The 56078-nt window shown below is 71.2% G+C and carries 52 protein-coding genes, 1 tRNA gene and 3 pseudogenes (2 of these 56 cut by a window edge); 23 read left to right on the forward strand and 33 right to left on the reverse strand.

Translation table 11 applies throughout. The features are described from left to right. A protein-coding gene (locus ACIQVT_RS29860; protein WP_403760868.1) for a pyridoxal phosphate-dependent aminotransferase crosses the window boundary here: on the forward strand, nucleotides 1–187 show its 3' portion. The gene continues 1004 nt to the left of window position 1, outside the view; only the last 187 of its 1191 coding nucleotides appear in the window; its start codon lies beyond the left edge, outside the window; it ends in the stop codon at nucleotides 185–187. Nucleotides 188–573: 386 nt separating this feature from the next. On the opposite strand, the gene ACIQVT_RS29865 is transcribed toward ACIQVT_RS29860, so the two are convergent. Together ACIQVT_RS29865 and ACIQVT_RS29870 are read right to left on the reverse strand one after the other, a co-directional pair. Beyond that, nucleotides 574–837 carry a type II toxin-antitoxin system RelE/ParE family toxin gene (locus ACIQVT_RS29865; RefSeq protein WP_005483716.1) on the reverse strand — a complete coding sequence of 88 codons (264 nt, stop codon included), beginning with the start codon at nucleotides 835–837 and terminating at the stop codon, nucleotides 574–576. After that, nucleotides 830–1099 (reverse strand): type II toxin-antitoxin system Phd/YefM family antitoxin, encoded by a 270-nt coding sequence (locus ACIQVT_RS29870; RefSeq protein WP_403760873.1) that lies wholly within the window; start codon nucleotides 1097–1099, stop codon nucleotides 830–832. Before ACIQVT_RS29870 ends, ACIQVT_RS29865 begins: the two co-directional genes overlap by 8 nt. Before the next feature lie 79 nt (nucleotides 1100–1178). On the opposite strand from ACIQVT_RS29870, the pseudogene ACIQVT_RS29875 reads away from it, so the two are divergent. Next, a pseudogene (locus ACIQVT_RS29875) lies at nucleotides 1179–1619 on the forward strand (aminotransferase class I/II-fold pyridoxal phosphate-dependent enzyme); the annotation flags it as partial. Between the two features lie 223 nt (nucleotides 1620–1842). On the opposite strand, the gene ACIQVT_RS29880 reads toward ACIQVT_RS29875, so the two are convergent. Together ACIQVT_RS29880 and clpB are read right to left on the reverse strand one after the other, a co-directional pair. Continuing rightward, nucleotides 1843–2373: a YbjN domain-containing protein gene (locus ACIQVT_RS29880; RefSeq protein WP_121787725.1), complete on the reverse strand. Its 531-nt coding sequence runs from the start codon at nucleotides 2371–2373 to the stop codon at nucleotides 1843–1845. 229 nt (nucleotides 2374–2602) lie between these two features. After that, nucleotides 2603–5200: an ATP-dependent chaperone ClpB gene (gene clpB / locus ACIQVT_RS29885; RefSeq protein WP_403761058.1), complete on the reverse strand. Its 2598-nt coding sequence runs from the start codon at nucleotides 5198–5200 to the stop codon at nucleotides 2603–2605. 136 nt (nucleotides 5201–5336) lie between these two features. Between clpB and ACIQVT_RS29890 the strand changes: the two genes are divergently transcribed. Beyond that, on the forward strand, nucleotides 5337–5750 hold the full coding sequence (locus tag ACIQVT_RS29890; RefSeq protein WP_403760877.1) for a pyridoxamine 5'-phosphate oxidase family protein: 414 nt from the start codon (nucleotides 5337–5339) through the stop codon (nucleotides 5748–5750). Nucleotides 5751–5895: 145 nt separating this feature from the next. Here ACIQVT_RS29890 and ACIQVT_RS29895 read toward each other — a convergent pair whose 3' ends face one another. Continuing rightward, nucleotides 5896–6231: a hypothetical protein gene (locus ACIQVT_RS29895; protein WP_403760880.1), complete on the reverse strand. Its 336-nt coding sequence runs from the start codon at nucleotides 6229–6231 to the stop codon at nucleotides 5896–5898. A gap of 300 nt (nucleotides 6232–6531) precedes the next feature. On the opposite strand from ACIQVT_RS29895, the gene ACIQVT_RS29900 reads away from it, so the two are divergent. Continuing rightward, entirely contained in the window at nucleotides 6532–7542 is a 1011-nt protein-coding gene (locus tag ACIQVT_RS29900; protein WP_403760884.1) for a helix-turn-helix transcriptional regulator, read from the forward strand. A 26-nt stretch (nucleotides 7543–7568) separates the two neighbouring features. Here ACIQVT_RS29900 and ACIQVT_RS29905 read toward each other — a convergent pair whose 3' ends face one another. The 7 genes from ACIQVT_RS29905 to ACIQVT_RS29935 all read right to left on the reverse strand — a co-directional run bounded on the left by ACIQVT_RS29905 (nucleotide 7569) and on the right by ACIQVT_RS29935 (nucleotide 15622). Further along, nucleotides 7569–8612 (reverse strand): LuxR C-terminal-related transcriptional regulator, encoded by a 1044-nt coding sequence (locus ACIQVT_RS29905; protein WP_403760888.1) that lies wholly within the window; start codon nucleotides 8610–8612, stop codon nucleotides 7569–7571. A 190-nt stretch (nucleotides 8613–8802) separates the two neighbouring features. Next, on the reverse strand, nucleotides 8803–9909 hold the full coding sequence (locus tag ACIQVT_RS29910; RefSeq protein ID WP_403760891.1) for a sugar ABC transporter substrate-binding protein: 1107 nt from the start codon (nucleotides 9907–9909) through the stop codon (nucleotides 8803–8805). A 407-nt stretch (nucleotides 9910–10316) separates the two neighbouring features. Next, a complete protein-coding gene (locus tag ACIQVT_RS29915) occupies nucleotides 10317–10766 on the reverse strand; it encodes a heat shock protein transcriptional repressor HspR (RefSeq protein WP_403760894.1) in 450 nt (149 codons plus the stop codon). Nucleotides 10767–10771: 5 nt separating this feature from the next. After that, on the reverse strand, nucleotides 10772–11947 hold the full coding sequence (dnaJ, locus tag ACIQVT_RS29920; protein WP_403760897.1) for a molecular chaperone DnaJ: 1176 nt from the start codon (nucleotides 11945–11947) through the stop codon (nucleotides 10772–10774). A 33-nt stretch (nucleotides 11948–11980) separates the two neighbouring features. Next, nucleotides 11981–12634 (reverse strand): nucleotide exchange factor GrpE, encoded by a 654-nt coding sequence (grpE, locus tag ACIQVT_RS29925; RefSeq protein WP_403760899.1) that lies wholly within the window; start codon nucleotides 12632–12634, stop codon nucleotides 11981–11983. Next, the gene (gene dnaK, locus ACIQVT_RS29930; protein ID WP_403760904.1) at nucleotides 12631–14475 is read right to left on the reverse strand and encodes a molecular chaperone DnaK; all 1845 of its coding nucleotides are present in this window, start codon (nucleotides 14473–14475) and stop codon (nucleotides 12631–12633) included. Before dnaK ends, grpE begins: the two co-directional genes overlap by 4 nt. 94 nt (nucleotides 14476–14569) lie before the next feature. Further along, nucleotides 14570–15622: an MraY family glycosyltransferase gene (locus ACIQVT_RS29935; RefSeq protein WP_403760906.1), complete on the reverse strand. Its 1053-nt coding sequence runs from the start codon at nucleotides 15620–15622 to the stop codon at nucleotides 14570–14572. 207 nt (nucleotides 15623–15829) lie between these two features. On the opposite strand from ACIQVT_RS29935, the gene ACIQVT_RS29940 reads away from it, so the two are divergent. Further along, nucleotides 15830–18124, forward strand: coding sequence for a (Fe-S)-binding protein (locus ACIQVT_RS29940; protein WP_403760909.1), 2295 nt, complete (start codon nucleotides 15830–15832; stop codon nucleotides 18122–18124). A gap of 86 nt (nucleotides 18125–18210) precedes the next feature. Here the strand turns inward: ACIQVT_RS29940 and ACIQVT_RS29945 are convergent, their stop codons facing one another. Then, complete coding sequence (locus ACIQVT_RS29945; protein WP_403760912.1) at nucleotides 18211–18540, reverse strand: antibiotic biosynthesis monooxygenase family protein; 330 nt, start codon at nucleotides 18538–18540, stop codon at nucleotides 18211–18213. 261 nt (nucleotides 18541–18801) lie between these two features. Between ACIQVT_RS29945 and ACIQVT_RS29950 the strand changes: the two genes are divergently transcribed. Then, nucleotides 18802–20286 (forward strand): FG-GAP and VCBS repeat-containing protein, encoded by a 1485-nt coding sequence (locus ACIQVT_RS29950; protein WP_403760915.1) that lies wholly within the window; start codon nucleotides 18802–18804, stop codon nucleotides 20284–20286. Nucleotides 20287–20341: 55 nt separating this feature from the next. Beyond that, nucleotides 20342–21436, forward strand: a complete 1095-nt coding sequence (locus ACIQVT_RS29955) for a YIP1 family protein (protein WP_403760918.1) — start codon at nucleotides 20342–20344, stop codon at nucleotides 21434–21436. Between the two features lie 76 nt (nucleotides 21437–21512). Here ACIQVT_RS29955 and ACIQVT_RS29960 read toward each other — a convergent pair whose 3' ends face one another. Further along, nucleotides 21513–22016, reverse strand: a complete 504-nt coding sequence (locus tag ACIQVT_RS29960; protein ID WP_403760921.1) for a phosphoribosyltransferase — start codon at nucleotides 22014–22016, stop codon at nucleotides 21513–21515. Between the two features lie 13 nt (nucleotides 22017–22029). Continuing rightward, complete coding sequence (gene dcd, locus ACIQVT_RS29965; protein ID WP_121787742.1) at nucleotides 22030–22605, reverse strand: dCTP deaminase; 576 nt, start codon at nucleotides 22603–22605, stop codon at nucleotides 22030–22032. Nucleotides 22606–23151: 546 nt separating this feature from the next. Between dcd and ACIQVT_RS29970 the strand changes: the two genes are divergently transcribed. Together ACIQVT_RS29970 and ACIQVT_RS29975 are read left to right on the forward strand one after the other, a co-directional pair. After that, nucleotides 23152–23225 (forward strand) — tRNA-Gly (locus ACIQVT_RS29970). A 487-nt stretch (nucleotides 23226–23712) separates the two neighbouring features. Further along, on the forward strand, nucleotides 23713–24612 hold the full coding sequence (locus tag ACIQVT_RS29975; RefSeq protein WP_403760925.1) for a hypothetical protein: 900 nt from the start codon (nucleotides 23713–23715) through the stop codon (nucleotides 24610–24612). Nucleotides 24613–25213: 601 nt separating this feature from the next. Here ACIQVT_RS29975 and ACIQVT_RS29980 read toward each other — a convergent pair. The 3 genes from ACIQVT_RS29980 to ACIQVT_RS29990 all read right to left on the reverse strand — a co-directional run bounded on the left by ACIQVT_RS29980 (nucleotide 25214) and on the right by ACIQVT_RS29990 (nucleotide 27593). Next, on the reverse strand, nucleotides 25214–25600 hold the full coding sequence (locus ACIQVT_RS29980) for a hypothetical protein (protein WP_403760928.1): 387 nt from the start codon (nucleotides 25598–25600) through the stop codon (nucleotides 25214–25216). A 330-nt stretch (nucleotides 25601–25930) separates the two neighbouring features. After that, complete coding sequence (locus tag ACIQVT_RS29985; RefSeq protein WP_403760931.1) at nucleotides 25931–26998, reverse strand: hypothetical protein; 1068 nt, start codon at nucleotides 26996–26998, stop codon at nucleotides 25931–25933. Nucleotides 26999–27008: 10 nt separating this feature from the next. Next, nucleotides 27009–27593 (reverse strand): TerD family protein, encoded by a 585-nt coding sequence (locus tag ACIQVT_RS29990; RefSeq protein WP_403760934.1) that lies wholly within the window; start codon nucleotides 27591–27593, stop codon nucleotides 27009–27011. 283 nt (nucleotides 27594–27876) lie between these two features. On the opposite strand from ACIQVT_RS29990, the pseudogene ACIQVT_RS29995 reads away from it, so the two are divergent. Together ACIQVT_RS29995 and ACIQVT_RS30000 are read left to right on the forward strand one after the other, a co-directional pair. Beyond that, nucleotides 27877–28005 (forward strand): annotated as a pseudogene (locus tag ACIQVT_RS29995) (transposase); the annotation flags it as partial. A gap of 225 nt (nucleotides 28006–28230) precedes the next feature. After that, the gene (locus tag ACIQVT_RS30000) at nucleotides 28231–28797 is read left to right on the forward strand and encodes a CAP domain-containing protein (RefSeq protein ID WP_403761072.1); all 567 of its coding nucleotides are present in this window, start codon (nucleotides 28231–28233) and stop codon (nucleotides 28795–28797) included. 175 nt (nucleotides 28798–28972) lie between these two features. Here the strand turns inward: ACIQVT_RS30000 and ACIQVT_RS30005 are convergent, their stop codons facing one another. From ACIQVT_RS30005 to ACIQVT_RS30015, 3 genes are all read right to left on the reverse strand, one after another. Continuing rightward, complete coding sequence (locus ACIQVT_RS30005; protein ID WP_403760936.1) at nucleotides 28973–29230, reverse strand: DUF6221 family protein; 258 nt, start codon at nucleotides 29228–29230, stop codon at nucleotides 28973–28975. 140 nt (nucleotides 29231–29370) lie between these two features. After that, on the reverse strand, nucleotides 29371–30045 hold the full coding sequence (locus tag ACIQVT_RS30010) for a hypothetical protein (protein ID WP_403760938.1): 675 nt from the start codon (nucleotides 30043–30045) through the stop codon (nucleotides 29371–29373). Further along, nucleotides 30035–30592 (reverse strand): SigE family RNA polymerase sigma factor, encoded by a 558-nt coding sequence (locus ACIQVT_RS30015; RefSeq protein WP_403760941.1) that lies wholly within the window; start codon nucleotides 30590–30592, stop codon nucleotides 30035–30037. The genes ACIQVT_RS30010 and ACIQVT_RS30015 overlap by 11 nt, the downstream gene beginning before the upstream one ends. 260 nt (nucleotides 30593–30852) lie before the next feature. On the opposite strand from ACIQVT_RS30015, the gene ACIQVT_RS30020 reads away from it, so the two are divergent. Together ACIQVT_RS30020 and ACIQVT_RS30025 are read left to right on the forward strand one after the other, a co-directional pair. Next, nucleotides 30853–31896 (forward strand): sigma factor-like helix-turn-helix DNA-binding protein, encoded by a 1044-nt coding sequence (locus tag ACIQVT_RS30020; RefSeq protein ID WP_403760944.1) that lies wholly within the window; start codon nucleotides 30853–30855, stop codon nucleotides 31894–31896. 98 nt (nucleotides 31897–31994) lie between these two features. Then, nucleotides 31995–33584, forward strand: coding sequence for a transglycosylase domain-containing protein (locus ACIQVT_RS30025; protein ID WP_403761061.1), 1590 nt, complete (start codon nucleotides 31995–31997; stop codon nucleotides 33582–33584). 48 nt (nucleotides 33585–33632) lie between these two features. Here ACIQVT_RS30025 and ACIQVT_RS30030 read toward each other — a convergent pair whose 3' ends face one another. Further along, nucleotides 33633–35066 (reverse strand): helix-turn-helix domain-containing protein, encoded by a 1434-nt coding sequence (locus ACIQVT_RS30030; protein ID WP_403760949.1) that lies wholly within the window; start codon nucleotides 35064–35066, stop codon nucleotides 33633–33635. A 314-nt stretch (nucleotides 35067–35380) separates the two neighbouring features. On the opposite strand from ACIQVT_RS30030, the gene ACIQVT_RS30035 reads away from it, so the two are divergent. Next, complete coding sequence (locus ACIQVT_RS30035; RefSeq protein ID WP_403760952.1) at nucleotides 35381–35926, forward strand: DUF4232 domain-containing protein; 546 nt, start codon at nucleotides 35381–35383, stop codon at nucleotides 35924–35926. A 115-nt stretch (nucleotides 35927–36041) separates the two neighbouring features. Here ACIQVT_RS30035 and ACIQVT_RS30040 read toward each other — a convergent pair whose 3' ends face one another. From ACIQVT_RS30040 to ACIQVT_RS30080, 9 genes are all read right to left on the reverse strand, one after another. Next, nucleotides 36042–36578 (reverse strand): hypothetical protein, encoded by a 537-nt coding sequence (locus tag ACIQVT_RS30040; RefSeq protein ID WP_403760955.1) that lies wholly within the window; start codon nucleotides 36576–36578, stop codon nucleotides 36042–36044. A 61-nt stretch (nucleotides 36579–36639) separates the two neighbouring features. Beyond that, entirely contained in the window at nucleotides 36640–39318 is a 2679-nt protein-coding gene (locus tag ACIQVT_RS30045; RefSeq protein WP_403760958.1) for an ABC transporter substrate-binding protein, read from the reverse strand. A gap of 228 nt (nucleotides 39319–39546) precedes the next feature. Next, on the reverse strand, nucleotides 39547–40029 hold the full coding sequence (locus ACIQVT_RS30050; RefSeq protein ID WP_403760961.1) for a Pycsar system effector family protein: 483 nt from the start codon (nucleotides 40027–40029) through the stop codon (nucleotides 39547–39549). An 80-nt stretch (nucleotides 40030–40109) separates the two neighbouring features. Continuing rightward, the gene (locus ACIQVT_RS30055; protein WP_403760964.1) at nucleotides 40110–41024 is read right to left on the reverse strand and encodes a hypothetical protein; all 915 of its coding nucleotides are present in this window, start codon (nucleotides 41022–41024) and stop codon (nucleotides 40110–40112) included. Beyond that, nucleotides 41021–43414, reverse strand: a complete 2394-nt coding sequence (locus ACIQVT_RS30060; RefSeq protein ID WP_403760967.1) for a hypothetical protein — start codon at nucleotides 43412–43414, stop codon at nucleotides 41021–41023. The genes ACIQVT_RS30055 and ACIQVT_RS30060 overlap by 4 nt, the downstream gene beginning before the upstream one ends. Further along, nucleotides 43411–44346 carry a hypothetical protein gene (locus ACIQVT_RS30065; protein ID WP_403760970.1) on the reverse strand — a complete coding sequence of 312 codons (936 nt, stop codon included), beginning with the start codon at nucleotides 44344–44346 and terminating at the stop codon, nucleotides 43411–43413. Before ACIQVT_RS30065 ends, ACIQVT_RS30060 begins: the two co-directional genes overlap by 4 nt. Nucleotides 44347–44470: 124 nt before the next feature. Then, nucleotides 44471–45175, reverse strand: a complete 705-nt coding sequence (locus tag ACIQVT_RS30070; RefSeq protein WP_403760975.1) for a Crp/Fnr family transcriptional regulator — start codon at nucleotides 45173–45175, stop codon at nucleotides 44471–44473. A 216-nt stretch (nucleotides 45176–45391) separates the two neighbouring features. After that, complete coding sequence (locus ACIQVT_RS30075) at nucleotides 45392–46096, reverse strand: aminoacid decarboxylase (protein ID WP_403760979.1); 705 nt, start codon at nucleotides 46094–46096, stop codon at nucleotides 45392–45394. Between the two features lie 201 nt (nucleotides 46097–46297). Next, on the reverse strand, nucleotides 46298–46747 hold the full coding sequence (locus ACIQVT_RS30080; protein ID WP_403760982.1) for a MarR family winged helix-turn-helix transcriptional regulator: 450 nt from the start codon (nucleotides 46745–46747) through the stop codon (nucleotides 46298–46300). Between the two features lie 174 nt (nucleotides 46748–46921). Between ACIQVT_RS30080 and ACIQVT_RS30085 the strand changes: the two genes are divergently transcribed. Then, complete coding sequence (locus tag ACIQVT_RS30085; RefSeq protein ID WP_403760987.1) at nucleotides 46922–47389, forward strand: SgcJ/EcaC family oxidoreductase; 468 nt, start codon at nucleotides 46922–46924, stop codon at nucleotides 47387–47389. A gap of 209 nt (nucleotides 47390–47598) precedes the next feature. On the opposite strand, the pseudogene ACIQVT_RS30090 reads toward ACIQVT_RS30085, so the two are convergent. Further along, nucleotides 47599–48183, reverse strand: a pseudogene (locus ACIQVT_RS30090) (phytanoyl-CoA dioxygenase); the annotation flags it as partial. Nucleotides 48184–48346: 163 nt separating this feature from the next. Between ACIQVT_RS30090 and ACIQVT_RS30095 the strand changes: the two are divergent. The 7 genes from ACIQVT_RS30095 (at nucleotide 48347) to ACIQVT_RS30125 (ending at nucleotide 53895) form a co-directional block, all read left to right on the forward strand. After that, complete coding sequence (locus tag ACIQVT_RS30095; protein ID WP_403761064.1) at nucleotides 48347–49540, forward strand: PP2C family protein-serine/threonine phosphatase; 1194 nt, start codon at nucleotides 48347–48349, stop codon at nucleotides 49538–49540. 405 nt (nucleotides 49541–49945) lie between these two features. After that, the gene (locus tag ACIQVT_RS30100) at nucleotides 49946–50290 is read left to right on the forward strand and encodes a MerR family transcriptional regulator (protein ID WP_403760990.1); all 345 of its coding nucleotides are present in this window, start codon (nucleotides 49946–49948) and stop codon (nucleotides 50288–50290) included. Between the two features lie 321 nt (nucleotides 50291–50611). Then, entirely contained in the window at nucleotides 50612–50815 is a 204-nt protein-coding gene (locus ACIQVT_RS30105) for a cold-shock protein (RefSeq protein ID WP_007383480.1), read from the forward strand. Nucleotides 50816–50999: 184 nt separating this feature from the next. Then, on the forward strand, nucleotides 51000–52436 hold the full coding sequence (locus ACIQVT_RS30110) for a DEAD/DEAH box helicase (RefSeq protein WP_403760993.1): 1437 nt from the start codon (nucleotides 51000–51002) through the stop codon (nucleotides 52434–52436). 146 nt (nucleotides 52437–52582) lie between these two features. Beyond that, a complete protein-coding gene (locus tag ACIQVT_RS30115; protein ID WP_403761069.1) occupies nucleotides 52583–52918 on the forward strand; it encodes a CBS domain-containing protein in 336 nt (111 codons plus the stop codon). Nucleotides 52919–52960: 42 nt separating this feature from the next. Beyond that, a complete protein-coding gene (locus ACIQVT_RS30120) occupies nucleotides 52961–53260 on the forward strand; it encodes an SCO5918 family protein (protein WP_403760999.1) in 300 nt (99 codons plus the stop codon). Between the two features lie 164 nt (nucleotides 53261–53424). After that, nucleotides 53425–53895: a DUF5994 family protein gene (locus ACIQVT_RS30125; protein ID WP_403761002.1), complete on the forward strand. Its 471-nt coding sequence runs from the start codon at nucleotides 53425–53427 to the stop codon at nucleotides 53893–53895. Between the two features lie 50 nt (nucleotides 53896–53945). Here the strand turns inward: ACIQVT_RS30125 and ACIQVT_RS30130 are convergent, their stop codons facing one another. Next, nucleotides 53946–54350, reverse strand: a complete 405-nt coding sequence (locus ACIQVT_RS30130; protein WP_403761005.1) for a hypothetical protein — start codon at nucleotides 54348–54350, stop codon at nucleotides 53946–53948. A 243-nt stretch (nucleotides 54351–54593) separates the two neighbouring features. Between ACIQVT_RS30130 and ctaD the strand changes: the two genes are divergently transcribed. Further along, nucleotides 54594–56078: the 5' portion of a cytochrome c oxidase subunit I gene (ctaD, locus tag ACIQVT_RS30135; protein WP_403761008.1), read on the forward strand. It continues 240 nt past the right edge of the window; only the first 1485 of its 1725 coding nucleotides appear in the window; the start codon lies at nucleotides 54594–54596; its stop codon lies beyond the right edge, outside the window.

Genomic DNA, 56078 nt, shown 5'->3' on the forward strand with positions numbered 1-56078 from the left:
CCTCGGCGAGAGCGACGGCTTCGCCTTCTGCCGCGCCCTGCCCGAACGCGCGGGCGTCGTCGCCATCCCGAACGCTGTGTTCTACGACCACCGCGAGCAGGGCGCACCCTTCGTACGGTTCGCGTTCTGCAAGCGGACAGGCGTGCTGGAGGAGGCGACCTCCCGACTAAAGGCGCTGGCCGCCTGACAGCCGCGGACGTACCAGCGCATGTACCGGCCACACGGCCTGGTTGCTCCGAGCCGCCGCGCACCCGCACGCGATTGCCGCCCGGTCGACCGGGCCACCGGTGATCGGCAGTCATCTCACGCAGCCCGCCTGCCGGCGGACACGCTTCCCTCATCGATCGACCGGCGCCGCTAGGCCCGGTGAGCAAACGCACCGAAGTGCTAGCGGACGCGACGGAACGGCTCCGCAAGGCATTCGCGCACCGTGCCTCACACGCCCGGAACTCGCGCCGGAGGTGTCATGAATAGTCGCGGTCAGCACGAGGTCGGGCGCATCCCGGTGCGTGACACGCAGGCACCCCAGGACGCTGGATCGGTGCTGAATATTCTGACCGATGCCAGGAACGCTCAGGTGTCATAGACGGTGGAGCGATGCCCGACGTGTACGACCCACACCACCAGTTCGCCGTTGTCGATCGTATAGATCACGCGATAGTCGCCCACCCGGAGGCGGCGGCGGTCGGGCTGGGAGACGAGGGCCGTGGTGTTGAACCCCGTCGGGTCGCTCTCCAGCTCAGTCAGCTTGGCCAGAATGCGGAGAGCCATGTCTCGCGGAACCTTGCGGAGTTCGGCCTGCGCCTCGGCTCGGAAGACGGTGCGGTACTCACTCACTGCGCGCCAGCGTCTCCCTCATGATGTCCTCGATCGGGATGCCCGGTGCCGAGTTGGTCATGCGCTCGTCGATGATCCGGTTGATCTCGCGCTCTTCCCACTCCTGGTACCTGCGCAGCACCTCGATGGACACCACAGCGGCGACCTGCTTACCGCGCCGGGTGATGACGGTAGGTACGTCGTCCCGGTCGGCCCGCTCCACAACCTCGGCCAGGTGCGCCCGGACATCGCGGATGGACTCTATCGGCATGGGCTGTGTCATGCGTCCAAGAGTACCAAGTGTCCTATGTGTACGCATGGGCTCACTGTCGCTCGGGCTGTAGCCCTCGGACCTGCATGGCGTGGGCTGGGTGACGGGGTCGCCGGAGCTGGTCGGCGCGGTCCGCGCGGTGAAGCAGTACCTGACGTACGTCGCCTCGGGACCGTTCCAGTACGCGATCGCCGAGGCCCTCGCGCTGCCCGACTCCTACTTCGAGGAGTACCGCCGGACCATGCGGGCCCGCCGGGACATCCTGGCGGAGGGGCTGACGGCGGCCGGTTTCGAGGTGTTCCGGCCGGCCGGCACCTACTTCGTCACCGCCGACATCCGTCCCCTCGGCGAGAGCGACGGCTTCGCCTTCTGCCGCGCCCTGCCCGAACGCGCGGGCGTCGTCGCCGTCCCGAACGCTGTGTTCTACGACCACCGCGAGGCGGGCGCACCCTTCGTACGGTTCGCGTTCTGCAAGCGCGTCGAGGTGCTGGCGGACGCGACGGAACGGCTCCACAAGGCACTCGCGCCCTGAACGCCGTCCTCGGGGCCGGTCGCCAACATCCTCGTTGCCCGCCGCGTCGCAGAGGTGACGGGTTCCCCCGAGTTCCTCGCCGTTTCGACCGACGGCCGGCACCTGTGCGCCGCCTCGGTGGAGGAGTACGACCACTGGGTGGTGCCGCACGAATGCTCGTGAGCAGCCGAGCAGCGTGTGAGCCCGGTCCGGGGGCCGTCGCCCCCGGACCGCACTGCGGGGGCTACTCCCCGTCGTCCTCGGGCTTCTCCGCCTCGTCGACCTCCTGCTCCAGGCCGAGCTGCTCGACCAGCCACTTGTCGAACTCGATCGCGGCCCGCACCCAGCTGACCGTGGAGGAGACGAAGTGGTTGATGTCGACGCCCGTGCCGATCAGCATCTGGGCCTCGCCGATCAGGCGGACCGTGCCGTCGTCATGGGTGTGGGTGTACACCTTGGGCCACAGGGTGCGGCGGTTCCAGTCGTCGATCGACTCCAGCAGCTGCGGCTTCTCGTCGATCGGGTGGGGGCGGTCGTAGAACGTCCGCACCGAGAAGATCGCCTGTTCGGCCTCTCCGCGGAACATGAAGTAGGTGCGGAACTGCTCCCACGGCGCCGCGAGGTCACCCTCCTCGTCGACGACGTACTTCAGCTCCATCTGCTCGAGGAGCTGCTTCACCAGGTCCTGATCCGGGAGGACGGGGCCCGCCGGTCCTTGGGGCTGCGGTTCGGGCTGGCCCCCGAAATTAGGAATCGAGGACGGGTCGATGCTCACCGTGTTTTTCCCTTCATGCGGATGCCGCCATCCTCCCCCATGCGGGGAGGGGGGTGGCAAGCCCTGACGGGGCCTGTCAGCCCGTGGCGGACATGATCCGGCAGGGGGTGCCGTGGGCGGTGACGCGGGGGTGCGCCCGTACGCCAGTCCGGGTGCACCCCAGGCGTCCGCCGAAACCGCGGAAGGCCCCCTCTTCCGGCGGACCGGGAGAGAGGGCCGTGGGCGTGTCCTAGAGGGTCTTGCCGGTGGCGGGGCCGACCAGCAGGCCGTCCTCGAAGCGGTCCACGCGGACCGTGTCGCCGTCCTCGACCTCGCCGGACAGGATCTCCTTGGCGAGCCGGTCGCCGATGGCGGTCTGCACCAGCCGGCGCAGCGGGCGGGCGCCGTACGCCGGGTCCAGGCCCTCCTCCGCCAGCCAGGCCAGCGCCGCCGGGGTGATCTCCAGGGTGAGCCGGCGCTCGGCGAGCCGCTTGGCCAGCCGCTCCACCTGGAGCTGGGCGATCCGCTCCAGCTCGGGCTTGGTGAGCGCCGAGAAGACGACCAGGTCGTCGAGCCGGTTGAGGAACTCGGGCTTGAAGGAGCTGCGGACGACCTCCAGCACCTGTTCCTTCTTCTCCGCCTCGCTGCGCAGCGGGTCGACCAGGAACTGGCTGCCCAGGTTGGAGGTGAGCACCAGGATGGTGTTGCGGAAGTCGACCGTGCGGCCCTGGCCGTCCGTCAGGCGGCCGTCGTCCAGCACCTGGAGCAGGATGTCGAAGACCTCGGGGTGGGCCTTCTCGACCTCGTCCAGCAGCACGACGCTGTACGGGCGCCGCCGGACCGCCTCGGTGAGCTGGCCGCCCTCCTCGTAGCCGACGTACCCGGGGGGCGCGCCGACCAGCCGGGCCACGCTGTGCTTCTCGCCGTACTCCGACATGTCGACGCGGATCATGGCCCGCTCGTCGTCGAAGAGGAAGTCGGCGAGCGCCTTGGCCAGTTCGGTCTTGCCGACACCGGTGGGGCCGAGGAAGAGGAAGGACCCGGTGGGCCGGTCGGGGTCGGCGATCCCGGCCCGTGAGCGCCGCACCGCGTCGCTCACGGCCCGTACGGCCTCACCCTGGCCGATGAGCCGCCGGCCCAGCTCCTCCTCCATGCGCAGCAGCTTGTGCGTCTCGCCCTCCATCAGCCGGCCGGCCGGGATGCCGGTCCAGGCGGCGACGACGTCGGCGATGTCGTCCGAACCGACCTCCTCCTTGACCATGGTGTCCCGGGCGACCTCCTCCTCGGCCTGGGAGGCGGCCTCCAGCTCCTTCTCCAGCTGCGGGATCTCGCCGTAGAGCAGCTTGGCGGCGGTGTCGAAGTCACCGTCGCGCTGGGCGCGTTCGGCCTGCCCGCGCACGTCGTCGAGGCGTTCCTTCAGCTCGCCGACGCGGTTGAGGGACTGCTTCTCCTTCTCCCAGCGGGCGGTGAGGCCGCGCAGCTCCTCCTCCTTGTCGGCGAGGTCGCGGCGCAGCTTCTCCAGGCGGGCGACGGAGGCCGGGTCGGTCTCCTTGGCGATCGCCAGTTCCTCCATCTTGAGCCGGTCGACGGCGCGCTGGAGCTCGTCGATCTCGACGGGCGAGGAGTCGATCTCCATGCGCAGCCGGGAGGCGGCCTCGTCCACCAGGTCGATGGCCTTGTCCGGCAGGAAGCGGGAGGTGATGTACCGGTCGGAGAGGGTCGCGGCGGCCACCAGCGCGCTGTCCGCGATCTGCACCTTGTGGTGGGCCTCGTACCGGCCCTTGAGGCCGCGCAGGATCGCGATGGTGTCCTCGACGCTCGGCTCGGCGACCAGCACCTGCTGGAAGCGGCGCTCCAGGGCGGGGTCCTTCTCGATCCGCTCCCGGTACTCGTCCAGGGTGGTGGCGCCGACCATGCGGAGTTCACCGCGGGCCAGCATCGGCTTGAGCATGTTGCCCGCGTCCATGGCGGAGTCCCCGCCGGCGCCGGCGCCGACGACGGTGTGCAGCTCGTCGATGAAGGTGATGACCTGCCCGTCGGAGTCCTTGATCTCGGCGAGGACGGCCTTGAGCCGCTCCTCGAACTCGCCCCGGTACTTGGCGCCGGCCACCATCGCGCCGAGGTCCAGCGCGACCAGCCGCTTGTCCTTCAGCGACTCGGGCACGTCGCCCTTCACGATCCGCTGGGCCAGTCCCTCGACGACGGCGGTCTTGCCGACGCCGGGCTCGCCGATGAGCACGGGGTTGTTCTTGGTCCGGCGGCTGAGCACCTGGACCACCCGCCGGATCTCCTGGTCCCGTCCGATGACCGGATCCAGCCGGCCCTCACGGGCGGCGGCGGTGAAGTCGGTGCCGAACTTCTCCAGGGCCTTGTACTGGCCCTCCGGATCGGCGGTGGTCACGCGGCGTCCTCCCCTGGCCTTCTGGAAGGCCTCCTGTAGTTTCCTGGCGTCGGCGCCCTGCCGCTCGAGCACCTCACCGGCCGCGCCGCCCTGCGCGGCGATGCCCATGAGCAGGTGCTCCGTGGACAGGTACTCGTCACCGAGGGCCCGGGCGCGTTCGCCGGCGTCGGCGATGGCGGCCAGCAGCTCCCGGTTGGGCTGCGGCGGCGCGACGGTGGACCCGGTCACGCTGGGCAGGCCGGCGAGGACGCGCTCCGCGCCGGAGCGCACGGCGGCCTGGTCGGCCTCGACGGCCGCCAGCAGGTCGGTGATGTTCTCGTTCTCCTGCCCCTGGAGCAGAGCCAGCAGCAGGTGGGCGGGGGTGAGGTCCGGGTGTCCCTCGGTCACGGCGCGGCTGCTCGCCGCGTTGATCGCGTCCCGGCTCCTGTTGGTCAGCTCGGCGTCCACGTGTCCGTTCTCCTCCTCGGCGTCGTCGCTGCGGCCGCCCTCTCCGGTCCGGCGGTCCTGCCTCAACCAACGTACACAAAGTTGAGTCTATTCCACTCAAGGCAAGAGGTGTACCCGGTTCGGCTAGGTTTCCGGCATGGCCTCGTACTCCGTGGATCCGGCTTCCCCCGACGAGCCGTACCTCGCCTTCTGGCGGGAACGGCACCTGTGCACGCTGACGACCCTGCGGCCGGACGGCAGTCCGCACGTCGTACCGGTGGGGGTGACGTACGACCCGGAGGCGCGGCTGGCCCGGGTGATCACCAACCGGTCCAGCGCGAAGGCGGCGCACGTGCTCGCCGCCGGGGACGGCGGGGCGCGGGTGGCGGTGTGCCAGGTGGACGGCCGGCGCTGGGCCACGCTGGAGGGGCGCGCGCACGTGCGGACCGAGCCGGAGCGGGTCGGGGAGGCGGAACGGCGCTACGCCGAGCGGTACCTGCGGACGCCGGGCCCGAACCCGTCCCGGGTGGTCATCGAGATCCAGGTCGAGCGGGCACTGGGGCGCGGCTGAGGAACGGCTGGTTCCGGCCACCGTCGGGGAGCGCCCGTACCCGGAGATATCGCCGGAAACGACAGCGGCGTCACCGTGTTCAGGTCACGGTGACGCCGCTGCGGGGGGAAGTGCCTGAGCGATCTTTTACGACGGGGGAATCGCGTCAGGCACTGCGGGGGGTGGCCGAGATGGTCCTCAGGTCGGTCTCCGGCGGCTCGCACAGCCGGTGGTCCCGCTGGTCCAGGTTCACAAAGATCATTCCGTACCGGATGGCGCACCGCACGGGCTGCGGCGCACCACGCGGCTTGCGCAGACACCGGTACGCCCGCACGTCTCCGTCGTCGTCCCGCGTGACGACGACCGGTTCGCCGAACACGGGCACCATCAAGGAGTCACCGCTGTGGGGGATGGCGGTGACCAGGTCGATGAAGTGCCAGCCGGAGCGGTAGGCGGTGGCCATCTCGCGGCGGAAGGAGCGGTCGTCTGGCGGGGTCGTCACGTCAGCTCCTCACGGCATCCGTGTGAATCACCGGCCAACTGGTATCACTGGCGACCACGGTAGTCGTGGCCACCGACGGCCAGCTGGTGTCCGCTCGAGCGTCGCTCTTCTCACCGGTGAGGCCGCCCAGCGCTCCCGCGGCCGCCACAACGGAGAAGGCGGCGACAAGTATCGAGCGAAGCAGTCTCTTACCCATAGTCGGCTTCGTCCTCACTTGAAGGTCCCCTCTTCCCCCGTCGGGTACGACGATGGCTCATTCGGGCACGTCGTGGCCACATAATCAATGCATCATGTTCCTGCATGTTCAGGACCCTGGGGGGTGGAGATTTGGCAACGAATCAGACTAAAGCTGCACATCCCCATGCTGTGACGGAGATGTGCGAGCAAGGGGGCCGTCTCTACGCCGACGCGCTGCGCGCCGGGCGCGTCCCCCGCGCCGAGGCGGAATGCGCCCCGTGCCTGCTGGAGTTCGCCCTCCTGCACCCCGATCCCGACGATCCGGAATGGCTTCGTCCGGTACCCGCGCCCGTGGCGCTGGCCCAGCGGCTCAGCCCCCTGGAGCGCGAGATCACCGAGCGCAGGCGGCTGTCGATCCAACTGGCCGACGTCTTCGAGCCGTTCATGACGCTCAGCAGCCACATGACCGCGACGACCGATTCAATCACGGTGCTGGAGGGCGGGGAGCGCATCAACGCGGCGCTCAACCTGGCCACCGCGCAGTGCCAGGCCGAGGTGCTCACGGTCCAGCCGAGCAACCGCTACTCCGAGCGCAGCCTCCTGCGGGGACTGGAGCGCGACCGGCCGCTCATCGAACGTGGTGTGAAGATCCGTACGCTGTATCAGCACACCGCGCGGTACAACCCCGAGAAGCTCGCCTACGTCGCCCAGCTCACCAACGGCAAGGCGGAGTACCGCACCATCGACGAACTGGTGGAGCGGCTCATCATCTGCGACGAGACCGTCGCCTTCATCCCCACCCGGGACGACCAGCAGGTCGCTCTCGAGCTGCGCCACCCGGGCCTCGTCCGCTACCTCATCAAGGTGTTCGAGTTCATGTGGGACCGGGCGGTCCCGCTGAGCGCCGGCGCCCCCTACGAGACCGCGGCCGACGGCATCACCAACATCCAGCACTCCATCGCCAAGCTCCTGGTGGAGGGCCACGTGGACGAGGCCATCGCCCGGCGCCTCGGCATGAACGTCCGCACCTGCCGGGCCCACATCGCCAAGCTGGCCCAGGCCCTCGGCAGCGGCAGCCGCGCCCAGCTCGGCTACCTCATCGCCCAGTCGGGCATCCTCGACCGGGACCAGTGAGCCCCTGGGTGTGCCGTCCCGCCCCTTCAGCGCGGTCCGGGGGCCTCCCGGTCGCCGCCGGTGAGGGCGGAGGCCGGGGCGGGCCGCCGCAGGCCGTCCAGGCCCGCCTGGGCGATGCGGACGCCGAGCTGGGTACGGCTCGCCGCGCCCAGGGTCTCCGACAGCCGGGCGATGTGGGCCCGGCAGGTGCGCACGCTGATGCCCAGCCGCTCGGCGATCACCGCGTCCTGGTGCCCCTCGGCCAGCAGCGCCGCGATGGACTGCTCACGGTGCGAGATGCCCTCGATCCCCGTGTCGGGCAGCGGGGCGGTGAGCGGGATCGCCAGCCGCCACAGGCGCTCGAAGACGGTCACGAGATATTCGACCAGCGCCGGGCTGCGCAACTCCAGGGCCATCGTGCGGTCGGCGTTGGCGGGGATGAAGGCCACCGTGCGGTCGAACAGGATCAGCCGGTCGATGACCTCGTCCAGGGTGCGGGCCTCGACCGTGTCACCCATCAGCTCCAGGTAGTTGAGCAGACCCTGGCCGTGCCGCGCCACGTGCGTGTAGAGATCCCGCATGCGCACGCCCCGCCCGCGCAGGGCCAGCGCCCGGTGCAGGCCCTCGGTCAGCTCGGCCTCACGCCGGATGCCGCCCGGCTGCACGGTGAGCACCTCGGTGGTGCAGGCCTCGGTCGCCTCGTCCATCGCGGCCTGGATGCGCGCGAGCCCGTCCAGGACCCGGATGGCGCTGCCCTCGCCGGACGCCGTCAGGGCCTGCGGCTGCCGGCCCAGGCCCGCGTAACGCTCCACGGCGGCCACCGCCGAACCGACCCGTCGCTGACTGGCGCTCACCTCGTCGTAGACCCCGCGCAGCAGCCGGGTCATCACCTCCTGCGGGGAGGTCGGCACCAGCCAGTCCATGTCGTCGGGGTCCGGGTGCAGCAGGGCCAGGTCCAGCAGACAGGGCACCGGTCCGGCGTCCGTGCGGGGCACCCGTCCCCGGCGTACGGCCCGGGAATACACCCGATCCCCGGCCTCGCACAGCCGGTCGGCACCGTGAGGATGTTCCTCCGTCCCGTGCCCGGCCATCGCCCATTCCACCCCCGGTGTGCTGCCCTTCCGCAGCGCAACTATGCGCGGAGCCGACCGGGTCCGCAACACGGCTCCCCGGACACCGGTCACCGGAATGCGACGCTGTGCCCGGGTTTCGCCCACGCGCCGGGTGCCGCCCCGCGGTGCGCCGCACGGCCGGGGGCCGTGCGGCGCGGGGGCGCTGCCGTCACTTCAGGCCGATGGCCGCGCAGGACGCCTTGTACCGGGTGGTGCAGATGTCGTCGACGCCGTAGATGTGGTCCGCGATGACGGTGTCCTTGATGGTCTTCCTGGTCAGCGCGCTCACCTGGACCAGCCGGGACGGGACCTGCTTGGTGGTGGGGCTGTCGACCCGGTCCTGGGTCAGGGCGTCGAACTGGATGTCCTTGCCCTGGATCTTGGTGACGGCGATCTGCGCGGCGGCCGCGGCCTCGTCCGGGTAGGACTTGTAGACGCTCATGTACTGCTCGCCGCTCACGACCCGCTGGACGCCGTCCAGTTCCGCGTCCTGGCCGGTGATCGGGGGCAGCGAGGTGACACCGGCCGCCTTCAGGGCCTTGATGACACCGCCGGCCATGCCGTCGTTGGCGGCGTAGACCCCGGCGATGTTGCCCTTGCCGATCAGCGCGATCGCCTTGGCCATGTTGGCCTCGGCGTTCTCCGGCTTCCAGCCCGTGGTGTCGTAGCTCTGCGCGATGTCGACCTTGCCGTTCAGCTCGGAGAGCGCACCCTCCTTGAACTGCTTGGCGTTCGGGTCGGTGGGCGAGCCGTTCATCATGACGATCTTGTCGGAGGTGCCGACGCCCGGGCCCATCGCCTCCAGCAGGGTGCGGCCCTGCACCTCGCCGACGAGTTCGTTGTCGAAGGAGACGTAGCCGTCGATCGGGCCCTCGGCGAGGCGGTCGTAGGCGATGACCGGGATGCCGGCGCTCTTGGCCTTCTCCACCCCGGGGGCGACGAGGTGCGCGTCCACGGCGTCGAGCAGGATGACGTCGACCTTCTCGTCGATCATGTTCTGGAGCTGCTCGGCCTGGCGGGCGGCGCTCGCGTCCGCGTTGGCGTACTCCACCTTGCCCTGCTTCTTGGTGAGTTCGGCCACCTTGTCCTTGATGATGGGGTAGTCGAACTTCTCGTAGCGCGTGTTGGCCTTCTCCGGGAGCAGCAGGCCCACGGTGATGTCGTTGCCCTTCGTCGGGCTCGCGCTCGCTCCGTCCCCCGTCGCGTTCAGCACGCCACAGCCGGCGAGCGAGAGGGTCATCGTGGACGCGGCCACGGATATGGCGATACGGCGCATGCGAGGGCTCACTTCAGGTGCGTTCCGGACGTGGGTGCTGCAATACGACCCAGGTGTCTGAAAAGACAACGCGGAGCCGCCACCCGGCGTCAAGAAGAATCACTTAACGAGTGCGCAACGCCACGCACAGGTGTCCCTGTGGAGGTTCCGCGAAACCCCCTTCAAATACCCTTTACGGACCCTTCATCCAAAGGGAGTTCACGCGTCGGCAAAGTTCCGTACAACCCACCGTCGCCGCCACGACCCGTGACCGCGGGCACCGGAGACCGCCCCGACTCGATCAGGAGAGCGAACAATCCCGGCCAATCGAGCGGCCCTCGCGGGCGGATCGGCCGACGCCCCCGGACACACGGGAGGGGCCGGCGGGATCGCTCCCGCCGGCCCCTCCCGGTACCGCTGACCGCCGCTCAGTCCTGCTGCTGCCGCTTGGGCCGCCACACCACCAGCGCGCTGGTCTGCTGGACCTCCTGGTACGGCACCAGGTCGCGCCGGTAGGAGGCGTGGACCGCGGCCTCGCGCTGCCGCATCGCCGTCGCCGCGCCGTCCAGGGCCGACTCCAGCTCCGCGACCCGGGACTGGAGCGCGGCGACCTGGTTCTCCAGGTCGATGATGCGCTTGATGCCGGCCAGGTTGACGCCCTCGTCCTGTGACAACTGCTGCACCTGGCGGAGCAGTTCGATGTCACGGGCCGAGTAGCGCCGGCCCCGGCCCGCGGTGCGGTCCGGGGAGACGAGGCCCAGGCGGTCGTACTGGCGCAGCGTCTGCGGGTGGAGTCCGGAGAGCTGGGCCGCCACCGAGATGACGTAGACCGGGGTTTCCTCGGTCAGTTCATAGGGGTTGCGCCGACGGCCGTCCATCACTCTCAAGCTCCCTTCGCGGCCTCGAACAGCTCCGCCCGCGGGTCCTCGCCCGCGGTCGCCTCGCGGTACGCCTCCAGGGCGTCACGAGCCTTGCCCGACAGGTCCTGCGGGACACTCACCTCCACGGTGACCAACAGGTCGCCACGGGTGCCGTCCTTGCGGACCGCGCCCTTGCCCCGCGCCCGCATCGTACGACCGTTCGGCGTGCCGGGCGGCAGTTTCAGGGTGACGACCGGTCCGTTGAGCGTCGGCACCCGCACCTCGCCGCCGAGGGCCGCCTCGGCGAACGTCACCGGGACGGTGACGGTGAGGTTGTCGCCCTTGCGCCCGAACACCGGGTGCTCGCCGACGTGCACGGCGACGTAGAGGTCGCCCGCCGGTCCGCCCCGCTCGCCGGGCGCGCCCTTGCCACGCAGCCGGATGCGCTGCCCGTCGGTGACGCCCGCCGGGATGCGGACCTGCATCGTGCGGGAGGACTTCGCGCGCCCGCTGCCCTTGCACTCCATGCAGGGGTGCTCGGCGATCAGGCCGCGGCCCTTGCAGTCGGGGCAGGGGTCGGTGAGCGAGAAGCCGCCGCCCGATCCCCGGGCGACCTGCCCGGTGCCGACGCAGGTCGGGCACACGCGGGGCGTGCCGTTCTTGTCGCCGGTGCCCGAACAGGCCTTGCACGGCGCCTGGGAGGACATCCGCAGGGGCACGGTGGCGCCCTCGATGGCCTCCGTGAAGCTCAGCGTGACCTCGGACTCCACGTCCTGGCCGCGCCGGGGCTGGGTCCGGGTCCCCGCGGTGCCGCCGCGGTTGAACAGGCCCCCGAAGACGTCCCCGATGCCACCACCGAAGCCGCCGGCCTGGGTGGTGCCCCCACCGCCGCCGAACAGGTCGCCGAGGTCGAAGTTGAAGGAGCCGCCGGCCGCGCCCGGCCCGGGGCGGAAGCCACCGTTGCCGAACAGGGCGCGTGCCTCGTCGTACTCCTTGCGCTTCTTGGGATCGCCGAGGACGTCGTTCGCCTCGGAGATCTCCTTGAAGCGCTCCTCCGCCTTGGCGTTGCCCTTGTTGGCGTCCGGGTGGAACTCGCGGGCGAGCTTGCGGTACGCCTTCTTGATCTCGGCCTCGGTGGCGTCCTTGGGGACGCCGAGGACCTTGTAGTAGTCCTTCTCGATGAAGTCCTTGGTGCTCATCCTCGACGTCCCTCCTTCCCCCGGGTCCTCACGTCAGCCCTCGTCCGGGCCACCGCTCTCCTTGTCGTCGGCCGCCGCCGTCTCCTCCGCGTCCTCCGCCTTGACGGTCTGCGCGCCGGGCTGCGGTTCGGCGACGGCCACCCGCGCGGGGCGGATGGTGCGCTCGCCGATGCGGTACCCCGGCTGGAGGATCGCCACGCAGGTCGTCTCGGTGACGTCCGGCGCGTAGGAGTGCATCAGGGCCTCGTGGATCGTCGGGTCGAAGGGCTCGCCCTCCTTGCCGAACTGCTGGAGGCCCATCTTGGCCGCGACGGTCTCCAGCGACTCGGCCACCGACTTGAAGCCGCCGACCAGTTCGCCGTGTTCCCGCGCGCGGCCGATGTCGTCGAGCACGGGCAACAGCTCGGTCAGGAGGTTCGCGACGGCGATCTCCTTGACCGCGGCCCGGTCCCGGTCGACACGGCGGCGGTAGTTCTGGTACTCGGCCTGGAGGCGCTGGAGGTCGGCCGTGCGCTCACCGAGCGCCGTCCGGACCTGATCCAGCTGGGCCACCAGGCCCGGGTCTGCACTTACGTCCCCGGCCGGGGCCGCCCCCTCTTCGGAGGCGGCCTTCGGTTCGGCGTCGTCGGGGGTGGCGCCGGAGGGGACGTCGGGCTTCTCCTCGAAACCCGGGGTCTCCTCCGTCACGCGGCACCGTCCTTGCGCTCGTCGTCCACGATCTCGGCGTCGACGACGTCGTCGTCGGCCTTGGCCTCACCGGCACCGGCGGTCGCGCCACCGGCGGCCTGGGCGCCCTGGGCGTCGGCGTAGAGCGCCTGGCCCAGCTTCTGCGAGACGGCGGCGACCTTCTCCGTGGCGGAGCGGATCTCGCCGGTGTCCTCGCCCTTGAGGGCTTCCTTCAGCTCGCCGACGGCGGCCTCGACCTCGGTGCGGATCTCGCCGGGGACCTTGTCCTCGTTGTCCTTGAGGAACTTCTCGGTCTGGTAGACGAGCTGCTCGCCCTGGTTGCGGGTCTCGGCGGCCTCGCGGCGCTTGTGGTCCTCCTCCGCGTAGCGCTCGGCCTCCTCGCGCATGCGGTCGACCTCGTCCTTCGGGAGCGAGGAGCCGCCGGTGACGGTCATCTTCTGCTCCTTGCCGGTGCCGAGGTCCTTCGCCGTGACGTGCATGATGCCGTTGGCGTCGATGTCGAAGGAGACCTCGATCTGCGGGACGCCGCGCGGCGCCGGCGGCAGACCGGTCAGCTCGAACATGCCGAGCTTCTTGTTGTAGGCCGCGATCTCGCGCTCGCCCTGGTAGACCTGGATCTGCACCGACGGCTGGTTGTCCTCGGCCGTCGTGAAGATCTCCGAGCGCTTGGTCGGGATCGTGGTGTTGCGCTCGATCAGCTTGGTCATGATGCCGCCCTTGGTCTCGATGCCGAGGGACAGCGGGGTGACGTCGAGCAGCAGGACGTCCTTGACCTCGCCCTTGAGGACACCGGCCTGGAGCGAGGCGCCGATGGCGACGACCTCGTCCGGGTTCACACCCTTGTTGGCCTCCTTGCCGCCGGTCAGCTCCTTGACGAGCTCGGCGACGGCGGGCATGCGGGTGGAACCACCGACCAGGACGACGTGGTCGATCTCGCCGAGCTGGATGCCGGCGTCCTTGATCACGTTGTGGAACGGCGTCTTGCACCGCTCCAGCAGGTCGGCCGTCAGCTGCTGGAACTGGGCGCGGGTGAGCTTCTCGTCCAGGTGCAGCGGGCCCTCGGCCGACGCGGTGATGTAGGGCAGGTTGATCGAGGTCTCCGTGGAGGAGGACAGCTCGATCTTGGCCTTCTCCGCCGCCTCGCGCAGGCGCTGGAGGGCCATCTTGTCCTTGGACAGGTCCACGCCGTGGCCGGACTGGAACTGCTTGACCAGGTAGTCGACGACACGCTGGTCCCAGTCGTCACCGCCGAGGTGGTTGTCGCCGTTGGTCGCCTTCACCTCGACGACGCCGTCACCGATCTCCAGGAGGGACACGTCGAAGGTGCCGCCACCGAGGTCGAAGACGAGGATCGTCTGGTCGTCCTTGTCGAGGCCGTACGCGAGCGCCGCCGCGGTCGGCTCGTTGACGATGCGCAGGACGTTCAGACCGGCGATCTCGCCGGCCTCCTTCGTCGCCTGGCGCTCGGAGTCGTTGAAGTAGGCCGGGACGGTGATGACCGCGTCCGTGACCTTCTCGCCCAGGTAGGACTCGGCGTCGCGCTTCAGCTTCTGAAGGATGAACGCGGAGATCTGCTGCGGGTTGAAGTCCTTGCCGTCGAGCTGGATCTTCCAGTCGGTGCCCATGTGGCGCTTCACCGAGCGGATGGTCCGGTCCACGTTCGTGACCGCCTGGCGCTTGGCGACCTCGCCGACGAGCACCTCACCGTTCTTGGCGAAGGCGACGACGGACGGCGTGGTCCTGGCACCCTCGGCGTTGGTGATGACGGTGGGCTCGCCGCCCTCCAGAACGCTGACGACGGAGTTAGTCGTGCCCAGGTCGATGCCGACCGCACGTGCCATGGTTGATTCCTCCAGCTGACTTGAGTGGAACAGACTCAAGTGTGCACGAGGAGAGCCGCTGGGTCAACAGACCTGAGCCAACGAGACTCAAGTCTTATCCGTTCCTTACGCGCAAGTGGCCTGTGACCTGCGTAGACGTCCCTCGCCGGGGCGGCTGCACCGGTACCCGCGGCCCCCGCCGGGGCGGCTGGACGGGGACCCGCAGCAGCACCAGCACGGCGAGCAGCGCCGTGCCCGCGACCCACAGCGCGGCCCCGTCGTCCGTCCACCCCGTGTGCACCAGCACCCCGACGAGCACCGCCGAGAAGGAGCCTGCCCCGAGGAGCACGACCGATCCCTGCGGGGTCAGCCCGATCCGCCGCAGCCGGTGCGCGAGGTGGTCGGGGCGCCGGCGCAGCAGCGGGTGCCGGGCCAGCAGCCGGGCGAGGACGACGAGCACGGTGTCGGCGGCGGCCACCGCGCCCAGGCAGAACGCCACCGCGGCGCTCGGCCCGAGCGCGTACCCCGCGCGCGTGAAGACCACGGACGACGACAGCAGGAACCCGGTGAACAGCGATCCGCAGGCCCCCATGCCCACGCGCGCGGGATGCCAGTTGTGCATCAGGAAGCCGGTGAGGGCGGCGGCGAACACGCTCAGCAGCACGGCCAGCCCGTCCATCACCTCGGCGGCGGCGCAGGCCCCGGCGCCGAACGCGGTGACCACCCCGACCGTCCCCGCCAGGCCGTCGGCGTGGTCGAGGCCCTTGAAGGCGAGGGAGGCGAGCACCACGCAGACCACGGCGAGCGCGCCGCCCGGCAGGCCCGTCTCGTCGTAGGGGACGACGCAGGCCGCCGCCACGGCCGTACCGGCGACGAGCACACGCGCACGCAGCCGCCACACGTCGGCCACCAGGCCGAGCAGAGCGACCGCGGCGCCGGCGGCCAGCAGCTTCCCCACCCCGTCACCCAGCGGGGCGACGCGGGTCCATTCGCCGGCCCAGGCGACCAGACAGGTGACGACCACGACGGCGAGCCCGCCCAGCACCGGCAGGGGACGCTGCCGGCGCCGGTCGAGGACACCGAGCCGCAGTGCGGGCACCCGGAGCAGCGCCGCCAGCACGGCGGCGAGGAGCAGGGCTGCGGTTGCGGCGGCGATCCCGTAGAGCACGGCTCTAAGGTAGGGGCGAAAGTAGCAATTCGGGATGAATAACACGATCGGATTGCCTGCGGGACGCGCCACGGGCACCTTCAGCGACCCAGATCACCCCGCACCCTGCTGCATCCCGACGGATGATGAGGGTAGTCTCAGACGAACTGCATAAGTTACCGCTTAGTAATGTCGCTCGGTTAATTCGAGGCCGCCTCAGGAGCCCCCATGCAACTCGCCGCGATCATCGTGTCGCTGGTCCTGACCGTGGTCGGCGTCGCGCTGCTCGCCCGTGCCATCGGCCAGTTCGTCCGGCACTTCCAACTGGGCCAGCCCGTCCCCGCCGGAACCCGGACCGACAACCCCTACCAGCGCAGCGTGACCCTGGTCCGGGAGTTCCTCGGGCACACCCGGATGAACCGGTGGGGCATCGTGGGCGTCGCCCACTGGTTCGTGGCCATCGGCTTCCTGACGCTGCCGCCGACCATCATCAACGCCTACGGACAGCTCTTCCAGGCCGACTGGACCCTTCCCGTCCTCGGCGACTTCCTGCCGTACGAGCTGTACATCGAGTTCATCGGCGCGATGACCACCCTCGGCATCGCCACGCTGATCGTCATCCGCCTGTTGAGCCTGCCCTCGCGGCCCGGCCGCAAGTCCCGGTTCGCGGGCTCCAAGATGGGCCAGGCGTACTTCGTCGAGTACGTCATCCTCATCATCGGCCTGGCGATCTACACCCTGCGCGGCCTCGAGGGGGCCCTGCACCACGTGGACCACTACGAGGCCGCCTACTTCGCCTCGTACCCGCTGGTCCTCGCCTTCAAGGGCCTCGGCCTCGGCACGCTCCAGAACCTCGTCTACCTCGCCGCCATGATCAAGCTGGGCACGACCATGATCTGGATGATCACGGTCTCGCTCAACACCAACATGGGCGTGGCCTGGCACCGCTTCCTGGCGTTCCCGAACATCTGGTTCAAGCGCAACGCCGACGGCTCCACCGCCCTGGGCGCCTTGGCGCCCATGACCTCCGGCGGCAAGCCGATCGACTTCGAGGACCCCGGCGAGGACGACGTCTTCGGCGTCTCCCAGGTCGAGCAGTTCTCCTGGAAGGGCCTGCTCGACTTCTCCACCTGCACCGAGTGCGGCCGCTGCCAGTCGCAGTGCCCCGCCTGGAACACCGGCAAGCCGCTCTCCCCCAAGCTCCTCATCATGTCCCTGCGCGACCACGCCCACGCCAAGGCCCCGTACCTGCTGGCCGGCGGCGGCAAGACGGCGGAGGGCGAGGAGAAGGCCTCCGCGGAGCAGCTGAAGGACGTGCCCGCCGCCGCCCTCGCCGAGGCCGAGCGCCCGCTGATCGGCACCGCCGAGGAAAACGGCGTCATCGACCCGGACGTCCTGTGGTCCTGCACCACCTGCGGCGCCTGCGTCGAACAGTGCCCGGTCGACATCGAGCACGTCGACCACATCGTCGACATGCGCCGCTACCAGGTGATGATCGAGTCCGCGTTCCCGTCCGAGGCGGGCACGATGCTCAAGAACCTGGAGAAGAAGGGCAACCCCTGGGGCCTGGCCAAGAAGCAGCGCCTGGAGTGGACCAAGGAGGTCGACTTCGAGGTGCCGGTCGTCGGCAAGGACATCGAGGACCTCACCGAGATCGAGTACCTGTACTGGGTCGGTTGCGCCGGCGCCCTCGAGGACCGCGCCAAGAAGACCACCAAGGCCTTCGCCGAACTCCTCCACATCGCGGGCGTCAAGTTCGCGATCATGGGCGGGGACGAGAAGTGCACCGGCGACTCCGCCCGCCGCCTCGGCAACGAGCCCCTCTTCCAGGAGCTCGGCATGGAGAACGTCATGGCCCTGAACACGGCGTTCGGCGAGGAGCTGGACGACGACGGCAAGGTCACGGCGGAGTCCAGGAAGCCGGCGTCGGCGAAGAAGATCGTCGCCACCTGCCCGCACTGCCTCAACACCCTCGGCAACGAGTACCCGCAGCTCGGCGGCGACTACGAGGTCATCCACCACACCCAGCTGCTCCAGCACCTGGTGGACGAGGGCAAGCTGGTCCCGGTCACCCCGGTCGAGGGCATCATCACCTACCACGACCCGTGCTACCTGGGCCGCCACAACAAGATCTACACGCCCCCGCGCGAGATCATCGGCAAGGTGCCGGGCCTGCGCAACGAGGAGATGCACCGCCACAAGGAGCGCGGCTTCTGCTGCGGCGCCGGCGGCGCCCGGATGTGGATGGAGGAGCGCATCGGCAAGCGCATCAACAACGAGCGCGTCGACGAGGCCCTCTCCCTCAACCCGGACATCGTCTCCACCGCCTGCCCGTTCTGCCTGGTCATGCTCACCGACTCGGTGAACGGCAAGAAGAACGAGGGCAAGGCCAAGGAGTCCATCCAGGTCGTGGACGTCGCCCAGCTCCTGCTGGACTCCGTCCGCACCCCGGTCACCGACGACGAGCCCCCGACGGGCACGGCCGACTCCGCGTCCGCGCCGGAGCCCGAACCGGTGAAGTGACCACGCTCGCGTGACACGACAACGCCCCCTGACCCGCACGGTCAGGGGGCGCCGTCGTCCGCGCGGCCGGCGGCCCCGCGGGGGGGTCAGCCGTTCTTCGCCCCCGCCTGCTGCACCACCTCGAACGACCACAGCGTCGAACCGGAGGCCGCCGGCCTCGGCCGCTCACCGCCGCCCTCGCCGCCGCCCTGGTGCGCGGACTTCATCGGACCCTCCATCCACGCCTGGAAGGACTCCTCGTCACGCCAGCGCGTGTACACGAGGTACTGGTCGGTGCCCTCGACCGGCCGCAGCAATTCGAACCACTCGAAGCCGTCGGAGTTCTCCACGGCGTGGGCCCGCGAGGCGAACCGCTTCTCCAGCGTCTCGCGCTGCTCGGCGGGCACGGTCAGCACATTGATCTTCACTACGCTCATGCACCCATCCTGGACCATGCGCCCCGGCCCGCGCCGGAGGGCGGCGGCACGGACGCGCCCACCTTCCCGCCCCTTCGTCCCACCGGTCACAGCGATCCCATACCGTTACCGAACACATGTACAACCCTCGCGCGGTACGGCGGGTCTCCTGATCGCCGACCGTCCGTGAACCGCGGGACAACCCGCGATGAACCCGGACGGACGCACCCCATCAACTGCGGATGCCCCGCCAGGCATCCCCCGCATGCCGCAGGAGAACGCATGCACACGCACCAGCCGCGAACGGTCCTCGCGACGGCCGTCGCCGCCGCGCTGACGGGCGGCCTGCTCACGTTCGCCGCCTCCCCCGCCACCGCCGCCGACTCCGTCAAGGTCGCCAAGGCCGACTTCAACGGCGACGGCATCGGCGACGTCGCCACCGCGGCCGCCGGCGCCTACGTCAGCGGCCACAAGAACGCCGGGCAGATCGTCGTCCTGTACGGCACCGCCTCCGGCGTCTCCTCCGCCCGGCGCACCACCCTCAGCCAGAACTCCGCCGGCGTCCCCGGCACCGCCGAGGCCGGCGACTTCTTCGGCGCCGACCTGGCGTACGCCGACTTCAACGGCGACGGCTACGACGACCTCGCCGTCGGCACCCCGGACGAGAAGGTGGGCACCGACACCAACGGCGGCGGCCTGGCCATCCTCTGGGGCTCCAGCAGCGGCCTGACCGGCAAGGGCACCGACATCCCCGACCCGGCCGCCTCCTCCCACGACTACTGGGGCAAGACCCTGGCCGCCGGGGACTTCGACGGCGACGGCCGGGCCGACCTGGTCGTCGGCAGCTCCGCCGCCACCCTGTACCTCTACAAGGGCGGCTTCACCACCGCCGGCGGCTACGGCAGCCGGACCACCGTCAAGCCGCCGATCCAGACGGGCACCAACGACTACCCCTACGGCCCGCTGAACCTCACCGCCGGCGACGTCAACGGCGACGGCCGCACCGACCTCGTCGTCGACGGCTACGAGACCAAGACCCAGTACGGCTGGAACACCAACTACTGGCTGCCGGGCACCTCCGGCGGCCTGAGCGGCACCTCGGCCAAGACCCTCAAGGCCGGCATCATCACCGCCGTCGGCGACATCAACGGCGACGGCTTCGGCGACATCGTCAGCGGCGCCGACTGGGACACCAGGACCGGCGACGGCACGAACATCCCGGACTCCGCCACCGGCGGCAAGGTCAACATCACCTACGGCTCCGCCTCCGGCCCCGCCGCCACCACCGGCATCACCCAGAACACCGGCAACGTGCCCGGCACCTCCGAGAAGGGCGACGCCTTCGGCTGGGAGCTCGACCTCGGCGACATCAACGGCGACGGCTACCAGGACCTCGTCGTCAGCAGCCCCCAGGAGGACATCGACGGTGTCCCCGACACCGGCAGCGTCACCGTCCTGTACGGCTCCGCCTCCGGCGTGAACACCGCCTCCGGCAGCCAGGCGTTCTCCCAGAACACCGCGGGCGTCCCCGGCGGCGACGAGAAGTCCGACCTGTTCGGCGCCGACGTCAAGCTCGACGACGTCACCGGCGACGGCAGGGCCGACCTGGTCATCGGCTCCTACGAGAACGGCGGCGACGGCGCGGTCACCTACCTGCCCTCCGACGGCAAGAAGATCACCACGACCGGCTCGCGTGCCGTCGGCGCGTCCGCCGTCGGCGTCTCCACCACCGGCACCCCGCAGCTCAGCGCCGTCTTCGCGGACTGACCCGCGGCAAACCCCGAAGTATCCCCGAATCGTCGCGCTGACGGTCCCTTAGGGGATGTCACAGGTCGGCCGCAAAGCCGGGCCCGGACCACCGGGCCCGGCACATCGGCCGCCGGGACCGGGTACGTTCGATGACGTGGCTGGATTCAGGATCGGACGCGGGGGCCGGAACAACCGCACCCCCCAGGGACAACAGGCGCCGCAGGGACCGTCGTACGGACGCGGCGGCGGACAGGGCCCCGCCCAGACCGGAGGACCGTCGTACGGCCAGCCGCCGTACGGCCGCCCCCCGCAGGCCCGGCCGCCGCAGGGACGGCAGGCCGGCGGCCCGTCGTACGGGTACCCGCCGGCCGCCCAGCCGCCGTACCCGCAGCCGGGACAGCAGTACCCGCAGCCCGGACCGCAGTACGGCTACCCGGGCCCGGCCGGCGACGGACCGGAGTACTTCGGCGACGACGGCCACCCGCACCGTGCCCAGGCCCCCCACGACCCGTACGCGGCCGACAACCCGGGCCACACCCAGGCGTTCTCGGTCGACGAGGCCGCCGGCTACACCCAGGGCGCGACCTACCACGCCGGCTCGCCCGCGGCGCCCGCCGCGCCGCTCGGCCCGCCCCTGCACTGGAAGGAACTGCTGCGCGGGATCGTCCTCTCCCCGGACGCCACCTTCCTGCGCATGCGGGACTACACCATGTGGGTCCCCGCGCTCGTCGTGACCTTCCTCTACGGCCTGCTCGCCGTCTTCGGCTTCGACGGCGCCCGCGCGGACGCGATCAGCGCGACGCTGTCCAACGCCGTGCCGATCGTGCTGCTGACCGCAGTCGTGATGGTGCTCGGCCTGTTCGTCCTCGGCGTGGTCACCCACACCCTGGCCCGTCAGCTCGGCGGCGACGGCGCCTGGCAGCCCACGGTGGCCCTCTCCATGCTGATCACGGCCCTCACGGACGCGCCGCGCCTGGTCTTCGCCATGTTCTTCGGCGGCGACGCCGGCTTCGTGCAGATCCTCGGCTGGGCCACCTGGATCGCCGCGGGCGCCCTGCTGACCCTGATGGTCTCCCGCTCCCACGACCTGCCCTGGCCGAAGGCGCTGGGCGCGTCCGCGATCCAGCTGGTCGCCCTGCTGTCGATCGTGAAGCTGGGCACGTTCTGACCGACCCCCACCGCACGCGCGAGGGAGCCCCCGGCCCGACGGCCGGGGGCTCCCTCGCGTACGGCAGCGGCGGGGATCAGGCGTCGAGGACCTGCCCGGCCCGCTTCACCACGGGCGGCTCGACACTCCACGGGAAGTTGATCCAGTCGTCGGTCCGCTTCCAGACGTACTCGCACTTCACGAGGGAGTGGGACTTCTCGTAGACCACCGCGGAGCGCACCTCGGCGACCGTGTCGAGACAGAAGTCACGCACGAGCTTCAGCGTCTTGCCGGTGTCGGCGACGTCGTCGGTGATCAGCACCTTCTTGTCGGAGAAGTCGATCACGTTCGGCACCGGCGCGAGCATGACCGGCATCTCCAGGGTGGTCCCCACCCCGGTGTAGAACTCCACGTTCACCAGGTGGATGTTCTTGCAGTCCAGGGCGTAGGCGAGCCCGCCGGCGACGAAGACACCACCGCGCGCGATGCTCAGCACGACGTCGGGCTCGTAGCCGTCGTCGGCGATGGTCTGCGCCAGTTCACGGATGGCGGACCCGAACCGCTCGTAGGTCAGGTTCTCCCGCACGCCTGCGTCACTCATGTCGTCGCCGCCCTCACACCTGGGTCCGATGGAAGTTGAGGAAGGAGCGCGAGGCGGTCGGTCCGCGCTGCCCCTGATACCGGGACCCGTACCGCTCGCTGCCGTACGGCGACTCGGCCGGCGAGGTCAGCCGGAACATGCACAGCTGTCCGATCTTCATCCCCGGCCACAGCTTGATGGGGAGCGTGGCCAGGTTGGACAGCTCCAGGGTGACGTGGCCGCTGAAACCGGGGTCGATGAACCCGGCGGTGGAGTGCGTGACCAGCCCCAGCCGCCCCAGCGAGCTCTTCCCCTCCAGCCGCGAGGCCAGGTCGTCGGGGAGCGAGATCACCTCGTACGTGGACGCCAGCACGAACTCCCCGGGGTGCAGGATGAACGGCTCGTCGCCCTCGGGCTCCACCAGCCGCGTCAGGTCCGCCTGCTCGACGGAGGGGTCGATGTGCGGGTACCGGTGGTTCTCGAACACCCGGAAGTACCGGTCCAGCCGCACGTCGATGCTGGACGGCTGCACCATGGATTCGTCGTAGGGATCGATCCGTACCCGCCCGGCGTCGATCTCGGCCCGGATGTCCTTGTCTGAGAGAAGCACGTAGCGAGGATACGCAAGGCGCGCGGAGCCCCGACACACACGACGGCTCCGCGCGCCCGCTGTGACACCCCGGCTACGAGGCGTTCTCCGCGACCGCCGCCCACCGCCGGTCCAGCGGGACCGGAACCGGGACCGCGCTGCGGAGCCTGGCGCAGCGCGGACACCGCACGAGCCGACCGGGGCCCAGCCGGCCGGTCTGCTGCATCGGGAACGAAGCGGTGCTGAAGACGTGCCCGTCCACGCATCGGACAACAGTGCGTTCCATCAAGTCCCTCAAGTCCCTTCCCCAAGAGCCGCGTCCGGCGTCGCTACCCGGACGACAAAAGCCACATTACGGGATCAAAGAGAGGACTCTCCCAGCGGCACTCCGGCCCCGCCGCAGCGCTCCGCCACTCCGCCACGCTACGCCCCAACTCCGGCCGTCCGTAGCCGTATCCCACCCCGCGGCCGACTCAAACCCACGACCTGCCCACACCCCGACTCCGCGATGATGTAAAGTGAGCGAGCGTCCGGACACCGGCTCCACGAGGGCCCGTCCGTACTTACGCGGGTGTAGTTTAATGGTAGAACATCAGCTTCCCAAGCTGAGAGCGCGAGTTCGATTCTCGTCACCCGCTCCATGCGAAACCCCCAGGTCTGAGGCCCGGGGGTTGTTTGTTGTCTGGGACATTTTTGGGCTCCGCCCTGCGCGTGCCCTCCACGCTGGTCCAGCAGGGCACCTCAAGCACCGGGGCGCTGGCCCTGGATCGGGGCCGGCGTCATGACCCTCGGCCTGAGACCGGCTGGAGAGCAGAGGTGATGAGCGTCGGGCGCCCGGTGAGGGCTTCGGCTGGACTACCCGGATCATGCGTCTCGTACGCTCGGCGACAAGACACCTGGCGGTTCAGCCTGGCATTCGCACTCATCCATTCTCCGGACGGAGTGCAAGATGCTGGTGTACGTTTTGTGCGGCGCTGCTGCGGCAGCGTGTCTCGCTACATCCGGTCCCGGCGCCGGAGCGAGCAGTGGGCTCTTGAGAGTCACCCGCAGTTGGCAGTCCGTACGCCTTAGGACATCCGATCTGTCTCTTCTTGTCGTCGCCGGGCGGCAAACAAGGAGGGCCGACGCGTGTCCAGCTCACGCAACACCAACCGTCTAGCCAAGAAGATCCGTAGCCAGACGTCACTCACGCTCTCGACCGCTTCCAGGCTGGCCCGGCAGGCCAACGTCTATCTCGGATCCTCGGTCGCAGACGCAGCCCATCCTCATCAGCGCCGTCTAGAAGCGCAGTTGGCCCATGTGTTGGCGAGCAGCTTCCAGGACCGTCAACTCAACGGTGCTCTTCTTGGCGTACGTGAAGCGGGGTCGGGGCCTCAGAGCCTGGAACTGACCCTGGAGTCCGACATGGCGGATGAGGTTCTGCGCGAACTCCTGCCACGGTTCGATCACATCTACGGAGGCATCCGCGGAGTCCCCGGGCTTCGCATCCGAGAGAACAGGGACCGCGTGGTTCTCCACGACGCCCTCAGCCTGGCGCAAGTCACCCTGATCCGCTCCGATCACGGTCGCATGCGTCTACCGTCCGCGCGCGAGGATGAAGTACTTCTTTGGAAGCGCACCCCTGGCGGCCTCTCTCGCGACGAAAGGCAGGAGGCCGAGGAGTGGGCCGGCTCGGAAGGCAGCGCGGACCTACAAGTGCGCGATCTGTTGATGAGTCGAATTCTGCGTAGTCCACGGTTGGTGAACAGAACAGCAGAGCCGCACGGGTTCGCCAACTGCTACACGCATCACTCTGGGGATCTTGTCATCGAGTGGTGCTGTGGCGACACCGTGGAGACACTCTGCGCCAACCTTTTGGCTCATGGAATCGCTGACGGCCTGCCGCGTGGAACCGCTATCGAGTTGCTCTCTCCTCATTCGGCTCACCTCGGCGATCGCACAGTCATCTTGAATCGCCACAGTTCATGCCTGTACAACGACAAGGTTCGGGAGGTCGTGGAGTACATCAAGAAGGGCTACGACTCATGACCTTGTCTGCAATGGTGCTGGTAGTGCCCGTTTGCGTAGCCCTGGGCGTGATCGCACGTTGTGGGCGAGACCTGGCAGTGCTTCGCCGTCTGGAGCGACTTCTGGATGGCTGCGACCAGGGGCAGCGGGTTGAGGTTTGCCGGATCCTCGCCGCCTCGTTGCACACGGCTGGGACTGCGAATCCGCAGGACACCCAACCAGCCGGGGAGCAAATGTAAACCTCTGCCAAGTAGCTTCCCCTCTGAGTCACACGGCCCAAGGATGTCCGAAGAATCAGTATGAACACCGAAGACACCCATGGGGAAGACTGCGCTCGAGGCAGAAGCCACCAGTCGCGGAGTCACCCACACGACGTTCCGCCGCCTCACCGAAGCCCTGAACTACAGCGGCACCCGACGCGAGGACCTGCGTGAGCTACTGCTCAGCAGCCGCCCGGAACAGTACGAAGCGCCCCTGTGGCGCATCACAGCCAGGCCCGAGTAACAACTCTCTCTACGGTTCAGGCGGCTCCCTCCGCCCGACGCCGCCACGCTCAGAAGGTTCGCCCAGCTCAGCTCAGGGCGTCGCTCGTCTCCGGCGGCTCGCCCGCTGAGTGGTGACCTTACTCAGCTGGGGCACATCGCAGCAGGGCGGTCATGCGGCCCGACCACCCCGTACGCGGCTTGTTGTCCCTCTCGATCACAAACCGCCCTGTCTCCAACAGGTCACGTGGAGGCTCACCTGCCTGGTGGCGCTGCCAGTAGCGGGCGAATCTCCGCACCAGATCGTCAGGGTCCACGCGGCCGGTCCTGGTCAGGACGACCGATTTCTCCGGGCCTTGGGACACGGTCAGAGCCCACACACCACCGTCCGGTGAGTACGCCGCTGTGTACTCGCCTGCATCGACGTCGATCGCCTCGATCCAGTTCGTAGCGTCGATGAAGGACGCGAAGACGAACAGGTCCTCGTCGCGATCGAAGACGAGCACTGCGTCGGACGGTAGTTCCATAGGGATCACTATGGCAGCCGACCACCGAGAAGGAGGTTCCGGCGATCCGCTGGTGTCAGAGGCCGGGTCGGTCGTGGGCACCCCGCACCTGTCGTGAACCGGTGGACTGTCAGCTCACCGAGTCGACCAGCACCGCCAGCCCCGCGATCAGGCCCATGACCACAAGGTTGACCAGCACCGCGTAGAGGCTGCAGAGCCAGCCCACGATGATGGCGGCCAACGAGATCCAACGGCCCTCCACGCTGACTGTGATGCCGTGCTCAAGAGCGGCACGATATCGGTGCCGCGCGGCGCCTACGGCCTGCGCCAGGATGGTCCGGACGACCGGGTCTAGTCGCCGCCGTCGCCTCCATCGTCATTCCCGCCGTCGCCTCCGTCATGGCCCCAGCCGTCACCGCCGTCCGCGCCCCAGCCGTCTCCGCCGCCGGACTCGTTGTCGTCACTGCCGCTGCCGAGGTTGCTGAACCATGGGAGGTCCCAGGCGTCGTCGGTGGCGATCGGCTCACCGCCGTGCACCGGGCGCCGTGCGGTACGGAACCGGGCCAGGCCCGTCGTGTCCCCGAGTCCGAAGGCGACGGAGAAGACCTGCGCCATGACGGCGTCCAACGGGTCGGTGCTCTCGTACCGTACGGGAGCCAGCGGCAGCAGTACCGCGTCCGGTTCCGAAGAGGGGCGGCGTGGCGGGCGCGTCAGCAGGACGACACGGTGTTCGTCGCGCAGCAGCCAGGAACTCGTCGCGTTCTCCCGCCGCAGCACCCAGTGGTGACCGGGCATCCCCGGCAGGCGCGCCTCCACGGAGCTCTTGGACTTGCGCAGCTTCTTCCTGAGGCTGAGCTGGGCGACCGCCTCACCGACGGTCAGTCGCAGGCCCTTGGCCGGCTGGGCCAAGTCGCGGTCGTAGCCCTGCGGAGCTCGGATCCGTACGACGGGAGCGTGCGGCCCCCACACGTCGACGCGTATCAGGCGCCGGTCCACGGCCACGGTGATCGGACCGGCGGGACCCGGCGCGTAGCGCCGCGCGATCCACAGCGGTACGCCTTCGGCGTGGGCCCGCTCCGCCAGGGCGGTCACCTGCGCGGGCCCACCGCACCGTCGTACCGCCAACTCACCCATCGTCCGGGCGAACTCGGCCGCCCGCCGCACCCTGATCGGCGTGGCCGTGCCCGTGATCCGGGTCACCGGCACGACACCTGACCCTTCCGCCAGCCGGTCCAGCGGACGCTCCGTCCCACCGCCTCCGAGCCAGCGCCCACGTCGGAACGCCTCCGCCATGGCGCCCAGGTTCAGCTCGCTCAACGGCGTGACCCTGCCGCCCCGGCGCAGTCCGTCCTCGGTCAGCTCCACCGTCCGGGCCAGCGGGTTCCGGGACTGCTCGCCGTAGAGCACCTCGCTCGCCACGGTCCCGGTCCTACTTGCTGGCGGCGAAGCGCATCAGCGAGTGCTCGTCGCCCTGCTTGATCTTGCCGGTCGCGTTGATCACTTCGAGTTTCCAGGTGGTGCCGTATCGCACCGCCTTGGCCACGGCACAGCCGTTGTCCTGGCTGAGCAGGCTGGGCCAGATGTCGGCGACCTGCTGCGAGCTCCCCCCGGTCGCGTCGTACACCTTGAAGCTGATGTTGCGCGCCTTCTGCAAGGAGCTGCCCTTCTTGAACGCGGCGGCTACGAACACGATGGACGTGATGTGGGCCGGTACGCCGGCGAACTCGACGGTCACCGTCTCGTCGTCCCCGTCACCGTGTCCTGTCTGGTTGTCGCCGCTGTGGAGCAGCGAGCCGTTGCCCATGGGGTCCAGTGAGTCGAGTCCCGCCAGGCGCACCGGGTCACCGCCCTGCATGGCGATGGCGATCAGGTCGAGGTCGGTCCCCTGCTTGCGGCGCAGCTTGCCCATCATCCCGCCGCTGCTGCCGGCCGTGGGGTCCCAGGACACGCCGATGGACAGATGGGTCACTCCATCCAGGTCCGCCGGTCCGTCTTCCTTGGTGAGCGTAATCATTTATCGGCCATTCCTTTCAGACGACTACTCCATGGACAGTGTGCCGGGGCGTTCGGCGGTTCCCGGCTGCGGGATGGCATGGCGATTCCCGGTGGAACCGGCAGCAACCGGTGCGGAAGCGGTCGAACCGGAAACGCCGGTCCGCACGGCGGCGAGGGCCGGTCGGTCGTCCTCACGTGGGCGTGGGGCCGAGTTGCTGATCGGGCCGGTACCGGGGTCACGAGGAGCCCCGGCTTCACCGGTCCCGTGCCGATGGACCTCGCCGTACATCGAGTCCTCGAACCGGCAGGAACGGCATCGCTGGACGATCGAGCGCGCGATGTCCTGGCTGGGCGACTACCGCCGCTTGCACTGCCGCTACGAACGAAAGGCCGGGCACTTCCGCGCCTTCACCGCCATCGCCTCCACCCTCTTCTCGCAGGATTTGCGACGCTGCCCGCGTGGTGATGTCCTGGAAGTAGACGGCGTACCGACGCACCGAAATCTCGCCGAGTCGCACCCAGGGCGCTCGGCGCGGGCGGCAAATCAGGGTCCGCGCGTATACCCCCGATCCATTCGAGGTAACGGACGGTCCGGCCGTGAAAGAGCCGCCTGGCCTCAGCTGACGCTTGTTTCCACATATGGAAGAGGAATCACGATGACACCCCGCGACGCGGATATTACCCCTCGACCCCCTGATGACCTCATCCTGAGTTTTTCTTTTGAGCAAAGAGAGCTTCGCCGCTTCGTCACAGACGCGCGCACACATCCGGAGAATTACCCGCCCCTCGGCAACAACACCGCAGAAGCTACGATGCCGCCCGGCGTCCCGGACTTCCGACTTTCAGGATCGCTGACCAATATAGCGAGCGCCCACAGTATACTTCTGACAGGTCGGGACAAGGACTGGGTGAACAGCGATAAGAACATGCACCGCGGCCCTGACGGATCGCTGGACACAGACGTTGGACAACCGATGGAGCAGGCAGGTTACCGTACCTGGCGGTCGGAGAATGTGGCCGTCGGGTTCAGTACCGCAGAGGAAGCAGTGCGCTTCTGGATGCAGCAGGACGAGGCATGGCATTGGGAACACCGGAATGCCATCCTGTTTGATGACTGGTTCACACCGGACGACATTCGCGACGCCGGATTCGGCTACGCGAAAGGGGGCCCATGGACCCACTATTGGACGCTGGACATGGGCAGGAAAACTGGGCCTTTCTGATGTCGTCCGGATCCAGGAGCCCTCGCTACGAGTGCGATCCTGCAACACCTGGTCTTTCCCGGCCTCGCGCAGCCCTGCGCTGCTACAAGCGACTCGTCCACCTCACCACGTAGGACACGGTCTTGGTCAGCCGTCGTCGCTCACGTCCGCGAGCCGCACAAAGGAGGGGGCGGCCCTAGGGGCGCCACTCCTCGCGGTAGTCGGGATGCTCGTCGTACGACTGCGCCAGGGCGCGGAGGGCGTACGTGAGGCCGGTGACGCGGGAGTCGCACGGGTCCATCGCCCCGAGGTCGCGCGCCAGCATGTCGAGCAGGTCCAGCATCGGGAGATGACTGTCGAGCACGGCTTCGCCGCCGAAGGTATGGGCCACGTAGGCGTAGGCGTGGTTGTCCTCCGCGTTGCGGGCCCGCAGGAAGGTGATGAGGTCGTCCATGGGTTCAGCCTCCGTGCCGCCTGGCTCGCCGCCCGGCTGTCCGTGCTCGGTCGTAGGTCTGCTCGGTACCGCACCGGACGCCGCCGGAGTACTACCGGCCCACCGGCCTCGACGTGCGGCTGGACGGTGCTGCGCGTGGCTCACCGCGGGGGGGATGTCATGGGCGAGGGTGTGGCGGTCTGTGTGGGAGCGGTCGTCAGGGAGAGGGTGTCGCCGGGGTGGACCCGGGTGTAGAACCACTTGCTGTCCGCCGCGCCGAGGCCGATCCAGCCGCCTTTGGCGTCGTCGGCGCTCAGGGCCTTGAGCTGGGGGGAGGTGAGGCCGACTTGGTGCGGCCGGCCCGTTCCGTCGCGCAGCTCGACCACGTACCGGACGCGCACCGAGGTCGGGCCGATGGGCGGGTCGGTGGGGGACACGTCGAGTCTCATCTCCCTCGGGTCCGCCTTCGTGACCACCGTCATCGGGTTCGCGGCGTCGAGCAGGGCGTCCGATGCGGAGAGGATCGGCATCACCCGGCCGTCGAAGGTGAGGGTGTGCCGGGAGAGGTCGAGCCTGTCGGGGGTGGAGGGCGTCGGGGAGGCCGGGGTGGAGGGCCGGTGCGCGGCCGGGTGGCGGTCCGGGGTCCCGCCGGGGATCAGGGTCAGGGCGACGCCCAGCAGGGCGAGGGCCGCGGTGCCCGTGCCGACGCCCGCGGCGGCACGCCGGCGGCGCCTGCGCCGTACCGCCCGGGCGCGTGTCGCGGGGCCGCCGACGACCGGGGCGGTCTCCTGGTCCGCGGCCAACTCGTGCAGCGCGGCAGAAAGTTCATCGGCCACGGCCGCTCTCCCTCCTGACCCGCCCGTCGGTTCCGTCGACCCGCCCGTCGGTCCCGTCGGCCCGTCCGTCGCTCTCGTGCTCCGTGAGGCTCTTCGCCAACCGTGCCCGGCCCCGGGACAGCCGCGCCTTGACCGTCCCCACGGGCGCACGGGTCTCGGAGGCTACCTGTTCCACACTCAGGTCGCACAAATGGTGCAGGACGATCGCCATCCGCTGGGCCTCGGGCAGTTCCCGCAGCGCGGCCACGAGTGCGGCGTACTCGGGGTTCGGTCCCGGGGCGGGGTCAGGCGGCGGAGTGCGCCGCACCAGTTCCAGCCAGCGTCTCGAGCGCCGCCAGCGGCTCACCGCCAGCCGCATGGCCACGGTGCGGACCCACGCCTCGGGGGCACCGTCGGCCAGGAACCGCCGGCGCCGGTCCCAGGCCCGTACGAAGGCTTCCTGTACGACGTCCTGGGCCTCGCCGTGGTCGCCGGTGAAGGCGTAGAGCTGTCCGGTGAGCCGGGGGAAGGCGGCCGCGTAGAAGGCGTCGAACTCGTCCTCGGTCATGCCTCCACCGAAATCTCTGTCCTTTGCTTGCAACCCGGCCGCCACCGCCGTGCGTACAGGTCCCGTGAGTCGCGTAGGTCGCATCCGGCGAAGCACGACCCATGGGGAAGACGGTGCGCGGGGGTTCCGGGCTCCCTCTTCCTCGACGGTGTCGGCTCGTCGGCTGATCAACCTACCGGCACACCGAACAGTTGCCCGACCCGGACGGACGGCCCGCACGTCCGGCCACGACGGGGTTCCCGAGCCTAAGGACCGCCCACGTGCCACCGACCCACGAAACGCCCCCCACCGGCCACGACTTCGCCACGTACGCCCGGACGCACTGGTCCCGGCTGATGGTGACCGCGCGGCTGCTCACCGGTGATGCCGGTGCGGCGGAGGAGCTGGTGCGCAGAACACTGGCGCGGATGTGCGCGCGGTGGCGGCGTGTTCCGCGCGACGACAAGGACTTCCACGTGCGGCGCTGTCTGGTGCGGGGCCACCTGCGCCGGGCCCGCGGACGGCGGGCGGCGCGGCGGCGGGCGATCCTCGTGCTGCGGATCTGGGAAGGGCTGACGGACGCGGAGATCGCCCAGTTGCTGGACTGCTCGGTGGGCGCGGTGCGTGCCCGGGCCCGGCACGGTCTGAAGGCGGTCGGCGGCGACCCCGGACGGCTGCGCGAGGTGTACGCCCGTGCCGCCCGGGACGTCGTCCCCGCCGAGGTGCCGCTGGACGAGGTGCGGGCGGCGGGGAACCGGCTGCTACGGCGTCGGCGCGTCGTCACCTCGGCCGCCTGCCTGGCGCTGCTCGTGCCCGGCGCGTTGATCGCGGCCGGCCGTGACGGCGGTGGCGGTGGCGGTGCGCAGGACGGGCGGCGCGGGGTCCCTTCGGTGACGAGCCCGGTGCGGATCGTGGCACCGGGCGAGCGGGTGACCGTCGGGGCGGGGGTACGGGTGTGGCTGACGGCGGACGGTGCGCACTGGGCGGTGCCCGAGCGTCCTCGGGGGGACGACAGCGACCGCCCACCGGACGCGCCCGGGGTCTCCGCGCGGGTGGACAGCGTGAAGGGTGGGTTCCTCCTGTCCGGCGTCTTCCACGGCCTCCGCGGTGAGCCGGGCCGTGTCGAGGTGGCCACCGGCGACGGCCGGACCACCGCCAAGGTCCTCGTCCTGGCGGGGAGTCCGGGATGGGGCGTCTGGTACACGAGTCCGCCGCTGACCGAGAGGAACGTGCGGTCGCTGCTCGGCGCGGGAGCGCACGAGCGGATCGTCACGGTGTACGACGCCTCGGGCAAGGTCGCCGCGCGTTCGGGCAGCACGTGGTGACGGACGTGAACGGGACCGACGGAACGGCCGTACCGCGAACGGCATCGCCGACGGAAGAGACGACGAGGGATGTTCCCCGGCGTGGGAGGCGCGCGCCGCTGCGGACCCGGCTCCGGCGCACCAGGGGCCGGTGGCTCCGCCGGCTGGGCTACGCCCTCCTCACGCTGATCGCGACGCTGTGCGCGGCGGCCGTCGTGGCGTACCACTTCACGACGATCCCGAAACCGCACCCCGAGACGGTCACGCAGAGCACCGTGTTCCTCGACGCGGACGGCGCCTACCTGGGCCGGCGCGGCCCGGTCGACCGGCAGGACGTGCCGCTGTCCGCGGTCCCCGCGCACGTGCGGGAAGCGGTGATCGCCGCGGAGAACCGCTCCTTCCGCACGGACAGCGGGATCTCGCCGCGGGCCATCGCGCGGGCCGTCCTGGCGACGCTGACGGGCGGTGACCCACAGGGCGGCTCCACCATCACCCAGCAGTACGTGAAGAACGCGCTGCTGAGCCCGGAGCATTCGCTGTCCCGCAAGGCCCGCGAGGCGCTCATCGCGATCAAGCTGGACCGCACCCGCACCAAGGACGACATCCTGGAGGGCTATCTGAACACCGTGTACTTCGGGCGGGGCGCCGCCGGCATCCAGTCCGCCGCGCGCAACTACTTCGGCGTGGACGCCAAGGACCTGACGGTCGCCCAGGGCGCCGCGCTGGCGTCCGTCATCAACATCCCGTCGTACTACGAGAAGGCCGGCTCCGATCCGAAGGTGACCGCCAAGCTGGAGCACCGCTGGGAGTGGGTGCTCGACGCGATGGTGGCCGGCGGCAGCATCACGGACGAGCAGCGGGCCGCGGCGCGGTTCCCGGCGTTCCGGTTCTATCCGCCGGGCGAGACCGAGGGACAGCGGCAGTATCTGATCGACATTGCGGCCAAGGAGGCCGCCGACCGGCTCGGCATCGCCGAGGACCAGCTCGCGAGCGGCGGTTACAGCGTCACGACCACTTTCGACCTCGCGGCGCAGAACCGTGCCACACAACTGGCCGAGGAGAGTTCCGGGGGCAAGCGGGTGCGGGTGCACACCGCCGTCGTGGGGATGGTGCCCGGTGACGGTGCGGTACGGGTGCTGTACGGGGGCTCGGACTACGCGCGGCAGCCGTTCAACGACGCGGTGAGCGGGGCGGTGGAGGCGGGGTCGGCCCTGGAGCCGTTCGACGGGGTGGGGCCGGCGGGCGAGCCGTTGCGCGGACTGCTGAGGACGGCGGCGCCGACTCCGCTGAACCTGGCGTCGGCGTACGCGGCGGTGGCGGCGCACGGCCGGTACGCCACCCCGTACACCGTCGCGCGCATCACGCGGGAGGGCCGCACCGTCTACCGGGCCCGTCCCGACGTGCGGCGGGTGCTGGGCGAGAAGGAGGCGATGGCGGTGGGCGCGCGATCCGGGACCGGTCCGGTGCCCGCCACCGCCGGCCCGGGCGAGGCGAAGGTGTTCGGCCTCGGCGGAGCCGGCGGCGGGAACGCCCGGCGGACCGTGTGGAGCTCCGGGTACGACGACCGACTCGCCCTGACGGTCGCGCTGTTCGCCGACCGGGCGGGCAGCAGGAAGGGCACGACGGTGCCCGCGCGGCTGCCGGACGAGCCGTCACCGACCACGTTCGCACAGCGGGTGGCGGCGGGGGTCTGGGAGGTCGCCAGGTAGGTGACGCGTGCGGCCGGCGGCGTCTGACGGAGCTCTCGGTCCCGGGGTTCAGTCACCCGCCACGCTGTACCACTCGGGGCCGCCGACCGGGTACTCGTAGACGGGGCGGCCCCGGCTGCCGCTGGTGCGGAACGGTCTGCCGTGGTCGTCGATGCGGATGGTTCCCTGACGGCCGCCGCTGGACCACAGCAGCTCCACGTACCAGCGCACGTCGTGGGTGTCGGCGTGGGCGGTGATGTAGAGGACCTCGGGGTCGGACCGGCTGACCTTGTAGGGGACACCCCGCTGACCGGCCCGCGGGACGAGGGCGGGGTGGGCGGCGTCCAGGTCCGTGGCGAACGACCTCGTCTCGACGCCTCCGCCGCAGCCCGACGATCCCAGGTACGCGTTCCAGGCCGGGGGCGTGCCCGAGTCGACCACGCGGACGTGCAGGGACTCGATGACGACGGTTTCGTCCCCGGTGCCCTGGACGGTCAGCGCGACCCGCTGCGCGTCGGCGGCGATGGCGTCCTGCGCCTGCACCCAGCCCGGCACGTCCTGCCCCATCACCGGCGGTGACACCCGGGCCGGGGGCCGGTCCACCAGGTACTTGCCCTCGCACTGGGGGTCCTCCCAGGCGTAGGTGCGGGTGCTCACCGTGAGCGGGACCGCGGCGATGTGCCGGGCGGGGGTCTCGCCGGTCCCGGGCGCCGAGGTGTCCGTGGCGGGCGCCGACGGGACGGCGTCGTCGGACTTCGCGGGGGTCGGTGCCGGGGAGCGGCTCGGGCGGGTCGAGGGGGACGCGGACGCCGATGGGTGCCGCGTGGCGGCGGCGGAGGGCGACCTTCCGGCGGAGATCGCGGCGCCGGTCGGCCGGACGACGTCCGCCAGGTCCGTCCTCGCGGTCCTCAGGTCGACCGTGAGGACGGTGGACACGGCCGCGACGACGACGGCGGTGCTCGCCGCGATCAGGGCCCACCGCTTGCGGGTGATCCGGGGGAGCGGCGACGTGCGGCGGGCGGGGGCGGTTCGGTCGGGGTGGGCGCGGGGAGGCGTCTCGGGGGCGTCCGTGGCCGCGGGTGCGGGTGCGGCGGCGGGCGCGGTGTCCCGGGGCTCCTGCGCCGACTCGGGCCCGGGTTCGGGTTCGGGTTCGGGCTCGGGTTCCGGTTTCGGGGGTGGGGCGGCGGAGGTGGGGGCCGTGGGCCGGTCGTCGGTGTCCGGTCGCGCGTCCGTGGCGGGCCGGCGGGCGCGTTCCCGTGCCGCGTCCGCCAGGGCCCAGCGCCGGTGCAGTTCGGCGAGTTCCTCGGGCGTCGCCCTGCACACCCGGCCGAAGCGCGAGACAGCCGCGTTGTCGGCCGGGACCCCATCCCCCTTGCAGTACCGGTGCAGCGTCGACGTACTCATGTGCGCCCGCTTCGCCAGAGCCTCGTAACTCAGCCCGGACCGCTGCTTCAACTCACGCAGTAACGCCGCGAAATCGGCGATCTCCTCAGCCGCCCCCACCAGTCCTCCATCCCGTTCGCCATCCCAGGGTGGTCACGTTTCCCCAGGTCAGAGCCGGTGAACGCATCCCAGCATCCCAAAATCGCCGATGGAATGGCAGTTGGGACGCCGTATGGCACAGGCTTCGGTCATCCAAGCACGGCGCCTCGCCGGCCGCGGTGCTCGGTCCCGCCGACTCGGCTGCGCAAGCCGCTTCTTCCGGCGCGTGCGTCCGGATCCGTCCGGGGTCCACGCGGCACGGAAGGGCAGGACCGGCCGGCACCGCCCACATTCAGGAATCCCTTTTTCCGGGGTACAGAGAAAGCAGCTCCCGCATGCGCATCACGACTCGCTCCGCCTCCCGTACGGCCGCTTCCTCCATGGTCGTCGCCGCCCTCGCCCTCGTCGGTGTGCAGGCGGCCGGGCAGACGGCGTCCGCCGCCACGAAGGACGCGTCCTCGGTGGTCACCTGCACCACGGCGAACACCACGCTGACCGTCACCGAGGCGTCCCGCCCGATCAACCACCTGCTGCTGAAGGCCACCAACACCGGCACCAAGTCCTGCTACGCCTACGGCGCCCCCATCCTGAGGGCCGGCGCCGACGCCCAGGCCCCGCTGGCGTGGGTGAAGGGGTCGGTCCCGCAGGCCGTGGTGACGCTCAAGCCGGGTCAGTCGGCGTACGCGGGCATCGGCACGTACTCCCCCGACGGTGAGGGCGGCGCCACCGAGAAGACCCTGGGTGTGCTCTTCACCGACAAGAAGGAGGGCGCGGCCGGCAGCGAGAAGACCCTGAAGCTGCCGAACGGCGGTGTCTTCTTCAACAGCGCGGCCGCCGTCACCTACTGGCAGGACAACCCGGCCGACGCCCTGGTCTGGTAACCGTCCCGGCGTTCCCCGACACGGCCGCCGTCCGGCCGTACCGGCGTCCCGTGCGCACCGGGCCCGGTACCGCCGGCGGCGGCATCCGGTGCGCCGCCCCCGGGCACCCCGTCCCTCAGGCCTCGGGCTCCGTCTCCGCCTCCATCGCCCGCGTCACCGCCTCCCTCATCCCGCGCCATCCCCGGGGCCGCTGCGGGGCCAGCCGGGCGACCACGCGGCCCACCCACTCGGGGTCACCCAGCAGGTGCGGCTGCCCGGCGTCGACGACCCGCGTCGCCAGCGTCTGGAGGAAGACGAGGTGGGAGCCGGGATAGGGGCGTGGGTGCCGGTCGAAGCGGGCGGTCCAGTCCTCGTACGGGTGGCGCAGCGTCATGTGCAGGTAGCCGCTGCCGCGTCCCCGCCAGGGGCCGGGCAGGCCACCGAGGATGCCCCCGAAGCCGTTCGAGCCCCGGGCCGGGAAGCGGCTGCCCATGGTGAGGTTCATGCCCCGCATGATCCGGGACCACGGGACCAGCGGCCCCCCGGAGCCGGGCTCGTGCTGGTGCAGGCCGTCCGGGCGCAACTCCAGCCAGTGGCGCTTGCCGGTGTCCCCCACCACCCAGCGTCCGTCGCGCAGTTCCAGCGGCCCCAGAGTCGTGCTCGTGTCCCCCATCCGCTCATTGCACCACGTGCCCCGGCGGGCCGTGGTGGACGGTGGCACGGTGAGCGGGTGGTCAGCCCGAGCAGGGCGGTCCCTCGGCCTCGCTCGACCGGTGCTGGTCGTAGGCGCCGCAGGCGAGGACCGCCTTCGGCTTGTCGCCGGTCTGGCGCAGCAGGACCAGGGTCTTGTCGTGGGGCGGGGCGTTGGCGCCGTCGTACGACACGTAACCGGTGGCCCCGTTGAAGTCGATGCCGGCTTGGAGTTCGAGCAGGACGGACTTGCGTTCGATGTCCGGGTCGGCCAGTCCGGCCTGGCGGACCGCCTCGGACAGGACGTGGAAGGCGTCGTAGGAGACCGCGGAGTGGCCGTCCTGCCGCCAGGGGTCCGTGCCCGGGGCGGTGGCCTTCACATAGGTGTCGTAGTCGGCGACGAACTGCCGGGTCCGGTCGCCGGCACCCGGGTCGTCGGTCGGCAGCCGGTGCGCGGAGTAGTACAGCCGCAGCCAGTCCTTGTTGGCGAACGCGCCGGTCTGCGCCACGTTGGTCAGCTCGTTGCCGCCGAGGACCGTCACGTCGCGCGAGGTGCACGTCCCCGCGGTGTCCATGGAGTTGATGAGGGCGGTGAAGTCCTTCGCCCGCGCCGACCAGTACACCACCGACTCCGGCCGGTCCCCCAGCGCGCCGCACAGCGCCCGGGCCAGGGCGTCGGCGCCGTGCTCGCTGACCGCTCCGCTCAGCGGGGCGGCGCCGAAGACGCCGTCCTGGTTGAAGTCGAAGACCTGGTGGGTGCCGTGGAAGTCGGCGGCGAACCGGCGGGCGAGGCTGTCGCTGTAGAGGTCCGCGGAGCTCTCGATCACGATGGCGTTCCGGGCCGGGGTGCAGCGGTCCTCGTGGCCGGGCCGGGCCACGATGTTCTCGGTGGCCGCGAAGTCCGCCTCGATCCTGGCCTCGCGCGAGTTGAACGGCGTGGACGGCCAGTAGGTCAGCGCGGCGGAACCGGTGAGCATCTCGTCGGCGGTCGCGGTGGTGCCGATCGTGGGGATGTGCGCGTCACCCAGTACTTGGAGGGCCGCCTGGGTCTCGTGGCGGCTCTGCGCGAAGCCCAGCACCCCGACTACCCGGTCGGCCGCCGGTCCGCTGTCCTCGTCCGCCAGTCCCGCGACGAGCTTGCGCGCCGCGCTCTCGGCGTCACGGAAGGCCACTCCGGCCCCGCGCACGTCGACACGCAGGGGTATGAGCGAGTCGTCGGCGGTGGCGTCACGGTTCAGTTTCCGCTGCCACATCGCGATGCCGCGCAGCTCCGGGATCGTCCCGTCGAAACGGGTCTCGTCGTCGGTCGTGGGCGGGTCGGAGACGAACGCGACGACCGTCCGCACGGTACGGCCCCGGGCGGCGTACTGCTCGACGCGGGCGTTCTGCCGGTCGATGGTCCGTACGGCCGCCTTGTACCAGGCGGTGGCGTGCACCGGCACCGGTTCGGCGGGGGCGGCCTCCGCCACGGAACCGGTGCCGCCGAGGCAGTCGCGGGGCGCGGGGAAGACGACCGGCCGGAGCAGCAGCCCGCCCGCGAGCAGGGCGAGCGCGGTCGTCCCGCCCACGACCGCGGCCGGGACGTACCGGCTGAAGCGGAACGTCCGCGGCTCGACGGGCAGGACGGGTACGCCGCTCGCGGTCAGGTCGGCTTCGGTGACGGTGACCAGGACCGGGGGTTCGCCGGCGGCGTCGTCGGCGCCGAGCCGGACGCTCGCCCCCTGCCACGTGCTCTGCGCCGGGTCGCCCAGTTCCCGCAGCAGCGCCTCGGAGGGGACGCCCACGGCGACGACGAGCGGGCCCGGCGGTCCGGCGGTGGCCTGGGCCCGGCGCAGCGAACGCAGGAAGCGCTCGGCGGCACGGGCGCCCGGCTCTCCCGGCGGGGGCAGTTCCAGGAAGAGGACCGGGCGGCTGGTCCGGCGGCGCCGGCCGGGCAGGACGCGGCCGATCGCGGGCCGGCGCAGGTCCTCCAGCAGGGCGCGCAGGACGAGCCGGTCGAACTCCTGGAGCGCCTCCTCCCGGGACGCGCCCTCCGTGAGCTGGACGGCGCGCTCGGCCGCCACGTGGTCCATCACCCGGAACAGGTTGTTGCTGCCCTGGGCGACCGGGTCCGCGCCGAGCCAGCCCCGCATCACCTTGCGGGAGATGCGGTGCGCCCAGATCCGGCGCGGGAGCAGCTGGACGAACGACAGCCAGCTGAGACCGGCCAGGAAACCGGCGATCCCGTCGAGGGCCGGGCCCTGCATCCTGGTGAACGCGAGCGCACCGCCGCGCCGGGCCCGCTGCTCGCCGGCGTGGAACCGCAGTTCCGCCGCCTGGTCGGCGTTGGTCACCCACTCCTGCGGGTGCTCCCTGATGTAGTCCACCAGGTCGCACATGACGCGGAAGTGCGGGAACCGGTCGGGAGTCATGTGCTGCGGGGCGCTGCGGTACAGCTGCGTGCCGGCGCCGGCGGACAGCAGCCGGGCGTCGGCTCCGTCACCGGTGCCGGCCGGCAGACTGGCGAAGGGCACTCGCTGCCGCAGCGCGCCGGTCAGTGCGGCGACGACACGGTCCACGCCGGTCCGGTACGCCGACGGTGGTACGCGCACGAGGAACAGCGGCGGACTGGTCGCGAGCCTGGCCCGGTTCTCGTACCTGGGGGCCACGGTCACCCGGAACTCCCGGACGAACTCGGTGGCTTGGTCGTTGGGGAATCTCGGACTGTCGAGTGGTGCGGTCATGCGGAACTTCCCCCATGTTCGCCCGGTATGACGCACGCCGGGATGCGGCACCGCGCCCTCGCCAACTCGCCCGCACTCGCCGGTGGTTGAGGGGCCGGTGCGGGAAGGGGAGGCCGAGGAGCAGAAGTTGGAGGATACCGTCGGTGTGGCAGCCGTCACAATGGGTTGCGGGGAGCCGCGCGGGCCCGAGTGCGGCGGCCGGAACGGGGCGGGCCGCTCCGCGTCGGTTCAGCCGGCGTACAGGGCGGCCGCGAACTGCGGGAGGGCCGCGACGAGCAGGAAGGTGCCCCGCTCCACCCAGCGGTACTTCGCGCGGATGATGTCGCTGGTGACGAGCAGCGAGCCGAGCAGCGGCCCGGCGGGGTCGCGCGAGCCCCGCTCGAACGCCCGGCTCAGCCGCTCGCTGTCCGCCCCCGCCGGTATGTGCCCGAAGTACGAGGGGCCGGCACCGCCGTACCGGCTGCCGGCCCGGTGGCGCGGCATGATGGCGCCCACGAAGCACAGGACGGCCAGGAGTGAGGTGACGACCGCGCTCCACCGCAGGATGGCGGGGCTCGGGGAGGCACCGATGAAGGCGCCGAGGACGGCTCCCGTGACCCCGAGGAGAACGGCGGCCTTGGTGTCAGCCCGTCCCAGTTCGGCGCGGTTCGCCGTCATGAGCCGTTCCATCGCCGCCAGGGTCTGCGGGCCGCCGGCGCTTGGGACGCTCATGCCGGTCCGCCGCTGCCGGTTCCGGACACCGCGGTGCAGCTGCCGGTGTCGGTGCGGCGGCGAGGGCGCTACGGCGCCCCTCACAGCGTCTTCCCGTACGCGGGCCCGTCCAGGTCGCCGTCGTAGGTCCAGGTGTCCTGCTGCTTGGGCACGCGCCGTCCGAGCGCGTGGAGACGGTCGCGCAACAACTCGGAGAGTTCCTGGCGCTCCTCGTCGGACAGCCGGCCCAGCAGGCCGGCCACCTCGTCCTGCCACGTGGTCTCCTGCCGGACCAGGTTCTGGTTGCGCACGGACCAGTCCAGTACCTGGCTGACCTGGTCCGGGTGCCTGAGCAGCCACAGTGCCGCGAGCGAGACGGGGCCGTCGCGCACGGTCCGGAGGCAGAACTGGTATTCCTCGCGGCGGTCGGCGGTCCAGGCGAAGGGCGCCTCCGTGGTGGCCGCCCGGCCCAGCCGCAGTTCACCCCCGGTGTCCCGGGCCTGGACGTCCGTGACGCGGTAGCTGAGCCCGGCGTCGGCGAGCGCGCACCGGGCTGCCAGGTGCTGCGTGACCCCGGAGGCACTGAGTACCTGACCTTCGGCCTCGCAGAGGTCCTCCAGTTGGCGCAGGCGCTGGTTGAGGTCTCGGCGCACGGCGTCCCAGCCGTCCGCCGCCCGGACCCGTACGACCTGCGCCGGATCGTGTACCCACCACAGCAGGCGCACGTCCACCGGTTCGGTGCCGTACGGGGTCACCAGGGCGACGGGCTGGGTCGCCGGCCGCTCGGCCAGGTCGACGTGGAAGGCGCCGGCGTAGCTGCCGAAGAGACTCGCTGCCGGGGCGCCGGCCGCCCTCCCCGCGCCGGATCCGGTGTCGCCCAGGACGTGATGGGCGCCGTCCACGGTCACGAGGACCAGGGCCCGGTCCCGGCGGCCGGACCAGCGCTGCCGCAGGATCTCCCGCCACGGGGCGTGGGGCGCCCGGGCGCAGAGGGGCTCGTTCGTCCCGATGGTCATGGTGTCCTCCCGTACGGTCGCGTGGGGCGGTCGGTGGGCCCCGGGTTCGATGCCGGCGGCTCACCGGTGCGCCAGGCGCGCAGAGCCCGGCGAGCGATGTGCTGTCCGGCGATGCCGGGATCCCCGTCCCGGTCGATCATGACGAAGAGCCGCAGGGCACCGTGGCGCATGTCCTGGGCGAGTGCCGTCAGAAGAGTCTCGGCGGCGCTCCTCTGCCGGTCGTCCCAGGCGGCCGCCCGGCACCACAGGAGCAGGGCCCTGCACGTCGGGCCGGACAGTTCTTCGTCGTCGATGACCCGGCGGGTGAGGTCCGTGACGGGGCCAGCGAACTCGCCGTCGCCGACGAGCTGGTCCTGGCACCAGGTGCCGGACGCCAACAGGTGGGGGAAGACCTCCAGCGCCAGGCGGGCGACACCGGGGCCCCGCGTGTCGGCCCATCCGACGAGGTGAGCGAAGACCGTCGGCTCGTTGCCCGTCAGGAAGAGGTTCACCAAGGAGCGCCGGACCACCTTGGCGACCACCGTCTCCTGCCGGTCTTGGCCGCCCCGGAAGACGTTGCGCAGCAGACGCATCGCCTGGTCCGGACGCGCGGCGCCGAAACCCGTCCCGCACGCGTGCGCGACGGTCCAGCGGACCTGCCAGCTCGACTGGACGCTCCACTGGTGCAGCCGGTACTTGACCTCACCGGCGAGGACGGGATCCTCGGCGGCCATGCCCAGCGCGTACGCGGCGACGGCCCTGCTGGTGGCGCGGTCGGAGCCGGCCAGTTCACGGATGTGCAGCAGAGCCCTGCGCCCGCCGCCCCAGCGGGCGGCCATGCCCATGACCCGGCCGACCGGCTGGGTCAGGTCGCTCTCGCCGTTGACCTCGCCCATCCAGCTGGTCAGCAGTCCGGAGAGGCGGCCGTACTCCCGCCACACGTGCCGCAGGACCGCCTCACCCTGCCGGTGCCGGGTGAACCGCACCGGTTCCACCACGTACGTGTAGCCGTGCGTCGAGTGGTACTCCTTGGCCCCGTACTCCGCGCGCACCGTGTGCAGCAGGTCGTCCAGGGAGCGTCGGAAGACGAACCGCGGGTTGGACAAAGGCCCTTGGGAGCTCGCGAGTCCGTCCGGTCCGGGTGCTCCCGGCTGCGCCCCTCCCCCGCCCGTTCCCACGCCCGCGTCGGTGGCCGTGCCGGGCCGGTCGCCGGTGCCCTGCGGGAGGACCGAGTGCAGCCGGCCGTCGGCCAGGTCGGCGAGGCGCTCCGCCTGCTCACGCACGACGCGGTGGTCGAGGCCCTCGAACACGCAGGTGGCCAGGAGGAAGGCGAGACCGTCCGGATCATCGCGGAGGCTGCGCAGGAGGTCGGGCACCTCCTCCTCGGCGAGGTAGCTGAGCCGGTCGCGGATGTCGCCGGCCGTCGTGCCGCCACCGCCGGTGCCCACGACGGCGTCCACCAGCTCGCGGACCTGCGCGGGCATCAGCCGGGACGCGAGCAACTCGTCCAGCAGCCCGGGCTCCAGACCGGCCAGGAGCCGGGCCCGCTCGGCCGGGTCCGGCACCTCGGCGTCGAGGCGTGCCTCGAACACCGCTCGCGGCGGGGGCGGGGTGCAGCGGACGGATGTCACGTGGAGGTCGCGTGCCAGGTCGCGTACGACGACCGGGTCGTCGGGCAGCACGATCACCATGCGTGCGTCGGCCTCGTGCAGCAGGCGCCGTAGGTTGCCGACGGTCCCGGGTTTCAGCGGGCGGGCGGGGAACAACCCGTCCACCAGGTACCCGCGGGTGCCGTTGTCGGTGGGGCGCCAGGCCGCGAGGTCCTCGTCGCTGTCGACGGCCCGCAGGCTCGGTCCGGCTCCGTGGTGGTACAGCAGGTTCAGCGCGGCGGTACGGCGTCCGGTGCCCGGCTCACCGGACAGGAACAGCACACGCCCGTCCAGTTCCGCCATGGCCGCGGGGAACCAGTCGGGCCGGGCGAACCCGTTCAGCGCGTCCGTGATCTCCGGCTCGGAGATCGGCCCCTCGTGGGCCACCACCCGCGGGCCGCCGACACCGGCACCGGCCGCGTGTGCGCCGTTGCGCACACGCTGACCGCCGTGGACGGTACCGGAGTTGACGGTGCCGTACGGCGCGTGGATGTACGTGAATCTTCCGCTCCCGGCGCCCATCGGCCCTTCGTCGAGAATCGCGGCCAGAGCCTCGTCGAGGATGTCGTCCAAGCCGACCTCCAGGCCGTCGTCGAACGCCTCGCCGGTGAGGTACCCGTCGCCGCCTGTCGGTCCCTGACCGCCGTCCGCGCCCCGGGCCGGCCCGCTGTCCGCCGGAGGGGCGGCGTCCGGCCCCGGGGTGTCCGCGGTCCCGGTGGAGGGGAGTGCGGGCGGGCCGGGTTCACCGGTGTCCGCGCTCACCGGTCGCCCTGGTGCTTGTCGCCGTGGACGGTGTCGCCCTGATTGCCGTGGACCGTGCCCGCCTTGTCGCCCCGGACGTAGTCGCCGCCGATGTGGTCGCGGCCCACGTCGAGGTTGCTGACGCTCTGGCCGCCGTACACCGTGCCGCTGTTGGCGTTGCCGCGATCGGCCCTGACGACCGACCGGGGTGCCCCGGCCGCTCCCCGGCCGGTCGCCCGCCGCCGGGTTCCGCCGTCCGGTCGGCGCTTCTCCTGGTCGTCGATGACCTGGTCGCCCAGCACCCGCCGGTCGTACAGGGCGCCGGACGGCGTGGGCACGTACAACCAGGCCCGCTGCGCGAACGCCTTGCCCTCGACCGTCGCCGGCACCTCGATGAAGTGGTCCGGGTGGCGTCCGGTGTAGCCACTCGCCACGACGTCCTGGTAGCACCGGTCCGAGAGGATCGCCGCGACCTGCGTGACATTGGCGCTGGAGGCCGCCAGCACGGCTTTTACCGGCCGGGAGTCCAGCAGCCGGTGGGTGTCGTTGCGCGGCGTGCCGTTGCCGTCGAACTCGTCGCCCGCATCGGGCAGCGGCCCGATGTTGAGGCTGGTACGCAGGCGGATGCTCGCGACTCCCGCGGAGTGCACGTTGAACTCGGTCAGCACCTCTTGGAGCGTGGCCAGCCAGGGGTGCACGACGAACGGCATGACCGCCGGCTCGAACCCGAACACGTACCCGTCACCCGTGGAGTCGGGGAACCGCCGGTCCTTCCACACCTCCGCGAGTCCGGCACGCCCGAACGCCGCCTCCAGGAGTTGGGGGACGGCCCGGCTGATCGAGCCGTGCTGCACGGCCGGGTACCCGGTGAAGTCCTTTGCGTCGACGGCCAGGATCCCCCGGTAGGGAGGGAGCGGACGACTGTGCGTGTGGGGCTGGTCGATGTGCGGCACGGAAACTCCTCGTGTGGGCCTTCGTACGTCCTGACGACCTCGAGCCTGCCGGGACGGCGGAGGGCGGTGTGCCCGAGGAGTGCGCAAGCGGTGTGACCCACGCCACGCCTTGGCCGGTGCCCCGTCACCCCTTCCCGTCCGCGGTGAGCCGCAGTGCCGGCAGGTCGGTGACGGTGATGCGTTTGCGTCCGACGCGTACACCACAGGAGGCCAGGTCGGTCAGGGCGGCGGTGACGGTGTTCCGGGACGCCTTCAGGTGCTGGGCCAGCTCGTGGCGGGTAAGGGCGAGTTCCACGGGGCCGCTCGTGCCGTGCGGGGCGCGGGAGCTTCCCGAGATGTCGATCAGGTGCACCAGCGCGGCGGCCAGCCGGGTGCGGACGTCGCCGCCACCGCGGGCCTCGTCCGACTCCCGCAGCCGCGCGAGGGCATACCTCACGAGTACGGGGAACAGGCCGTGCCTGTCGACGAACGCGAGGAAGTCCGCCTTGGCCATCACACCGACGACGCACCGGGAGATGGCCTCGACGTTCGCCGAGCGGACCCCGTCGTCCAGCACGGCGACCTCGCCCAGCAGTTCCCCGGGGCCACGGAAGGCGAGCAGTGAGAGATCGCCGTTCCGCTCCCGCCGGATGACCTTGGCCACGCCCGTGACGACGGCCAGCACGTGCGTACCGGGCTCGCCCTGCCGCAGCAGCACACTGCCCGCCGGGTGCCGCCGTTCGAAGCACCGCGCCACCATGTCGGCCCACACGGCTTCTCCGGCGAAGTCACGCAGGTTCCGCGGCGGCATCGGCGGCATCACCGGCTCCCGCGCCCCGGGTCCGCTCACGACCCGCCCTCGGCAGCCGTCCCCCGTGCGGCGCGCAGCCGTGTGCGGGAGCTTGCTGGACCGTGCGCGCCCCGGGGAGCGCGTCCACGTGTCCCCGGGCTCAGCTGATGCGGCGTCATACGGCTCAGGATGCCGCATCCGGGGGACGCCGGAGTGGCGTCCCCCCGAACCGTCGCCCGATGACTCACCCGTCACCGCGCGGGCGCGCCCGGGCGGTCAGCGGGCCGTGACGCGGAACGTCTTCGCCGTGGGGTCGGCGGCGTCCGGGAGGAGCATGCCGGCCTCGGCGCCGCCGCGCAGGTAGTCGATGACGGCCGGGGTGATGACCTCGCCGGGGGCGACGACGGGAACGCCGGGCGGGTAGGGGCTGATGGTCTCGGCGGCGACGCGGCCGACGGCCCGTTCGGCGGGGACGTGTTCGGCGGTGGCGAAGTAGGCGTCGCGGGGCAGCATGGCCTGTTCCAACTGGAGGGCGCGTGGTTCCGGGAGGTGGACCGGAGGCCGCTTCTCGATGGTGCCGGCGTGTTCGACGAGGCGGTGCAGGGAGTCGATGAGCAGGTTCTCGGTGCGGTCGTCGTCGGCGTGGGTGATCTGCCCGCTGATCCGGCAGGTGTCGGAGGAGCCGACGTCGACGTGGCAGTGGGCGCGCAGCCACTCGGCGGCCTGCATGCCGCTGATGCCGAGGTCCCGGACGTCGATGGTGATCTTCAGCAGGTCCAGTTCGGCGGTCAGGCCCTGGTCGACCACCTCCTCGCCCATCAGGCGCAGCCCGGGCAGGCCGGTGACGGCCTTGCGGATGCGGCCGGCGCGGTGCAGCGCCGCGTCCAAGAGCCCGTGTCCGTGCTGGACCATGTGGCGGCGCCAGCCGTCGAGGGTGGCGTACACCCGGGAGGAGGAGCTGGTGGTGCCCAGCAGGTCCATGCGTTCCTTCCCGGCCCGCGGCCCGCTCCGCCCCGGGCCGGTGCCGTGCCTCCCCGCATGGGTTGCACGAGGGCCGGAACCGAAACCGACGGCGCCCGGATCGCACCCGCTGGCGCTCCGGGCTCTCCTCGCCGAGGTCCACCGGATGGCCCCTGGGGACACGGCCGGCGTGCGGCGTGCCGCGCGCGGCATGTACCGGGGTCAGTCGCCGGGGGCGGTGTCGCGCAGGGCGGCCGCCGCGTCCTGGTAGGCGCGGGTGGCGCGGGTGAAGTAGTCGAAGAGGACGCCCAGTTGCTCGGGCGTGTAGTCGGCGAGAATCTCACCGACCTTCTGCCGCGCGGGCGCCATGGCACGGTCCATCCCCACCGGTTCACCGGCCGGCCGCACGACGACCTTGCGCCGGTCCGCCGGGTCGGGGGCGCGGTGGGCGTAGCCGGCCTGCTCCAGCCTGTCGATCAACCGGGTCGTCGGGCCGGTCGTGAGGCCGGTGCGTTCGGCCAGTTCGCCGGGGGACATGGGCCCGGACAGCTGGAGGATGTTCAGCGCGTACAGGTCGGTGGCGCCCAGTCCGCACGCTCTGGCACTCGCGTGGCCGTGGAGCAGGACCGCGCTCAGGTAGTGCCGGTAGACCTGGCCGGCATCGGGACGCATCGGCGGCGTTGACACGGTGCCCCACCCCCTAATCTCTTCCTCGATAAAGATACTTCGTAGCAGCATCTACTGCTGCGGAGAAGTTACCACAGGAAACCGGGCGCACGAAGGGCGGCGCCGGCGCTCCCGCGGGACCTGTCGCGGGGCCCGCCCAGCGAACCGGAGGCACGAGAAGTGAACATCCGCACCCCTGCCGACCCCACCCGTGAGCGCGACGTGGCGGCCATCCGTGACCTTCTGGAGCAGAGCCGCGCGGCCTGGAGCCGGGGTGACGGCGCCGCGTACGGACGGTGCTTCACCGACGACGCGACCGACGTGACGTACGTCGGCACCGTCTACCGGGGCCCCGCGGAGATCGGCCGCGCCCACCAGGCGCTGTTCGCCGGCTTCCTCAAGGGCACGCGGCTGTCCCTGGACATCACCGACCTCAGCTTCCACGGCCCCGACACCGCCGTCGTCGTCACCCGTGGCGACGTCGGCACGGGCCGGCCGGGGCGGCTGGGCAAGATCGCCACCTACACGGTCGTACGCGGGGGCGGGGACGGGTGGCTCATCGCCGCCGTGCAGAAGACCCGGCACCGGCGGCTGATGGAGACGGTGTCGTTCCGGCTCCAGCCCGCCACCCGGCCCGCCGTCCGTTGAGGACACCAGCCCGGCCACCCCGCCGCTCTCAGGCCCGGCGCAGGCCCGCCAGTACGGCCCGCTCGACGGGTGACGGCTCCGGGCCGTCCAGGTCCAGCGGTCCCGTCGGCTCCAGCGGCGGCTGGGCGAGGAACCGCGGTGCTCCCGCAGTGCCGCTGGGCGGCGTGGACCAGGAACGGGTGGCACAGGAACACGTCGCCGGCCCGCCCGGTGGCGGCCACCTCGCGGCGGCCGGCGGTGGCCGGCACGGCCTCCTCGCACAGCGCGAACCACTCCCGGCCCTCCTCCCCCGCGGCGGCGTGCAGCGGCGGCAGGTCCAGGTGCGAGCCGGCCCGGATGCGGGTCTGGGCGTCGTCCGGGCTGGCGTCGGTGAAGAGGAACAGCATCAGCAGCGCGCGCCCGCGTGACCGCAGGTTCACCCGGTACTCCCCGGACCCGGCGATCCAGCCCGCGTCGAGGTGCCAGCCGGCGTCGCCGGGCTCGCTCTCGCTCGGGAAGCGCAGCGGGAAGGTGCCCAGCCCCAGCGGGGCGCGCCAGCGTCCCCGCTCCCACCAACTGGTCGTAGGCCTCGCGCAGCGCAGCGCCGCGCCGCCCGCCGCGTCCCGGAACGCCGGGGTGGCCAGGGCGCCGATCCGCACCACCGGCTCCGTCCAGCTCCCCGGATCGTCGGGGGAGCAGCCGCTCGCCGCCCGCAACCGGGCGCGGCGCTCGTCCACGACGGCCCCGGGCACGGCCCCCGGCACGCGGACGAAGCCGTCCTCGACGAAGGACGCGATCTCGGTCCCGGTCAGCATCCGTGTCCTCCCATGGGCTCGACTCACCGGCTGCCGGGGCAGCCTGACCCGGCGGCAGGGTGACGGCAACCGTGTTTTCCGGGCCCCGGCGTCGCTCGTCGGTGTGGCCCTCGGCGTGCCACGAGCGGGGTCGGGGCATTCGGGAGGGAGGGAGGTGGACGTGGTGGGAGACGAGGGCTTGGGATTGGGCGAGGTACTGCGGGCCGCCGAGGAGGCGGCGCCGACGGAGTCGGTCGACGTCGTCGCCCGGAACCTGGAGAAGCGGTTCGGCGTGCGAGCGGTGTCGTTCTGGCTCGTCGACCTGATAGGGCGGGAGGCCGTACGGCTGCCCCGCGCGGGGGAGTCACTGCGGGACGGCACCCAACGGACCGGACTGCGCGGCAGCGTGTACGACCGGGTTCTTCGCAGCCAGCGCCTCCACCACGAGTACGACCCCGACGAGGGGTACCGCGTCATCGCACCGGTGACGAACCGGGGCGACTGCATCGGGGTCCTGGAGCTGTCCGTGCCGCGCCTGGACGACGAGGTGCGGGAGGAGATCGAGAAGGCCGCGCACGCCCTGGCGTACATCGTGGTCACCGACCGGCGCTTCACCGACCTGTACCACTGGGGAAGACGGACGACCAGCATCAGTCTGGCCGCGGAGATCCAGCACCAGCTGCTGCCCTCGGCCTCCTGCTGCGAGGCCCCGCAGTTCACCCTCGCCGGCGGCCTCCTCCCGGCGGACGAGGTGGGCGGCGACACCTACGACTACACCCTCGAGGCCGACGCGCTGCACCTGTCGATCACCGACGCCATGGGCCACGACACCGCCTCCGCCCTGCTGGCCACCCTCACCGTCAACGCCCTGCGCGGCGCCCGGCGCGCCGGACTCGGCCTCACCGAGCAGGCCCACGCGGCCCATCGGGCGATCCGGGCGCACGGCCACGGCATGACCACCGGGCAGCTGCTGCGCATCGAGCTGGACACCGGGCGCTGCCGGCTGGTCAACGCCGGGCACCCCTGGCCCCTGCGGCTGCGCGACGGACGGGTCGAGGAGGTGCCCCTGCGGATCAACCTGCCGTTCGGGGTGCCGCTCCCCGTCCGGTACGAGGCACAGGACATCGACCTGCGCGCCGGTGACCGCCTGCTGCTGCTCACCGACGGCATGTGCGAGCGGGAGGCCGCAACCCTCGACATGGCGCGGCTGCTGCGGGACACCCGCGGCGAGCATCCCCGCGAGGTGGTGCGCGCGCTGGCCGACGCCGTGCACCACGTGTGCGGCGGCGTCCTGGCCGACGACGCGACCATCATGGTCCTGGACTGGCACGGTTCCGGGCTCGGGGAGCGGCACGCGGCCGACGCCGGGTTCTCCTGACGTACACCGGAATCTCCCCGGCAGCCGCCCGCGTGTCCTCCCCTCCCCGGAACCGGGTTCTCCCGGCGCGTGCCCGGAGAACCCGGTCGGGGCTGCTTTCCCAACCCCTGGAAGGCGAGTAACCAGGGTCCGGGCGGCGCAACCTGCCGGGCGCCCGCGGACCGGGCGGCGACGGCGGCGTCCGGCGCCGCCGCGCCACCGGCCGGCCCGCTCGCCACGCCGAACGTGCGATGGGTCACTCCGGTGGCGCACCCCCGGCCGGCGCCCGCCCGGGGCGGTTCCGGATCGCGCGTGCGACGGAGGTCGGAAATCTGTCGGGGCAGCGCCACATATCCGGGCGCCCCGACGTTAGGGTTGTGTCCACCGGGGCGCCAGACGGACCCGCGCCCCCGAAACGAAGGTGCCATGCCCGCCGAGAACCCAACCGCCGGCAACCTCGACGACGACGACTACCCCGCCTACACGATGGGCCGCGCCGCCGACATCCTCGGCACGACGCCCGCCTTCCTGCGCGCCATCGGCGAGGCCAAACTGATCACCCCGCTGCGTTCGGAGGGCGGTCACCGCCGCTACTCGCGGTACCAGCTGCGCATCGCCGCCCGCGCCCGCGAACTGGTCGACCAGGGCACGCCGGTGGAGGCCGCCTGCCGCATCATCATCCTCGAGGACCAGCTGGAGGAGGCCCTGCGGCTGAACGAGACGATGCGCCACGGGCTGGGCGGCGGCACCGGGACCGGCGGCGGCCACTGAGCCCACCCGTCCCACCGGCCCCGCCGGCCCCGCCGGCCCCGCGACAAATATCTGTCGCCGCCGTTACAGGATTACCTCCCGGATGCCAGGAGTTTCTCCGGTCCCGTGGGATCAGGATCAGCCACCGGCCGGAGTCGAATGCCGGAAAGCCTGGGAGGCCAGGGGCCTCCTGTGTTACCGTGATAACAGTTGCAGTTTTGATTGCCGGAGAGCGTCTGTGAAATCTTCCAGGCCTTTCCGGGTCCCCTTGAGGGGTGATCATCGCGGCGACTCGGGTTCTGCACAGTGTGGATCCCGGCACTGCCCCTAGGGAGATTCAATATGGCATCTGGCACCGTGAAGTGGTTCAACGCGGAAAAGGGCTTCGGCTTCATCGAGCAGGACGGCGGCGGCGCCGACGTGTTCGCGCACTACTCGAACATCGCCACCTCCGGCTTCCGCGAGCTTCAGGAGGGCCAGAAGGTGACCTTCGACGTGACGCAGGGCCAGAAGGGCCCGCAGGCCGAGAACATCGTTCCCGCCTGACGCTGACGATTTGCACGTGGTGGGGCCCGCGCTCTTGGGCGCGGGCCCCAGCCCGTTTTCCCCACTTTTTTCTGCCCTCGCCTTTTTGGCTTCCTTTCGGCTTGTTCTTGCGAATTCCGTCGCGGTTCCGCACCGCTGAATCGAATTCCTCGATACGTGCCGCACGCATCGAGGAGGGTTCCGCGTGAGCCGCGCCCAACAGACCCGTCGTACCGGCAACGATCCCGCCCGGTTCCGTTCGCGCAGGACGAGCCCGCAGGGTTCGAGTCCCCAGCCGAGGCGGGCCCCGCAGGGAGAGTTCGCGCTCCCCGTCAGCCTCACCGAGCCGCTGCCGGCCGTGGAGGCGTTCGCCGACCTCGACCTGCCCGCGCCGCTGCACGCCGCGCTGCTCGCGGAGGGCGTCACCGCGCCGTTCCCGATCCAGGCCGCGACCCTGCCGAACTCTCTGGCCGGCCGCGACGTCCTGGGCCGCGGACGCACCGGCTCCGGCAAGACGCTCGCCTTCGGCCTGCCCCTGCTGGCCCGCCTGCACGGACAGCGCGCCGAACCCAGGCAGCCGCTCGGCCTCGTCCTCGTACCCACCCGGGAACTGGCCCAGCAGGTAACCGACGCGCTGACCCCCTACGCGCGGGCACTGCGTCTGCGGCCCGCCACCGTCGTCGGCGGCATGTCGATCGGCCGCCAGGCCGCCGCGCTGCGCGGTGGTGCCGAGGTCGTCGTCGCGACCCCCGGGCGCCTGAAGGACCTCGTCGACCGGGGCGACTGCCGGCTGGACCGGGTGACCGTGACCGTCCTGGACGAGGCCGACCAGATGACCGACATGGGCTTCATGCCCCAGGTCACCGGCCTGCTCGACCAGACGCCCCCCGACGGCCAACGGCTGCTGTTCTCGGCCACGCTGGACCGCAACATCGACAAGCTGGTGCGCCGTTACCTGCACGACCCGGTGGTGCACTCCGTCGACCCGTCGGCCGGCGCGGTCACCACGATGGAGCACCACCTGCTGCACGTCCACGACGACGACAAGCACAGCACCGCCACCGAGATCGCCGCCCGCGACGGCCGCGTGATCATGTTCCTGGACACCAAGCACGCGGCGGAGCGCCTCGCCAAGCACCTGCTGTCGGTCGGCGTCCGGGCCTCGGCGCTGCACGGCGGCAAGTCCCAGCCCCAGCGGACGCGCACCCTCGACCAGTTCAAGGACGGGCACGTCACGGTCCTGGTCGCCACCAACGTCGCCGCCCGCGGCATCCACGTCGACAACGTCGACCTCGTCGTCAACTTCGACCCGCCCGGCGACCACAAGGACTACCTGCACCGCGGCGGCCGTACCGCACGGGCCGGCGAGTCCGGCACCGTCGTCACGCTCGTCCTGCCGCACCAGCGGCGCACCATGAACCGCCTCATGGCCGACGCCGGCATCACCGCCCGCGCCACCCAGGTCCGCCCGGGCGAACCCGAACTGAGCCGCATCACCGGCGCCCGGACCCCGTCCGGCGTGCCCGTCGTGCTCGCCGCGCCGGCCGCCGCCGAACGCCCCGAGCGCGCGGGTTCCGCCGGGCGCGCCCGCGGCGGACGGGCCAGGCGGGCCCGGCGTCCCGGCGCCGGCAGGACCCGCTGACCGTCCGCACGCCGGGCGGGGTCCGCGAGGCGCTCGCCGAGGAAGGGAAGCCCTTGCACCCACCCGAGCCGACCGCCTGGTCCCCGGCCGCCGCACCCCGCCGGCGGCCGGCGGCCGAAGGCACCGGGCTGACCGCCCGTGACGCCATGGCCGCCCCCGGCCTCCAGATCGACGAGCACACGACCGTCGACGCGGCCTTGTCCCGCCTCATCGGCGCCCGCGTCACCCACCTGCTCCTCCAGGACGCCGCCGGCCGCTGTTCCGGTCTGGTCACCAGGGCCCAGCTCACCGCCCACCGGGCCGGCTCCTCGTACGGCGACCGGGCCCCGCTGCGGGACATACCGCTCGACCGCGGGCCGTTCACCCCGTCCGTCTCCGCCCTGGACGACGCGGAGACCGCCATGCGGGTCCGCACCCTGGACGTCTCCCCCGTGGTCGACGAGCGGGGCTACGCCCTGGGCGTCCTCACCCTCATCCCCTGACCGCTCCCCGACCGCCCCCTGACCGCTCCCCGTGGAGGCAGCATGCGCTGTGTCATCGCCCGTTTCCCCTTCGACCTGACCAAGAGCGAGGTCGAGCAGTCGATGGAGGGCATCCGGCCCGAACCCGCCGTCGGCAGCTGCGTCACCATCGACCGCCGGGTCTACCCGGTCAAGCAGGTCGGACAGATCATCACCCGGCAGGACCGACGGGACTTCACCGCCGCCGAGGTGAGCCGCGCCCTGACCCGGCTGGGCTTCACCTGCCACGAGGTGACGCCCGTCGTCGCCCAGGAGCACGCCGAGCCCTCGACCCTCCCCTGGGCCGACAACTCGCTGGGCTAGAACCCCCAGGGCCGTCGCGGTCGCCGCCGTCCGCCGCTCGCTCCGCGCCGCGGACGTACGCTGGACGGCACCGGAAGCATGTCGCGCGGCGACCGCGACGGTGCCGTTCCCGGCGTACGACGGAAAACGGGCGGCCGGAAGCCGTCCGGGACGGGATCGCACGTATGGACACGAACGGTTGGCCCGCCGCGGACGGTTTCCCCGGGGCGCACACGTACCGGATGCCTCTCCCCCGGCTCGCCCTCGCCCCCGCCGTCGGCCACGGTCCGCTGCACGGCGCCTGGTGGCCCCGCTGTGATGCGCTCGAACTCGAACTACCCGCGCTGCTCGGCGCGTTGGGGCCCGGACTGGGCCGGGTCGTCCGCGTCACCGTGGACACCGCCGCCTGGCCCGACGTCCCGCGTACGGTGCCGGCACCCGGCCATGTCGTCGAGGTGCTCCTGTCGGTCGTCGACACGGAGGCGCACACCATCACCCTGGACTGCGGCCCCCTCGGGCGGCGCGAGCTGCTGGTCGTCCCGCCCGGTGAACCCGCCGGCGCGGCGAGCTGGTTGCTGACCACCGCCGCCGATCCCGGCAACGCCCTGTCGGCCCCGCACATGCTGGCGCTCGCGCAGGCCAACTGGGACCGCTGAGCCACCGACCGGTGTTCTGCTGACGGATGTCGGCCGGAGCACCGCGGCCGTCAGGCCGCCGGGTGGCCCTCGTGCCGGCGCACGGCGTGGACCACCACGGCCACGACGGTGGTCGCCGCGAGGGTGCCCAGCATGACCAGGGCCACACCGACGGCGAAGAGGCCGGTGGCGTCGTCCGACCAGTCGAGGTAGGCCGCCACGGTCAGCCCGGCCGTGGTGCCGGCGACCGCGCCCACGACATGCCCCCGGGCCGCCGACCAGACCACCGACACCAGCAGGGTCAGCACCAACCCCGCCACCTGCCATGGCTCGTAGGGCCCGGTCGTCGTGCCGTCGGCGCGCACGCCGTAGCCCCGGTCCCGGCGCAGCCAGGCGGCCCACGCGGTCGCCGCCGCGACGGCGGTCAGGAGGACGGCGAGGAACCGGCGGACGCGGGGGTGCGGTGTCTGTGGCATGACCGAATCCTCGCGGCCCGCCCCGGCGCCGGACAGAGCACGGCTACTCACACCGGTTCGAGTAGCCCACCCCCGGAAACCCGGCCGCGCGGCCGGCACCGCTGCTCCATCCGTGTGTATCCGTCATCCGATCGGCCGAGTGCCGGGCGCTCAGGGCGTCCGGTCCGGGCTCGCACGACGAGGATGGCGGGTGACTGCCGCCAAGGCGTGGGCGGACGGCGAGCATCGGGAGACGGACGACTTGTGAGCATCCTCAACGAACCCCAGGGCGGTGCCGCGGCAGCTGAGGACTCGTACGAGAACGAGCTGCCCGTCAGGCCCCGACAGCCCGGCAACGTCGTGGTGAAGTGGCTGACGACCACCGACCACAAGACGATCGGCACGCTCTACCTGTCGACGTCGTTCGTGTTCTTCCTGTTCGGCGGCGTGATGGCGCTGATCATGCGCGCCGAACTGGCCCGGCCGGGGCTCCAGATCATCTCGGAGGAGCAGTACAACCAGCTGTTCACGATGCACGGCACCGTGATGCTGCTGATGTTCGCCACCCCGCTGTTCGCCGGCTTCACGAACTGGATCATGCCGCTCCAGATCGGCGCGCCCGACGTGGCGTTCCCCCGGCTGAACATGTTCGCCTACTGGCTCTACCTGTTCGGGTCCTCCATCGCGGTCGGCGGCTTCCTCACCCCGCAGGGTTCGGCCGACTTCGGCTGGTTCGCCTACACCCCGCTGTCCGACGCGATCCGCACCCCCGGGCTCGGCGCCGACATGTGGATCATGGGTCTGGCCTTCTCCGGCTTCGGCACGATCCTCGGCGCCGTCAACTTCATCACCACGATCATCTGCATGCGCGCCCCGGGCATGACCATGTTCCGCATGCCGATCTTCACCTGGAACGTGCTGCTGACCGGTGTCCTGGTCCTGCTGGCCTTCCCGGTGCTGGCCGCAGCCCTGTTCGCCCTGGAGGCGGACCGCAAGTTCGGCGCCCACGTCTACGACGCGGCCAACGGCGGCCCGTTGCTGTGGCAACACCTCTTCTGGTTCTTCGGCCATCCGGAGGTGTACATCATCGCGCTACCGTTCTTCGGCATCGTCACCGAGGTCATCCCCGTGTTCAGCCGCAAGCCGATCTTCGGCTACATGGGTCTCGTGGCCGCGACCATCGCGATCGCGGGCCTGTCCGTGACGGTGTGGGCGCACCACATGTTCGTCACCGGCGCGGTGCTGCTGCCGTTCTTCTCGTTCATGACCTTCCTGATCGCCGTGCCGACCGGAGTGAAGTTCTTCAACTGGATCGGCACGATGTGGAAGGGCAGTCTCTCCTTCGAGACACCGATGCTCTGGGCCACCGGCTTCCTCGTCACGTTCCTCTTCGGCGGACTGACCGGCATCATCCTGGCCTCGCCGCCGATGGACTTCCACGTCTCCGACTCGTACTTCGTGGTGGCGCATTTCCATTACGTGGTCTTCGGCACGGTCGTCTTCGCGATGTTCACCGGCTTCCATTTCTGGTGGCCCAAGTTCACCGGCAAGATGCTGGACGAGCGCCTCGGCAAGATGTGCTTCTGGACGCTGTTCGTCGGTTTCCACGGCACGTTCCTGGTCCAGCACTGGCTGGGCGCCGAGGGCATGCCCCGCCGGTACGCCGACTACCTGGCGGCCGACGGCTTCACCGGCCTGAACACCATCTCGACGATCAGCTCGTTCCTGCTGGGGCTGTCGATGCTGCCG

Source organism: Streptomyces sp. NPDC100445 (assembly GCF_044759735.1).
In the GTDB taxonomy this organism is placed as follows: domain Bacteria; phylum Actinomycetota; class Actinomycetes; order Streptomycetales; family Streptomycetaceae; genus Streptomyces.

Excerpts from the sequence above, each read along its gene's own strand:
- ACIQVT_RS30100 (WP_403760990.1), top strand. The coding sequence starts at position 49,946 with ATGCCCGCCGAGAACCCAACCGCCGGCAACCTCGACGACGACGACTAC.
- ACIQVT_RS29950 (WP_403760915.1), top strand. The coding sequence starts at position 18,802 with ATGCACACGCACCAGCCGCGAACGGTCCTCGCGACGGCCGTCGCCGCC.
- ACIQVT_RS29990 (WP_403760934.1), bottom strand. The coding sequence starts at position 27,593 with ATGATTACGCTCACCAAGGAAGACGGACCGGCGGACCTGGATGGAGTG.
- ACIQVT_RS30040 (WP_403760955.1), bottom strand. The coding sequence starts at position 36,578 with ATGGGGGACACGAGCACGACTCTGGGGCCGCTGGAACTGCGCGACGGA.
- ACIQVT_RS29945 (WP_403760912.1), bottom strand. The coding sequence starts at position 18,540 with ATGAGCGTAGTGAAGATCAATGTGCTGACCGTGCCCGCCGAGCAGCGC.
- ACIQVT_RS29955 (WP_403760918.1), top strand. The coding sequence starts at position 20,342 with ATGTCACAGGTCGGCCGCAAAGCCGGGCCCGGACCACCGGGCCCGGCA.
- ACIQVT_RS29905 (WP_403760888.1), bottom strand. The coding sequence starts at position 8,612 with ATGGCCGGGCACGGGACGGAGGAACATCCTCACGGTGCCGACCGGCTG.
- ACIQVT_RS30120 (WP_403760999.1), top strand. The coding sequence starts at position 52,961 with ATGCGCTGTGTCATCGCCCGTTTCCCCTTCGACCTGACCAAGAGCGAG.
- dnaK (WP_403760904.1), bottom strand. The coding sequence starts at position 14,475 with ATGGCACGTGCGGTCGGCATCGACCTGGGCACGACTAACTCCGTCGTC.
- ACIQVT_RS29940 (WP_403760909.1), top strand. The coding sequence starts at position 15,830 with ATGCAACTCGCCGCGATCATCGTGTCGCTGGTCCTGACCGTGGTCGGC.
- ACIQVT_RS29910 (WP_403760891.1), bottom strand. The coding sequence starts at position 9,909 with ATGCGCCGTATCGCCATATCCGTGGCCGCGTCCACGATGACCCTCTCG.
- ACIQVT_RS29980 (WP_403760928.1), bottom strand. The coding sequence starts at position 25,600 with ATGGAACTACCGTCCGACGCAGTGCTCGTCTTCGATCGCGACGAGGAC.
- ACIQVT_RS30055 (WP_403760964.1), bottom strand. The coding sequence starts at position 41,024 with ATGACCATCGGGACGAACGAGCCCCTCTGCGCCCGGGCGCCCCACGCC.
- ACIQVT_RS29890 (WP_403760877.1), top strand. The coding sequence starts at position 5,337 with ATGGCCTCGTACTCCGTGGATCCGGCTTCCCCCGACGAGCCGTACCTC.
- ACIQVT_RS29960 (WP_403760921.1), bottom strand. The coding sequence starts at position 22,016 with ATGAGTGACGCAGGCGTGCGGGAGAACCTGACCTACGAGCGGTTCGGG.
- ACIQVT_RS30015 (WP_403760941.1), bottom strand. The coding sequence starts at position 30,592 with ATGACCGAGGACGAGTTCGACGCCTTCTACGCGGCCGCCTTCCCCCGG.
- dnaJ (WP_403760897.1), bottom strand. The coding sequence starts at position 11,947 with ATGAGCACCAAGGACTTCATCGAGAAGGACTACTACAAGGTCCTCGGC.
- ACIQVT_RS30125 (WP_403761002.1), top strand. The coding sequence starts at position 53,425 with ATGGACACGAACGGTTGGCCCGCCGCGGACGGTTTCCCCGGGGCGCAC.
- ACIQVT_RS29915 (WP_403760894.1), bottom strand. The coding sequence starts at position 10,766 with ATGGACGGCCGTCGGCGCAACCCCTATGAACTGACCGAGGAAACCCCG.
- ACIQVT_RS30035 (WP_403760952.1), top strand. The coding sequence starts at position 35,381 with ATGCGCATCACGACTCGCTCCGCCTCCCGTACGGCCGCTTCCTCCATG.
- ACIQVT_RS30005 (WP_403760936.1), bottom strand. The coding sequence starts at position 29,230 with ATGGACGACCTCATCACCTTCCTGCGGGCCCGCAACGCGGAGGACAAC.
- ACIQVT_RS30115 (WP_403761069.1), top strand. The coding sequence starts at position 52,583 with ATGGCCGCCCCCGGCCTCCAGATCGACGAGCACACGACCGTCGACGCG.
- ACIQVT_RS30000 (WP_403761072.1), top strand. The coding sequence starts at position 28,231 with ATGACACCCCGCGACGCGGATATTACCCCTCGACCCCCTGATGACCTC.
- ACIQVT_RS30130 (WP_403761005.1), bottom strand. The coding sequence starts at position 54,350 with ATGCCACAGACACCGCACCCCCGCGTCCGCCGGTTCCTCGCCGTCCTC.
- ACIQVT_RS30045 (WP_403760958.1), bottom strand. The coding sequence starts at position 39,318 with ATGACCGCACCACTCGACAGTCCGAGATTCCCCAACGACCAAGCCACC.
- ACIQVT_RS30080 (WP_403760982.1), bottom strand. The coding sequence starts at position 46,747 with ATGCGTCCCGATGCCGGCCAGGTCTACCGGCACTACCTGAGCGCGGTC.
- ACIQVT_RS30105 (WP_007383480.1), top strand. The coding sequence starts at position 50,612 with ATGGCATCTGGCACCGTGAAGTGGTTCAACGCGGAAAAGGGCTTCGGC.
- ACIQVT_RS30075 (WP_403760979.1), bottom strand. The coding sequence starts at position 46,096 with ATGGACCTGCTGGGCACCACCAGCTCCTCCTCCCGGGTGTACGCCACC.
- ACIQVT_RS30050 (WP_403760961.1), bottom strand. The coding sequence starts at position 40,029 with ATGAGCGTCCCAAGCGCCGGCGGCCCGCAGACCCTGGCGGCGATGGAA.
- ACIQVT_RS29870 (WP_403760873.1), bottom strand. The coding sequence starts at position 1,099 with ATGACACAGCCCATGCCGATAGAGTCCATCCGCGATGTCCGGGCGCAC.
- ACIQVT_RS29900 (WP_403760884.1), top strand. The coding sequence starts at position 6,532 with ATGTTCAGGACCCTGGGGGGTGGAGATTTGGCAACGAATCAGACTAAA.